This is a genomic window from Lentzea sp. NPDC003310 (assembly GCF_040610935.1).
GTDB lineage: Bacteria > Actinomycetota > Actinomycetes > Mycobacteriales > Pseudonocardiaceae > Lentzea.
Map to the genome: position 1 here is coordinate 1 of NZ_JBEXNC010000027.1, position 57,671 is coordinate 57,671.

Consider the following 57,671-nt stretch of genomic DNA (forward strand, 5'->3'; position numbering starts at 1 on the left):
AAGCCGGGATTGTGAAGCCCGGCCGAGTGGTCAAGTTTAAGGCCTCGCACCCAAAGTCAAGCCCCAATCGCCGTCGTGGTTGCGTTACCACCGCTGAGCCGACATCCATTGCTCACACGCCTCGGCTTCGCCATTGCGTGCGGCGTTGCTTGATCGGCGTCGAGTGCTCACACGCCTCGGCTTCGCCGTTGCCCGACAAAGACCGAGGGCTCCCTCCGGTGTCGCGGAGGGAGCCCTCACCTACGTCTGGGTTACTCGACTCGCAGAGTCGCCATCGCGCGTTCCGTCTCCCAGAACGCCCGCATCGACCTGATGAGGCCGTCCTCGCCCACGTTGTAGACGAACACACCCTCGGTGTCGACGCGTGCGCCGCCGGGGAGGAACGCGCTGATCGTGCCCACGTTCGCGCACTCGGTACCGGCGGCGAACGAGTCGTGCATGGCGAACTCGAAGCGTTCCACGTTCGCGATGGCCAGGTCCCAGAAGGCGGCGATCGCCTCCTTGCCGTGGTGGCCCTTGCCCTCGTTGTCGAACATCGACGGGCCCACCGGGTCCTCGACCACGGCGTCCTCGGCGAACAGGGCCAGCCACTCGTCTTTTGCCCCGCGGGTCACGCAGTCCATCGAGCGCCAGGAGGCCACGCGGGCCGGGGTTTCGGTCTTGGACGCCGTCCAGGTCACTGCTGCTGTCACGCGAACTCTCCGATCACCTCGTCGGCGAAGCGCCGAAGTCCGTCCTTCTTGGCCTGGAGGCTGCCGTCGAAACCGACGCCGTAGAACAGCCACGGCACCACGATCGTGTCGGTGACGCCTGCCTCGGCCAGCTGTTTGTAGCCGTCCAGGCCGAAGCGGTCGATGCAGACGGCCTGGATCTCGAACGGGCGCTCGAAGGCGCCCAGGTCGGTGAGCGTGGCAACGACCTGCTTGAGCTCGTCGAACTTGATCATCGCCGACGTCCAGCCGTCGCCCACCCTGGCCGCGCGCTTGAGGGCTGCCGGGGAGTGGCCGCCCACGTAGAACGGGACGGGTTTGGTGGGGGCGGGGGACATCTGGAGGCGGTCGAAGTCGAAGTAGTCGCCGTGGTACTCGACCATGCCGCCGGCCAGGACGAGTTTGAGGATGTCGATCATCTCGTCCACGCGCGGGCCGCGGTTCTTGAACGGGACGCCGCACCACTCGAACTCCTCCGGCGACCAGCCGAGGCCCACGCCGAAGCCGAAGCGGTTGCCGGTCAGGTGTGCGACCGAGCCGACCTGGCGGGCCAGCAGGAGTGGGTTGCGGGAGCCCAGTTTCAGGACCTGCGTGTAGAAGTTGATCCGGGACGTGACGGCGCCCATGGCCGCGGCCGCCACGAACGGGTCTACCCACGGGGTGTCGGCGTTCCACATGCGGGAGCCGTCCGGGGTGTACGGGTAGTCCGCGGACACCTTCTCCGAGAAGAAGAGGGAGTCCGGGAGCGCGATCGAGGCGTAGCCGCACTCCTCGGCGCACTGCGCCAGTTCGGTCAGCTGGTCCAGTGGGCTCATGGCGATGCCAACGGTGAACTTCACGGCTTCTCCGATCCGACTACCCACATGGCGAAGAACTGCGAGCCGCCGCCGTACGCGTGGCCCAGCGCTACCCGTGCGCCGTCTACCTGGTGGTCTCCCGCGGTGCCCATGACCTGCATCGCGGCCTCGGCGAACCGCAGGAGCCCGGAGGCGCCGATCGGGTTGGACGAGAGGACGCCGCCGCTCGGGTTGACCGGGAGGCGGCCGCCGATCTCCGTCTCGCCCGCCTCGGTGAGCTTCCAGCCCTGGCCGACGTCGGTGAAACCGAGGTTCTCGAGCCACATCGGTTCGAACCAGGAGAAGGGGACGTAGATCTCCGCCGCGTCCACTTCGGACAGCGGGTCGGTGATGCCCGCCTGCTTCCACAGCGCGCGAGCGGCGTCGCGGCCGGCCTGGGGGTTGACCTGGTCGCGTCCGGCGAACGTGGTGGGCTCGGTGCGCAGCGCGGTCGCGCGGATCCAGGCGGCGGGACCGGACGTGGGTTCCGCCGAGATGACGACCGCGCAGGCGCCGTCCGAGGACGGGCAGGTCTCGTCGTAGCGGATGGGGTCCCACAGCATCGTGGAGGCCTGCACCGACTCGACGGTGATGTCCGGCTGTTTGAGGTGCGCGTACGGGTTTCGCGCGCCGTTGCGGCGGTCCTTGGCGGCGACCATCGCGCCGATGTGCTCCGGGGCGCTCGCGCGGCGGATGTAGGAGCGGACGTGCGGGGCGAAGTAGCCGCCCGCGCCCGCGTGCACCGGCATGGTGAACGGGGTGGGGACCGACAGCGCCCACATCGCGTTCGACTCCGACTGCTTCTCGAACGCCACGGCCAGCACGCGGTCGTGCACGCCGGACTGGACGAGCGAGGCGGCCACGTTGCCGGTGCTGCCGCCGACCGAGCCGGCGGTGTGCACGCGCAGCAACGGTTTGCCGACGGCGCCCAGCGCGTCCGCGAGGAACAGCTCGGGCATCATCACGCCCTCGAACAGGTCCGGGGCCTTGCCGAGGACCACCGCGTCGATGTCCGGCCAGTCCACGCCGGCGTCCGCCATCGCGCGGTCGATCGCCTCGCGGCACAGGCCCGCCATCGACACGTCGAGGCGCTTCGCCGCGTGGTGCGTCTGGCCGGTGCCGACCACTGCTGCCGGTCGCATCTACTCCCGCCCTTCCATGACGCAGACGAGGTTCTGTTGGAGCAACGGTCCGCTGGTCGCGTGCCCGAGGACCTTGGTCGCGGTGCCGTCGTGGATCCGGCGCGCGGCCTCGCCGATGCGCGCCAGGCCGGCGGAGAACATCGGGTTGCCCGCGAGCACGCCGCCCGACGGGTTCACGGTCACGTCGTCGCCGAGGCCGAGTGCCTGGCGCAGCAGGATCTCCTGGTGGGTGAACGGCGCGTGCAGCTCGGCCACCCGGACCCCGTCGGTGCCCGCCGCCTTGCCCGCGGCGACCGTGGACGGGGAGGTCGTGAGGTCGCGCGTGCCGAACGACGGCGAGTCGGTGCGGTGCTCGAACCCGGTGATCCACGCGGGGCGTTCGCACAGCTCCCGTGCGCGGTCACCGGCGGCCAGCACGATCGTGGCCGCGCCGTCCGTGATGGGTGCGCAGTCGTGGCGCCGCAACGGGTCCGCGACGTACGGGAGCGCGAGCAGCTCGTCGGCGTCGACCTCGCCGGACAGCTGCGCGAGCGGGTTCGACAGGGCGTTGCGGCGACTTCGCGCGGCCACGGACGCCATCGCCCGTTCGTCCCAGAGCCCGTTCTCGATGCCCATCCGCGCCTGGATGCCCGCCAGGCCGAGCGTGTCCGGCCACAGTGGAGTGACGACGTACGGGTCGAGCTGCATGGCCATGACCCGGCGGAGCTGGCCCGCGGAGGACTTGCCGAAGCCGTAGACGAGGGCGGTGTCGACTTCGCCGCAGAGCAATTTCACCCACGCCTCGTAGAGCGCCCACGCCGCGTCCATCTCGACGTGCGACTCGGCGATCGGCGGGAAGGCGCCGATCGCGTCGACCGCCGAGACGAACGAGAACGCGCGCCCCGCCAGGTAGTCCGACGACCCGGAGCACCAGAACCCGATGTCGGTCTTGGTCAGGCCGAGGCCGCCGAGCACCTCGTGGAAGATCGGGACGAGCATCTCGACACCGTTGGTGGTGCCGTCGGTCTCGCGCACGCAGGGCGTCTGCGCGAAGCCGACTACCGCAATGTCACGCACGCGAGCCTCACAGGTGCTGGGAGTAGGAGTCGAACGGCGCGTCCGGCTCGCCGGACGGCCGGAAGTGGTCGATGTTCTGCATCGTCGGGCCCCACTCCTCGCGCGGCTTCCACACGGCCTCGACGCGCATGCCCATCCGGACGTCCTCGGGTGCGACACCGAGCAGCAGGTGCAGGAACGGGATGTCCGCGCCGTCGAGCAGCACGTACGCCGAGACGTACGGCGGCGGGATGCGCTGGCCCAGGAACGGGACGTTGACCACGCAGAAAGTCGTGATCGTGCCGCGGTCGGCGAGCTCGACCTGGTCCGTCGTCGGGACACCGTCGGTCGGGCAGGCCGGGCGCGGCGGGAAGTAGACCTTCTCGCACTGCGGGCAGCGCTGCGCGATGAGCCTGCCCTCCATGAGGCCGCGCAGGAACGGGTCCTCGGTGGGCGAGGCCGAGTGCGTGTAGTGCAGGTTCACCGGGGTGGTGACCATCGTGACGTCCTCGGCGTCGGTGGGCTCCTCGGCCGGTTCGTCGGAGAGCTCGAAGCACTCGATGTCGGTGATCGCGCCGACCCGTTCGGGACGCCAGCGCGCCCGCACGCGTGCGCCGGTGGAGATCTGGTCCGGCGAGCCCGCGTCGACCGCGTGCAGCAGCGCGGTGTCCGCGCCGTCGAGCTGGACCAGCGCCCACGCGAACGGCCGGTCGAGCGGCTGTCCTTCGAGGGGCTCGGGAATCCACGACCACCCGCGCACGACACCGGTCGCCGCCACGTCCACGAACTCGTCGAGGCGTTCGGCGGTCACGGGGTCGTACTCGAGCGGCGGCACGTGCACGCGCCCGTCCGAGCCGCGGATCCCGGTCACCCTGCGGCGGCGCAGATCCGAGAGGAACCGGCCCAGCGTCGGGCCGAGGGAGCGCGTGTAGTCGAAGCCAACGTCGAGCGGAGCACTCAGCGGCCGAGTCACAGATCAAAGTGAAACAGGTTCTCGAAATGGTGGCAAGATGGCTGCATGAAGCTCGGTCTGCAGCTCGGGTACTGGGGTGCTCAGCCGCCTCAGAACGCCGCCCAACTCGTGGCGGCGGCGGAGGAATTCGGCTTCGACGCGGTGTTCGCCGCCGAGGCGTGGGGCTCGGACGCGTTCACCCCGTTGGCGTGGTGGGGATCCGAGACCTCGAGGGTCCGGCTGGGCACGTCCGTGGTGCAGATGTCGGCACGGACGCCGGCGGCCTGCGCCATGCACGCGCTCACCCTCGACCACCTGTCCGGCGGGCGGTTCGTGCTCGGGCTGGGCGTGTCCGGGCCGCAGGTCGTGGAGGGCTGGTACGGGCGGCCGTTCGCGAAACCGCTGGCCAGGACCAGGGAGTACGTGTCGATCCTGCGGCAGGTGATGGCCCGCGAGGCGCCGGTGCGCAACGACGGGCCGCACTACCCGTTGCCGTACCAGGGACCTGGAGCGCTGGGGCTCGGCAAACCGTTGAAGCCCATCACCCACCCGCTGCGCGCCGACCTGCCCATCTGGCTCGGCGCGGAGGGGCCCAAGAACGTCGCGCTGACGTCGGAGATCGCGGACGGGTGGCTCGCCATCTACTACGCGCCGCGGCTGGCGGACATGTACAACGAGTGGCTCGACGTGGGCTTCGTGAAGTCGGGTCGTACCAGGGAGAACTTCGAGGTCGCCGCCACCTGTCAGGTCGTCGTGACGGACGATCCGGCGGCGGTGCGGTCGATGCTGAAGCCGTTCGTCGCTTTGTACATCGGCGGAATGGGCGCGCCCGGCATGAACTTCCACGCCGAGGTGTTCACGCGCATGGGCTACGGCGAGGTCGTCGCCGACGTGGGCAGGCTGTTCCAGGCCGGGCGCAAGGACGAGGCGGCACAGGTCGTTCCGGACGAGCTGGTGTCCGAGATCAGCATCGTCGGAACCGCCGAGCAGGTGCGCGAGGAGGTCCGCCGGTGGGAGAAGGCGGGCGTCACGACACTGCTCGTCGGATGTCGCGACGTTGCCTCGATCAAGGCCGTCGCGGAGGCTTGTCAGTAGGTGAAACGCGTTCTACTTTGAGGGTGTGGTCACAGGACTCTGGAACATCGCTGCCGATCAGCCGGACCTGACCGCGCTGGTCGATCCGAGCGGGCGGGAGATCACCTACGCCGGGCTCGCCGCCGACGCGAACCGCTACGGGCGCGGGTTCCGGGCCCTGGGGCTCGAACCCGGCGACAGCATCGTGCTGATGCTGCCCAACAGCGCCGAACTGGTGGCGGTCTACTTCGCCGCCTACCAGACCGGCCTCTACGTCGTGATGGCCAACTGGCACCTGACCGGCGCCGAGGTCGCGTACCTCGTGCAGGACAGCGGTGCCAAGGCCTTCGTCGCCCACGAACGGTTCGCGGCCGCCGCGGTGGAGGCGGCGGCGAGCCTGCCGCCGGACGCGCGTTTCGCCGTCGGCGAGGTCGACGGGTTCGTGCCGCTGGCCGAGCTGGGGGCGGGCGAGGAGGGCAGGCCGGACGGCCGCACCACCGGGTCGCCGATGCTCTACACCTCCGGCACCACCGGGCGGCCCAAGGGCGTGCGCAGGCCGTTGACCGGCGCGGACCCGGACGTCGTGCCGCCGAGCGCCGCCTGGTTCTTCGGCATCTTCGGGATCAAGCCGCACGACGGGCACGTGCACCTGTGCGGGTCTCCGCTCTACCACACGGCCGTGCTCAACTTCGTGACCATCTCGATCCAGCTGGGGCACACCGCGGTGCTCATGGACCACTGGTCGCCCGAGGACATGCTGCGGCTGATCGAGCGCCACAAGGTCACCCACAGCCACATGGTGCCGACCCAGTTCCACCGCCTGCTGGCGCTGCCGGACGACGTGAAAGCCAAGTACGACATGGGATCGCTGCGGGCGATGATCCACGGCGCGGCGCCGTGCCCGCTGGAGGTCAAGCGCCGCATGCTCGACTGGTGGGGTCCGGTGGTGATCGAGTACTACGCGGCCACCGAGGGCGGTGGTACCGCGATCACCGCTACCGAGTGGCTGCGGAAACCGGGATCGGTCGGACTGCCGTGGCCGACGTCCGAGATCAAGATCCTCGGCGAGGACGGCACCGAGCTGCCGGTGGGCGAGCAGGGGCTCGTCTACATGCGGATGGGCGACTCGACCTTCGAGTACCACAAGGACTCCGAGAAGACGCGGGCCGCGCGCGTGGGCAAGCTGTTCACGTTGCAGGACATCGGGTACCTGGACGAGGACGGCTACCTGTTCCTGTGCGACCGCAAGAACGACATGATCATCTCTGGCGGCGTGAACATCTACCCGGCCGAGATCGAGGGCGAGCTCATCTGCCACCCCAAGGTCGCGGACGTGGCCGTGTTCGGGGTGCCGCACCCGGACTGGGGTGAGTCGATCAAGGCCGTCGTGCAGCCGGCCGACGGGGTCGAGGCGTCCGAAGCGCTGACCGAGGAGATCCTGGAGTTCGCGCGGACCCGGCTCGCGAAGTTCAAGCTGCCGCGCACGGTCGAGTACCTCGCCGAGTTGCCGCGCGACCCGAACGGCAAGCTGTACAAGCGAAAGCTGCGGGATCGTGCGTGACGCGATCAGGATGTCGGCCGCCGAGGTCGAGGAGTTCCTGCGCGGCCAGAAGACGTTGATCGTCGCCACCATCGGCCGGAACGGGCTGCCGCACCTCGCGCCGATGTGGTTCGCGTGGGTGGACGGCGAGATCGTCTTCTGCACGGACCGCAAGTCGCAGAAGATCCTGAACCTGCGACGGGATCCGCGCTGCAGCGTGCTGGCCGAGGCGGGGGAGACCTACGACCAGCTGCGCGGCGTGCACATGGAGGGCGTCACGGAGTTCACCGACCTCGGCCCGGTCGTGGACGCCGTGGTGTCGCGCAACTTCGGCGAGGTCGGCGACGACCCGCAGGCCCGTGAGGCGTTGAAGAAGGCGATGGCGCGACGCGTCGCCGTGATCTTCCGCCCGACCAGGACCGCCAGCTGGGACCACCGGAAGACGATGTCTGGAGCGAACCCGTGACCCTGAACCGCCGTCAGGTGCTCGCCGGAACCGGCCTCGCGCTGGCCGCCGGACTGGTCAGACCCTCCGCCGCCTCGGCCGACCTCGGCGAGTTCGACGTCGTGGTCGTCGGCGCGGGCGCGGCCGGCATGACCGCCGCGCTGACCGCCGCGAAGCGCGGCCTGAGCTGCGTGGTCGTGGAGAAGGCGCCGACCTACGGCGGTTCCGCCGCCCGGTCCGGCGCGGGCATCTGGATCCCCAACAACGAGGTGATCCTCGCGGCCGGCATCCCGGACACCCCCGCGAAGGCGGCGCAGTACCTGGCCGCGGTCGTGGGCGACATCCCGGCGGTGCGCCAGCAGGCCTACCTGGCGCAGGGGCCGCGGATGATCTCGTTCGTCATGCGGAACAGCCCGTTGCGGTTCCGGCACATGGACGGTTACAGCGACTACTACCCCGAACTGCCCGGCGGCATCGCGCGCGGCCGTTCGATCGAACCCGAGGTGCTCGACGGCCGGGTGCTCGGCGCCGAGCTCGCGCGCCTCAACGCCCCGTACCTCTCGCCACCGGCCGGGATGGTCATCTACGGCGCGGACTACAAGTGGCTCGCGCTGGCGCTGGTCAACGCGAAGGGTGCGGCGACGGCCGCCGCCGCGCTGGCCAGGGGCACGGCGGCAGCGCTGGCGGGCCAGAAACCGCTGACGATGGGCCAGGCCCTGGCCGGCGGCCTGCGGGCGGGGCTCCTGCAGGCGGGTGTCCCGGTCTGGCTGAACACCGGCCTCGAGGACCTGGTGGTGGAGAACGGCGCGGTGCGCGGAGTGCTGACCTCGCGCGGTGTCGTGCGCGCCCGGCGCGGCGTGATCATGGGCTCCGGCGGGTTCGAGCACAACGCGGCGATGCGCGCCCAGTACCAGCGCCAGCCCATCGGTACGCAGTGGACGGTCGGCGCGAAGGAGAACACCGGCGACGGCCACCGCGCCGGCCTGCGCGCGGGCGCCGCCGTCGACCTGATGGACGACGCCTGGTGGGGACCGGCCATCCCGACGCCCGGCTCGCCGTACTTCTGCCTCGCCGAACGCACGCTGCCGGGCGGCCTGATGATCAACGCGGCGGGCCGCCGGTTCGTCAACGAGGCCGCGCCCTACAGCGACGTCGTGCACGTCATGTACGACAAGAACCCCACCGACCCGTGCATCCCCGCGTGGCTGGTCGTCGACCAGAACTACCGCAACCGCTACCTCTTCGCCGACGTGGCACCGACCCTGCCGCTGCCGGACGGCTGGTACCAGTCCGGCGCCGTGATGAAGAACTGGTCGCTGGACGGGCTTGCGGGCGCGATCGGCGTGCCGGCCGCGAACCTGAGGTCGACCGTCAGCCGGTTCAACAACCAGGCGTTGGTGGGCCGCGACCCGGACTTCCGGCGCGGCGACAGCGCCTACGACCACTACTACACCGACCCGGCCGTGATCCCGAACTCGTGCCTCGCACCGCTGTGGGCGCCGCCGTTCTACGCCTTCAACATCGTGCCGGGCGACCTGGGCACGAAGGGCGGCCTGGTGACGGACGCACGGGCGCGCGTGCTGCGGCCGGACGGCTCGGTGATCCCCGGCCTGTACGCGGCGGGCAACGTGAGCTCGGCCGTGATGGGCCGCAGCTACGCGGGCGCGGGGTCCACGATCGGCCCCGCCATGACGTTCGGGTACATCGCGGCGAACGACCTCTAGGGACACCGGCAGCAGGCCGGCACGTCGGCGAACCGGAGTTCCTCGGTGATCTGGACGAACGGCCACCCACCGGTCTCCGCGAGCAGGAGATCGGTGGTCGTGCTGTCCCCGGCGACCAGGCACACCGTCCGGCCGTCGACCAGCGCGGCCCGGACGGCGTCGGTGAACCCGGCCGTGCCCTTGGGATGCCCGACCTCCCCGGAGACGAACACGCGCGCGAACCGGTCGGCGAGTCCGGACAGCTGGATCTTGGCGCGCTGCAACGACCGGCAGCCGTCGGTGGCGAGCCACAGCTCGTGACGTCCGCGCAGCAAGTCCAAAGCGGACTCGACGCCGGGGAACGGCCGCACCAGGGCCTGGCGTGCCGTCCGGAAGGCCAGTGCCGCCTTCGTGGCGTCGGCGCCGCTGCCGAGGTCGTCTAGCGCGAGGCGCCACGCCCGCACGTCGTTGCCCACCAACGCTTTGACCACCTCGGGTGGCATCGGCAGCTCGTGGAAGTCGGCCCAGAGCGCCTCCCAGGACGCGACCCGTTCGACCTCGCGGTGGGTGAGGAGCCGGTTCTCGCGCCACTCGCGGCGGGCGGCGGCCAGCACGGTGTCGACCGCCCGGTCGTCCGGGGTGATCGACAGCTCGCCCAGCACCGCGGCGATGGCGGCGCGGGCCGCGCTGCCGTCCGGGATCAGGCAGTCGTCGAGGTCGACGATGATCACGGGCTTGGTCACTCGCACCTCCACCGCGGCTGTGTCGGAGGTAGTCTCTCGCCGAGATCTCTACCTGGGGGAAGAGTCGTGCGTAGATCCATGCTGTCCGTTGTCACCTGTCTGCTCCTCGTCGCCGCCTCGCTGACGCCCGCGCAGTCGGCGCCGAAGACGACTGTCTCATTCGTCGCGCACCAGGACGACGACCTGCTGTTCATGAACCCGGACATCGCCTCGGACGTCGAGGCGGGGTTCACCGTCTGGGTCGTGTACCTCACCGCGGGCGAGGTGCACACCAGACCCCCGTTCCCCTACGCAGACCAGCGGATCCAGGGTGAACGGGCCGCCTACGCCGAGACCGCCGGGGTCCCGAACGACTGGACGTACGAGGAGATGCGGTTCAACGGCCACCCGGTGGCGACGAACCGGTTGAACGGCACCAACGTGCGGCTCGTCTTCACCTACATCCACGGCGCGTCAGGAGGGTGCGCGTCCGAGGGCAACCCCGAGGTCGGCGATCCCTACGGTGACCTGTACAAGATGCTGAACTTCAGCCCGTACGTGGCCCAGCCGATCGACGGACGTACCGCCTACACCAAGTACAGCTTCATCGGCATGCTGCACGCCATCATCGCTCATGCGAAGCCCGACTACATCCGTTCCGGCAGCACGGTCGGGCACCGCGACACGCCCGCGCGCGACCACGTCGACCACGTGGCGGCGGCCCTCCTCGTCGCCGAGGCCAACCTCCTGCCCGGGACGAACACCACGTGGAAGCGCCGCACCGAGTACACGGCGTACAACAGCGCGTCCCATCCCGAGAACGTGTCCGACTACTGGCAGCAGCGCAAGATCGAGATCTGGGACGCGTACTGGCCGTACGACCCGGAGCTCGACAGGACCACCCACTGGTACGCCATGAGCCGCCAGATCGCGCCGGACGGGAGGATCTTCCACCCCGGCTCGGCCTGGGTGCCGCCGAGCGACTTCGTCACCTGCTAGCCGGGGCGTCACGTCCGCTCCCGGACCCGCGCATGGTGGATCGCCGCTGAAGCGCAGGCGCTACCGGCCCTTGAACTCGGGCTTGCGCTTCTCGGCGAACGCCCGCGGCCCCTCCTTGGCGTCCTCGCTCGCGAACACCTCCATGCCGAGCCGGGCGTCCACCGTGAACGCCTCGTTCTCGTGCATCACCTCGGTCTCCCGCAGGGTCTGCAGGATCTTCCGGACGGCGATCGGCCCGTTGGCCGTGATCAACGCGGCCAGCTCCAGCGCCTTCTCCAACGCCTGGCCGTCCGGGACCACGTGCCCGATCAGCCCGATCTCCTTCGCCTCCGCCGCCCGGATGTGCCGTCCCGTCAACAAGAGGTCGGCCGCGACCGTGTACGGGATCTGTCGCGGCAGCCGCACCGCCGAACCGCCGAGCGGGAACAGGCCCCAGCGTGCTTCCGAGACGCCGAACCGCGCGCTCTCGCCGGCCACGCGGATGTCCGTCGCCTGCAGGATCTCCGTGCCTCCCGCGACGGCGGGACCTTCCACCGCGGCGATGAGCGGTTTCGTCAATCGACGTCCTTTGAGCAGTGGCTCGATGACGGAGAAGTCGAACTTGCCGGCGTTCTCGCTGGGGTGGTTGGACGTCATCGCCTTCAGGTCCGCGCCCGCGCAGAACGCACCGCCTGCTCCCGTCAGCACGCACACGCGGACGTCCGGATCGGAGTCCACGCGGTCCCACGCCTCCTTCATGATGGCCAACATGGGGCCGGACAAGGCGTTGCGGACCTCGGGGCGGTTCATCGTGACGACCAGAACGTTGTCGACCAAGTCCACCAACGCGTGTGGTTCCGTCGTGGTCGTCATTCGCGCGCCTCCTGGATCGAGTCTGACCGCACGGGGGATTGTCGAGAACAGTAACACGTTCTACTTTGCCTACCATGGCCCTCAACGTCGCAGACCTCGTTGAACACGCCGCCGACACCGTGCCCGACCGGACCGCGCTCATCTGCGGCACCAAGAGGGTCACCTACGCCGAGCTCGAGTCGCGAGCCAACAAGCTGGCTCACCACCTGGCAAAGAACGGCGTGACGCAGGGTGCGCACGTGGGGCTCTACGCGCGCAACTCGATCGAACTGGTCGAAGCCATGCTCGCCGTCTACAAGTTGCGGGCCGTGGCCATCAACGTGAACTACCGCTACACCAAGAACGAGTTGCAGTACTTGTTCGGGGAAGCGGACCTGACTGCGCTCGTGCACGAACGGCGGTACGCGCCGCTGGTCGCGGAGGTCGGCGCGCCCGGCCACACCGTCGTGATCGACGACGAGAGCGAGGAACCGTTCGAGGGCGCGGACTACGAGACGGCGCTCGCCGAGGAGTCCGGCGACCGCGACTTCGAGCCGCGCAGCCCCGACGACCTCTACATCCTGTTCACCGGCGGCACGACCGGCATGCCCAAGGGCGTGATGTGGCGGCACGAGGACGTGTGGCGCACGCTCGGCGGCGGCATCGACTTCGTCACCGGCGAACGGCTGACCGACGAGTGGCACCAGGCCAGGGCGGGCAAGGACTACGGGCTGGTCCGGCTCTGCCTGCCGCCGCTCATCCACGGCGCGGCGCAGTGGGCCGTGCTCGGCGCGTTGTTCAGCGGCAGCACGGTGGTGCTGGTGCCCAAGTTCGACCCCGCCGAGATCTGGCAGGTGATCGAAAGGGAGAAGGTCCAGGTCGCCGTCATCACCGGGGACGCGATGGGCCGGCCGCTGATCGAGGAGTTCCAGCGCGGCTCGTACGACGGCTCGTCGCTCTACATCGTCAACAGCAGTGCCGCGCTGTTCTCCTACACCGTCAAGAAGCAGTACCAGGAACTCCTGCCGCACACGACGTTGCTCGAGTCGATCGGGTCGAGCGAGACCGGGTCCACCGGCATCGGCGCCGTGCCGAAGGAGATCGTGAAGACCGACGGCACCAAGGTGAAGCTCAACGAGGACACCATCGTCATCGACGAGGACGGCAACAAGCTGGAGCCGACGCCCGGCGTCATCGGCAAGCTGGCACGCGGCGGACACATCCCGCTCGGCTACTACAAGGACCCCGAGAAGACCGCGCGGATGTTCGTCGAGGTGGACGGCAAGCGGTTCACCGTGCCCGGCGACTTCGCCCGGTTCGAGGAAGACGGCGACATCACGTTGCTGGGACGCGGCAACACCTGCGTCAACACCGGCGGCGAGAAGGTGTTCCCCGAGGAGGTCGAAGCGGCGCTCAAGTCGCACCCGGACGTGTTCGACGCGCTCGTGATCGGCATCCCGGACGACCTGCTCGGCCAGCGCGTCGGCGCCATCGTCCACCCGCGCGACGGGGCGACCCCGACACTGTCCGAACTGGACGCCCACGTGCGCGAGTCGCTCGCGGGCTACAAGGTGCCGCGCTCGCTGTGGCTCGTTGACGAGATCGGCCGCACCCCCAGCGGCAAACCCGACTACCAGTGGGCGAAGCGCCACGTGGAGGACCATGCGCACCAGCCTGTGTGACGAGTTCGGCATCGAGCACCCCGTCTTCGGCTTCACGCCGTCCGAGCACGTGGCGGCGGCGATCAGCAGGGCGGGCGGGCTCGGTGTCCTCGGGTGCGTGCGGTTCAACGACGCGGAGGACCTCGACCGCGCGTTGACGTGGATGGACGAGAACACCGACGGCAAGCCGTACGGCGTCGACATCGTCATGCCCGCCACCGTGCCGAAGGAAGGCACGCAGATCGACCTGGCCGGGCTGATCCCGCAGAGCCACAAGGACTTCGTCGACCAGACCCTGCTGAAGCTCGGCGTGCCCCCGCTGCCGGACGGCGAGGGCGGCGAGGGCGTGCTCGGCTGGCTGCACTCGGTCGCGCGCTCGCACGTCGACGTCGCGCTGGAGCACCCGATCCGGCTGATCGCGAACGCGCTGGGCTCCCCGCCGACCGACGTCATCGAACGGGCGCACGCGGCCGGCGTCCCGGTGGCGGCGCTCGCGGGCAAGGGCGAGCACGCCCGGCGGCACGTGGCCAACGGCGTCGACATCGTGGTGGCGCAGGGCTACGAGGCCGGCGGGCACACCGGCGAGGTCGCGACGATGGTGCTCGTGCCGGAGATCGTCGACGCGGTCGACGTGCCGGTGCTCGCGGCCGGCGGCATCGGGTCCGGGCGCCAGGCGGCCGCGGCGATGGCCCTGGGCGCGTCCGGGGTGTGGATGGGCTCGTACTGGCTGACGACCACCGAGTACACGCTGGGCAACTCGAGCACGCAGGAGGCGTTGCTGGCGGCGGGATCGAGCGACACCGTCCGCACGCGCATCTATACCGGTAAGCCGGCGCGGCTGTTGAAGACGCGGTGGACCGAGGCCTGGACGTCGGACGAGGCGCCGGAGCCGTTGCCGATGCCGTTGCAGAACCTGCTCGTCAGCGAGGCGCACCTGCGCATCGCCCGGTCCGACGACCCTTCCGTGGTCTCGATGCCGGTCGGGCAGGTCGTCGGGCGGATGAACGAGGTCCGCCCGGTCGCCGCGGTGATGGCCGACCTGCTGGCGGAGTACGACGCGACGGTCGAACGCCTCACCAAGTCGCGCTGAGCTTGAGGAGCTGGGCGGTCGCCCCGCCCAGCTCGAACTCGTTGCGCTTCGCCGCCGTGAAGTACCGGTGCACGTCGTGGCTCATGTCGATGCCCGTGCCGCCGTGGACGTGCACGGCGGTGTGCGCCACGCGGTGCCCGCCGTCGGCGGCCCAGAACTTCGCGGTGGCCACCTCTTCGGCCGCGTCCAGGCCCTCGGACAACCGCCACGCGGCCTGCCAGAGCGTCAGGCGGATCGCCGCCACGTCGATGTACGCATCAGCCAGGCGTTGCGCTACCGCCTGGAAGCTGCCGATCGGCCGGTCGAACTGCACGCGGGTCCGCGCGTACTCCGCCGTGAGTTCCAGGGCGCGTTCGGTCACGCCGAGCTGGAGGGCGCACAGCCCCAGCGTGTAGCGCGTGATCAGCCAGTCGGGGGAGAGGCCGGGCACGACGTCCCCGCCGGTCGCGGCGAACGTGCCCGCCTCCGAGCCGTCGACCAGTTCCTGCGGCGTGATCTCCAGCTGGTTCGCGTCGACGAGGAGCACCTCGTCACCCCGCGCCACCAGGAAGGCGGACGCGGTCCGGGCGAACGGCACGGTGGTTAGCACGCCGCCGGACTCGGTGAGTGCCACGGACAGCACGGTTCCCGGCGCGAACCGCCGCTGCTCGGGCGTGCCGAACTCCGCGAGCGCGGCCGCCGCGACCGCGGTCGGCAGGTACGGGACGTCCGACACCGCGCGGCCCAGCTCGACCAGCACCGAGCACTGCTCCAGCACGCCGAGCTCGGCCGGGTCCTCCGGCACGACACCGGACTTGACCAGGTCGAGCCACGGCGTGTCGGACGAGTCGAGGATCTTGCGGGTCAGCGCCGCCAGTTCCCGTTGCGCCTCGGTCAGCGTGAAGTCCATGCCAGTCCCCTTACCGAGGCACGGCGGGCAGGCCGAGGCCCGCGCGCGCGATGATGTCCCGCTGGATCTCGTTGGTGCCGCCGCCGAACGTGAGGATCAACGACGACCGGTGCATGCGTTCCACCCGGCCCTGGAGCAGCGCTCCCGCCGACCCCGCGCGCACGATCCCGTTGGCGCCCAGCACCTCCATCAGCAGCCGGTAGCCCTCGGTCGCGAACTCGGTGCCGAACACCTTGGTCGCGGACGCCTCGGCCGGTGACGGTGCCTCGTCCGAACCGGACGCGATCCGCCAGTTGACGAGCTTGAGGAACTCGGTCTTCGCGTGCACGCGGGCGAGGTGCAGGCGCACCCACTCCTGTTTCATCGCACCGGTTTCGTCCGCCCATTGACGAACCTCGCGCAGCGCGGTCTGCAGTGGCGCGGCCGAGCACAGCGCCACGCGTTCGTGGTTGAGCTGGTTGGTGATGAGCTTCCAGCCCTTGTGCTCCTCGCCGATGAGGTTCGTCGCCGGCACGCGCACGTCGTCGTAGAAGGTGGCGCTGGTGGTGGGGCCGGACATGGTCGGTACCGGTGTCCAGGAGAAGCCCGGCGACGTGGTCGGCACCATGATCACGCTCAGGCCCCGGTGCCGCTGCGACTCCTGGTCGGTGCGGCACGCGAGCCACACGTAGTCGGCGTACTGGATGAGGCTGGTCCACATCTTCTGGCCGTTGATCACGTACTCGTCGCCGTCGCGGACGGCTCGCGTGCGCAGGGCGGCGAGGTCGGTGCCCGCCTCGGGCTCGGAGTAGCCGATGGCGAAGTGCAGCTCACCGGACGCGATCCTCGGCAGGTAGAAGGCCTTCTGCTCGGGCGTGCCCAGGGCCATGATCGTCGGGCCGATGGAGTTGAGCGTCAGGAACGGCACGGGCGCGCCGGCCGCGGACGCCTCGTCCAGGAAGATCAGCTGCTCGATCATCGGACGCGCGCGGCCGCCGTACTCCTCCGGCCAGCCGATGGTGAGCCAGCCGTCGAGACCCATCCGCCGCACGGTGTCCTTGTAGACCTCGGCGTCTCCGTAGTCGCTCCCGCCGGCGAGCCCGGCGCGGCGTTCGGGCGTCATGAGCGCGGCGAAGTACGCCCGCAACTCCTGGCGCAACTGCTCCTGTTCGGGCGTGAAACCGATGCGCATGACCGCTACTCTAGAACAAGTTCTACTTGATGTCAGGAGGCCGCGATGAAGGTCGGCGTCGACCCTGCGCTGTGCGAGGCGCACGGCGAGTGCATGTCCATCCTGCCCGAGGTCTTCGATCTCGACGACGACGAGGTTCTGCAGATCCGGGACGGTGAGCTGGCCGCAGCAGAGGAGGCGTCGGCGGAACGCGCCGTCGCGTCGTGCCCGATGGGGGCGCTGCGCCTCTCACGCTGATGGGCCTTGTCAAGAACAGGAACAGATTCTAGTGTCCGACGAGCCAGGAGGCCGTGAGCTCAGCGAGGAGTGATACCGGTGAAGGCTGCCGTGCTCAACCAGGTAGGCGACGACAAGCTCGAGCTCCGCGACGACGTGACCACCACACCGGTGGGGCCGCAGGAGATCCGCATCAAGATCAAGGCGTGCGGCGTGTGCCACAGCGATCTGTCCGCAATGGACGGAACGCTGCCCGCCCTGGCGCCCGGCGTCGTGGGCCACGAGGGAGCGGGCGAGATCGTCGAGGTCGGGAGCGCGGTGACGTCGCTCGCGGTCGGCGACCACGTGGCGATCACGTTCGTGCCGCCGTGCGGCAAGTGCGCCCAGTGCGTGACGGGCCAGGCGCACCTGTGCCTCGTGCACACCATCGCCGCGTTCACCTCGCCGCGGTTCGTCGTTGGCGGCAACCCGGCGTTCGGCTACGCGGGGCTCGGCGCGTTCGCCGAGGAGATGGTCGTGCCCGCGGACGCCGCGGTGAAGATCGACGACGACGTGCCGTGGGACGTCGCCGCGCTGCTGTCGTGCGGCATCCTGACCGGCGTCGGGGCCGTGCTCAACACCGCGAAGGTCGAACCGGGCTCCAGCGTCGCGGTGATCGGCTGCGGTGGCGTCGGCGTGGCGGTGCTCCAGGGCGCTCGCCTCGCGGCCGCGGCCCGGATCGTCGCCGTGGACCCGGTGCTGGAGAAGCACGAGGTGGCGCGGCGGTTCGGCGCGACGCACGCGACGACGCCCGACGGCATCGCGGACCTCAACAACCAGCTCAACTCCGGCATGGGCTTCGACTACGTGTTCGACGTCGTCGGGCTGCCCGCCACCATCCGCCAGGCGTGGGACCTGACCCGCCGCGGCGGGCACACCGTGGTCGTCGGCGCGGGCCGAGCCGACGCGATGGTGTCGTTCAGCGCCCAGGAGCTTTTCCTGCACGACAAGACGCTGCACGGCTCGTTCTACGGCACGGCGAACTTCCGCCGCGACATCCCGCGCATGATCGCGCTGTGGCGGCAGGGCCGGCTCGACCTCGAAGGCATGATCTCCAAGCGGATCAGGCTCGAAGACGTGAACGAAGGCCTGCAGGCGTTGCGCGGCGGGGGTTCCCTCATCCGCCAGGTGATCCTGTTCGACTGACACATCTCTTCTGGGAGTCTCTTGTGGACCTTGCGGGGAAGGTCGCCGTGGTCACCGGCGCGGGCGCCGGGCTCGGCCGGGCGGAGGCGCTGGAGCTCGCGCGGGCGGGCGCGTCGATCGTGCTGAACGACCTGCCGGGGGCGGCCGACGCCGCCGCGGCCGAGATCGAGGAACTGGGCGCGAAGTGCGTCGTGGTCGAGGGTGACGTGGGCGAGCGGGCGACCGCCGACGCCCTCGTCACCGCCGCCGTCGAGCAGTTCGGCGGCCTGCACGTGGTCGTGAACAACGCGGGCGTGCTGCGCGACCGGATGCTGTTCAACATGACCGACGACGAGTGGGACCTGGTCGTGCGGGTGCACCTGCGAGGCCACTTCCTGTTGTCGCGCAACGCGGTCGCGCTGTGGAAGCAGCAGTCCAAGTCCGCCGGCGAACCGGTCTACGCCCGGATCGTCAACACCTCGTCCGAGGCCTTCCTGCTCGGCTCGGAGGGGCAGGCCAACTACGCGGCGGCCAAGGCGGGCATCGCGGCGCTGACGGTCGCCACCGCGAGGGGCACCAGCCGGTACGGAGTGCGCGCCAACGCGATCTGCCCGCGCGCTCGCACCCAGATGACCGCGCACGTCTTCGGCGACGCGCCGGAGGGCGACGACTCGCTCGCGCCCGAGCACGTCGCGAAGTTCGTCGCGCACCTCGCCGGGCCGTCCGGCGAGAAGATCAACGGCCAGGTCTTCGTCGTGCACGGCGGCATGGTCGCGCTGATGGCACCACCGACCGTCGAGCGGAAGTTCGACGGGTTCGGCGATCTCGACGGCCACTTCGCCGACCGGGATCCGCAGAGGACGTTCGCCTGCACCGAAACGATGGCCCTGTAGGAGGAGCTGTGACGCTCACCGTCCAACCGCACCGCGAGACCCTGGGCCTCAAGGACGGCCGGCTCCTCGTCGGCGGCGAGTTCCGCGAGGCGGACGAGACCTGGACCCACCACCACCCGGCGACCGGCGAGGAGATCGGCAGCTTCGCCGTGGCGTCCGCCAAAGACGTGGACGCGGCGGTGCTCGCGGCCCGCAAGGCGTTCGACGAGGGACCCTGGCCGCGCTCCAAGGCGGGCGAGCGCATCAAGGTGCTGCGCCGCTACGGCGACCTGCTGCGCGAGCACGCCGACGAGCTGCGCGGCCTGCAGGCGCTCGACAACGGCGTACCGCTGTCGTTCGGCCAGATCTACGCCACCTCCGTCGGCATCGCCGCAGACATCTTCGACCACCACGCCGGCTGGATCGACAAGGTCGGCGGTCAGACCCTGCCGCCGTACCAGGGCGGCGACCACCTCGCGATGACGTTCCGCGAACCGGTCGGCGTCGTCGCGGCGATCCTGCCGTGGAACGCGCCGTTCGTGCTGTTCGCCCAGAAGCTCGCGCCCGCGCTGGCCGCCGGCTGCACGGTCGTGGTGAAACCGTCGGAGTACGCGTCGTTCTGCGTGATCCGCCTGGTCGAACTGCTGCTGGAGGCCGGACTCCCCGAGGGCGTCGTCAACCTCGTCACCGGCCCCGGCACCCCCACCGGCGAAGCGCTGATCACCCACCCCGGCGTCGACAAGATCAGCTTCACCGGCAGCCGCGCGATCGGCCGCCGCATCGTCGAGGCCTCCGCCGGCACGATGAAGCGCGTTTCGCTGGAGCTGGGCGGCAAGTCGCCCGCGATCGTGTTCGCGGACGCCCCGAACGTCGGCCTCGCGGCGATGACCTGCATGGGCATGGTCACCATGGGCCTGTCGGGTCAGGCGTGCGTGGCGCACACCAGGGCACTGGTGCAGCGGGAGGCGCAGGAGGAGTTCATCTCCATGGCGCAGATGCTCGCGACCGCCGTGACGTTCGGCGACCCGTTCGACCCGGCGGTGCTCGCCAGCCCGCTGATCAACGCGAAGCAGCTCGACCGCGTGCTCGGCTACATCGAACGGGGCCAGCAGGACGGCGCGCGCCTCGTCACCGGCGGCACCCGGCTCGACGGCGACTACTCGTCCGGCAACTTCGTCGCGCCCACGATCTTCGCCGACGCCACCAACGACATGGCGATCGCCCGCGACGAGATCTTCGGCCCGGTGCTGACCGTCGTGCCGTTCGACACCGAGGAGGAGGCCATCCGGATCGCCAACGACACCGAGTACGGCCTGGGCGCCGGCGTCTACACCAACGACGTCCGCCGCGCGTTCCGCGTCTCGAAGTCGTTGCGCGTGGGCATGGTCGGCATCAACGGCTTCCAGCTCGAACCGCACATCCCGTTCGGCGGCTACAAGCAGTCGGGCCTCGGCCGCGAGGGCGGGCAGAGCGCCTACGAGGCCTACACCGAGCTCAAGACCGTGATGATGCCGCTGACCGACGAGATGATGTAGATGCGGCTCGACGGGAAGGTCGCCCTGATCACCGGCTCCGCCCGGGGTCAGGGCGCGGCCGCCGCCCGCCGGTTCGTCGCGGAGGGCGCGCGGGTGGTGGTCACCGACGTCCTCGACGACCAGGGCAAGGAGCTCTCCGCCGAGATCGGGGCGGAGTACTGCCACCTCGACGTGTCGTCCGAGGAGTCGTGGGACGAGGCGATCGCGTTCACCACCGGCGCGTTCGGCGACATCTCGGTGCTCGTCAACAACGCCGGAGTCCTGCACTTCTCGGCGCTCGCCGACACGACGCTCGCGGACTACCAGCGGGTGATCGGCATCAACCAGGTCGGGGCGTTCCTCGGCATGCGGTCGGTCGTGCCGTCGATGCGCGCCGCCGGTGGCGGGTCGATCGTGAACGTGTCGTCGGTCGAGGGCCTGGGCGGCATGCCGTACCTGGTGGCGTACACGGCGTCCAAGTTCGCCATCCGCGGCATGACCAAGGTCGCCGCGATGGAGCTGGGACAGCACGGGATCCGGGTCAATTCGGTGCACCCCGGCGCCATCGACACCCCGATGGTCAGCACGGCGCTGGGACGCGACGTCGACGTGTCGCCGATCGGGAAGAAGCTGGCGCTGCGGCGGATCGGGCAGCCTGAGGACGTCGCGAACGTCGTGCTGTTCCTCGCGAGTGACGACAGCGCGTACTGCACGGGCGGCGAGTTCGTGGTCGACGGAGGGGCGACGGCCACGCACGCGCTGAACGGTTGACGGTTGCCAGGAGGCAACCCGGTTGATCTCGACGGCGTCTTCGTGGTCGAGAGGTTCGAAACTGGGGAGCTTCATGGTGAAATCACTGGTGTTGGCGGCTGCGCTGGTCATCGGACTGGCGCCGGCCGCGTCGGCGGGGGACGAGGCGCAGCCGCCCGTCCTGTCGTGGCAGGACTGCCAGGACGGGTTCGAGTGCTCGACGGCGAAGGTCCCGCTCGACCACGACCAGCCGCGCGGCGCGAAGATCGACCTCGCGCTGATCCGGCTGCCCGCGACCGATCCGGCGAAGCGGATCGGCTCGCTGTTCGTGAACTTCGGCGGGCCCGGTGCGTCCGGTGTGGACAGACTGCGGGCGCGCGGCAAGTGGGAGTGGCTGTTCTCGTCCGAGCTGCGGGCGAGGTTCGACGTGGTGTCCTGGGACCCGCGCGGCATCGGCCGTTCGGCGACCGTGCGCTGCTTCGACAGCGTCGAGGAGCAGCAGGCGTTCCTCAACTCCATCCCGGTCTACCCGGACACCGCGGCGCAGGAGCCGGCGTTCTACGACGGCTACCGGGAGTTCGTGCGGCGGTGCGAGGAGAAGTCCGGCGACCTGCTGGACCACGTCTCGTCCGCCAACTCGGCACGGGACCTCGACCTGCTGCGCAAGGCCGTGGGCGACAAGAAGCTGACGTACCACGGCATCTCGTACGGCACGCACCTCGGCGCGATCTACGCGAACCTGTTCCCGGACAAGGTCCGCGCGCTCGCGTTCGACGGCGCGCTCGACTTCGCCGGCAACGCCACCGGGCACGGTGACCAGGGCACGACCGTGCCGCTGGACACCCGTCAGGACGTGCCGCGCGGGGTCGCCGAGACGTTCGAGCAGTTCCTGAAGCTGTGCGCGGCTCCGGGAGCGAAGTGCGCGTTCGCGGGTGGCGACCTGAAGCAGAAGTGGGCGGACCTCGTCGCCCGCGTGACGGCCTCGCCGGTCACCACGCCGGACGGCCGCTTCGACCGCGTGTCGCTGATCAGCGCCGTGTGGGACGGGCTCGCGCAGCCCGACACCTGGCAGGACCTCGCACGGGTGCTGCAGGGCGTCTGGGAGGCGCCGGCCTCGCTGACCGCGTCGGCGGACTACGTCTCGAACCGGTTCGAGGGGTTCAACGCCGTGCAGTGCTCGGACAGCGACTTCCCGCGTGATCCGGCCGTGTACTCGAAGTTCGGCAGGACCGAGGACGAGCGCGTGCCGTACTGGGGCCGTCCGATCGTGTTCGACATGATGGCCTGCGCGTTCTGGCAGGGCCGGGACGAGGACCGCTACACGGGTCCGTGGAACCGCCGGACGTCGGCGCCGATCCTGTTCCTCAACAGCAGGTTCGACCCGTCGACCCCGGTGCACGGCGCGCGGGACGGCGCGGCGGAGATGGCCCGCACCGGGTTCCTGACCGTCGAGGGCTACGGGCACACCTCGATGTACGTGCGCAGCACGTGCGCGGAGAAGGTGAAGCGGGAGTACCTCTTCACCGGTGTGCTGCCCGCTCAGAAGACCTGCGGCATCGACAAGTCGCCGTTCGCCTGAGTTCGTTCGCCGGAGGGGCCTCACCGGTGCCGGTGAGGCCCCTCCTGTCCGAGCGGCGGAGGCTCGCGACGTGACGGCACACCCCGGCTGACCTACGTTGGGGTGCATGACGAACCCGCTGACCGGCTTGTCGCTCCCGCGCCTGAAGCAGCGCACCAGCGTGAAGTGGCGGGAGTTCCCGGAGGACGTGCTCCCGCTGTGGGTGGCGGAGATGGACGTCGACCCGGCGGAGCCGATCAAGAAGGCGCTGGTCGACGCGCTGGACCTCGGCGACACCGGCTACCCGGCCGGCACGGACTACCAGGAGGCGCTGCGGGAGTTCGCGCACCGGCGCTGGGGCTGGGAGTTCGACCTCGGCCGCACCGCGCTCGTGTCCGACGTGATGCTCGGTGCCGTGGAGCTGATCAAGCTGGTGTCGGGGCCCGGTGACCCGGTGGTCGTGAGCCCGCCGGTGTACCCGCCGTTCTACCTCTTCGTCCGCAGCCTGGGCCGCGCGGTGGTCGAGGCTCCGCTGAAGGACGCGCGGCTCGACCTCGACGCGATCGAGCGGACGTTCCGGCACCTCAAGGCCGACCGCCCGGTGTACCTGCTGTGCAACCCGCAGAACCCGACCGGCACCGTCCACACCGTCCAGGAGCTGACGGCCCTCGCCGAACTGGCCGCGCGGTACGGCGTCCGCGTCATCGCTGACGAGATCCACGCCCCGCTCGTCGCCAAGACCTCGGCCTTCGTGCCGTACCTCAGCGTCGACGACCGGGGCATGGCCCTCCTGTCCGCCTCCAAGGGCTGGAACCTGGCCGCGATGCGCGCGGCCGTCGCGGTCTCCAACACCGACGAGCTGAAGGGCCTGCCCGAGGAGGTCAGCCACGGCCCGAGCCACTTCGGCACGATCGCGCACGCCGCCGCGCTCCGGGAGGGCGGCGACTGGCTCGACGCGCTGCTCGACGGTCTCGCGGCGAACCGGGCGTTGCTGAAGGACCTGCTCACCGAGCACCTGCCGGAGATCGGCTACGAACCCTCCGAGGCGACGTTCCTCGCCTGGCTCGACTGCCGGGAGTTGAGCGACGACCCGGCCGCCCTCTTCCTGGAACGCGGCCGGGTGGCGCTGATGTCGGGTGCCGGGTTCGGCAGCGGCGGTGAGGGGCACGTCCGGTTCAACCTCGGCACGTCGCCCGAGATCATCACCGAGGCCGTCCGCCGGATGGCTGCCAGTCGCTGACAGCGCGCTGCCAGCGGCCTGCCAGCGCGCGGGCGCACAGTTCCCCCTGAACCACAGGGAGGGACGATGGCACTCGCGATCAGGGCAGAAGGCCTGGTCAAGCACTACGGGGAGACCAAGGCGCTGGACGGCGTCGACCTCGAGGTGCCGGAGGGGAAGGTCGTGGGGGTGCTCGGGCCGAACGGCGCGGGCAAGACCACGGCGGTGCGGGTGCTGGCCACGTTGCTGCGCCCGGACGCCGGGCACGCCACGGTGCACGGGCACGACGTGGTGAAGGACCCGAGGGCGGTCCGGTCGCTGATCGGGCTGACCGGGCAGTACGCGTCGGTCGACGAGGACCTCTCCGGCACGGAGAACCTCGTCCTGCTGGCGCGGCTGCTCGACCACTCGCGGGCGGGGGCGAAGGCCAAGGCGGCCGAGTTGCTGGAACAGTTCGAGCTCACCGACGCCGCGCACCGGGCCGCCAAGACGTACTCGGGGGGCATGCGGCGGCGGCTCGACCTCGCGGCCAGCCTGGTCGGCAACCCGTCCGTGCTGTACCTGGACGAACCGACCACCGGCCTCGACCCGCACGCCCGCAACGAGGTGTGGGCGGTGGTGCGCAAGCTCGTCGCGAACGGCGTGACGGTCCTGCTCACCACGCAGTACCTGGAGGAGGCCGACCAGCTCGCCGACTCGATCACGGTCTTCGACCACGGCCGCGTCGTGGCCGAGGGCAGGCCGGACGAGCTCAAGCGGCGCGTCGGCGGACAGACGCTGCAGGTGCGGCCTACGTCGATGCGCGACCTCGACGTGGTGTACCGGATCCTCGGCGACCTCACGGGTGCGCGGCCGACCCGCGACGACGACACGGGGTTGCTGACGGCGCCGGTGAACGACCCGGTGCTGCTGTCCACCCTGGTCCGCAAGCTCGACGAGGCGGGCATCACCGCGGACGAACTGGCGCTGCGGCTGCCCTCTCTCGACGAGGTCTTCCTGGCGCTGACCGGCAAGCAGACCGAAGGGAGCCTGGCATGAGCACCATCGCGTTGGACCGGGGCATGCGCCACGGCTTCTCCTTGGCCTGGCGGGGAATCCTCAAGATCCGCAAGAACCCCGAGCAGCTGATGGACGTCACGCTGGCGCCCATCATCTTCCTCGTGATGTTCACGTACCTCTTCGGCGGCGCGCTGGCCGGCAACACGGACGCGTACCTGCAGATGCTGGTGCCGGGCATCATGGTGATGAACATCCTGCAGGCCAGCATGACCGCGGGCGTGCAGATGAACACCGACGTCTCCAAGGGCGTCTTCGACCGGTTCCGCTCGATGCCGATCGCGCGCTCGGCCCCGCTGGTCGGCGCGGTGCTCGCGGACATCGTGCGGTACGTGGTGTGCATCGTCGTGCTGCTCGTGGTCGCGACGATCATGGGCTTCCGCGTGCAGACCGGGCCGGTCGAGCTGCTGATCGCGGCCGGGCTGACGATCGCGTTCGGGCTGTGCTTCTGCTGGGCCTCGGTGTTCGTGGGCATGCTGCTCAAGACCCCGCAGGCCGTGCAGGGCCTGATGTTCGTGCTGATCATGCCGCTGACGTTCGGCAGCAACGTGTTCGTCGGCACCTCGACGATGCCCGGCTGGCTCAAGGCGTGGGCGGACGTCAGCCCGGTGAGCCTGCTGTCGGACGCGTTGCGCGGCCTGCTGAACGGCGGCGCGATCGCCGGGCCGCTCGCCGGGTCGCTGGTCTGGATGGCCGGCGCGGTCGCGGTGTTCTTCCCGCTCGCGATGTGGGCGTACCGCAAGCGCGTGTGATCGCGGCGGAAGCGGGTCTCAGCCGAGGCCCGCTTCGTCGCGCACCCGTTGCCGCGCCTCGGCCTTGGTGATGTCCGGTGGCGCGGGCTCGCCCAGTTCGGCGACCAGGTGCCGCACGCCCGGGTCTCCCAGGTCGAGGCGGCCGCGGATGACGTGGGCCAGGCCGAGCAACCGCGCGGCCGCCTCGGGCCTGCCCTGCACGTGCCGCACGCGGGCCAGGAGCTCGGTCACCGCGGCGAGGTCCGGCATGTCGTTGCGGTCCGAGGTCGTGGTGACCGCGACGACGACGTGCGCCTCGGCCTCGTCCGGCCTGCCCTCGGCGAGAGCGATGCGCGCGTCCAGGATCGCCGACCACTCCGTCACGAACGGGGTGAGCGCGGCCGCGGTCGTCGCGGCCTCCCGGAACCGCGCGCTGAGCTCCCGCGCCTCCGGTGTCCGGTCCGACCGCAGCATGACCTCGGCCTTCGCGTAGCCGATCATCAGGTTCAGCTGGTCGTTGCCCGCGTCGTGGACGACCTGCTCGGCCTCCGCGACCTCGCGGGCGGCCGCCTCGTTGTCGCCGAGCCGGGCGTACTCCACCGCGAGCCGCCACCGCTGCTGCACGGCGTCCTCGACGGACCCCAGCTCGCGTGCGACCTCGAGCCCCTGCTGGTACAGCGCGATCGCGGCGAGGTTGTCGCCGGTGTGCGAGACGAACGCGGCCTTCATACCGAGCGTCATCGCCGATCCCCACCGGTCGCCCACCGCCGTGAACTGGTCGTACGCGCGGTCGCGGGCCTGCTCGGCGCCCGCCAGGTCGCCGTCCTCGGTGAGGATGAAGCTGTTAGCCCACTCGGCGCCCGCCCGCGCCCAGGCGTCCTCGCTGGTCGCCGCCCGCAGCACCTCCCGGCGCGCCAGCTCCTTGTTCTGGCTGAGGAACGCGAGCATCGGCAACGCGATCGCGAGCGACGGGTACTTCTGGGTCGCGCCGGTGCGCACGCAGTCCTCGATGACCTGGGAGGCCTCCACCGGCTCCGGCAGGCCCGGGATGGCCGACATGATCATCTTCATCGCCCGGAAGGTGGCGACGACGTCGCCCGGCAGGTCGGCGGCGAGTGCGAGGACCTCGCGCACGTACCGCTCCGAGCGCTCGTTGTCGCCCTTGATGAGCCAGTACCAGAACATCCCGCCGAGCAGGTCCGCCGCGAGACCCGCCTCGTGGTCGTCGATCGCCCCGCGCAGCGCGGCCACGACGTTGTCCTGCTCGGCCTGGTAGACCTTGATCGCCTCCAGCTGCCGCGCACTGCGGACGAACGGCTCCCAGCGCACGGCCACGTCCCGGTAGTAGCGCCGGAACCGGCCGACGAACTCCTGCTTCTCGCCGGACGCGTCGAGCTGCTCGGCCGCGTAGACCCGGATCGTCTCCAGCATCCGGTATCGCGCCTCGCCGTCCAGCTCGACGACGTCCACAATGGACTTCTCGACCAGTGACGTCAGCACGTACAGCGCGTCCTCGCCGCAGACCTCCTCGACCGCCGCGAGGTCGGCGCCCGCCGGGAACACCGCGAGCCGCCGGGCGAGCACCAGCTCGTCCTCGGTGAGCAGGTCCCAGCTCCACTCGACGACCGCGCGCAACGTGCGCTGGCGGGGCAACGCCGTGCGGGAACCGGAGGTGAGCAGCCGGAACCGGTCGTCGAGACGCTGGGTGATCTGGCGGACCGTCATGGACCGCAGCCGCGCCGCCGCGAGCTCCAGCGCGAGCGGCATGCCGTCGAGCCGGCGGCAGATCAGCTTCACGTCGTCCACAGTGGACTCGTTCAGCCGGAAGCCGGGTTTGACCGCGACCGCCCGGTCGAGGAAGAGCCGCACCGCGCCGAACCCGGAGACGTCCGCCTGCCCGTTCGGCACGGACAGCGGACCGATGGGGCACAACGACTCGCCGTCGATCGCGAGCGGTTCCCGGCTGGTCGCGAGCACCCGCAGGTTCGGCACCCGCCGCAGCAGCCGGCCGGTGAACTCCGCGGCGGCCGCGATCAGGTGCTCGCAGTTGTCCAGCACCAGCAACGAGTCCCCGGCGCCGAGCACCTCGGCGATGCGGTCCATGCCCTCGTTGGGGCGCCGCATCGGGTCGCCGGCCATCCGCAGCTCGAACGCCTTGAGCACCACACCGGGCAGGTCCTCCGCCGTGTGCACGCCCGCCAGCGCCGCGAACCACACGCGACCCTTGCCGTGCAACGGGTGCCGCGCCGCCACCTCGGTCGCGAGGCGCGTCTTGCCCGCGCCTCCCGGCCCGACCAGCGTCACCAGCCGCGCTCCGGCGAGCAGCCCGGAGATCTCCGTGAGCTCCTCGTCGCGCCCGACGAAGCTGGTGAGCCGCACCGGCAACCGGTCGGCGACCGGTCGCGGCCCGAGCTCGCCGCGCACCGCCGCCAGGTGCACGTCCCGCAGCTCCTGCGACGGGTCGAGCCCCAGTTCGTCGGCGAGCCGCTCGCGCACCTCGGCGAAGACGCGCAACGCGTCGGACTGCCGTCCCTGCGCGCACAACGCCCGCATCAGCAGCCCGGCCAGCCGTTCGCGCAGCGGGTGCTTCTCGTGCAACGCCGTGAGCGCGGCGACGTCCAGCTCGCCGCGGTCCTCCTCGGCGGCCAGCCGCGCTTCCTCGAGCCGTGCGGCGGTGGGCGCGGCGAACGGCGCCTCCCGCACGTCGGCCAGCGCGTCACCGCGCCACAGCGCCAGCGCCTCGTCGAGCCGGCCCGCGGCGCGCAGCCGTTCGAACCGGAAGACGTCAACGTCCTCGGTCGCGACGCCCAGCCGGTACCCGCCCGGCTCCAGCGCCACGGGGCAGACCTTGCGCAGCCTCGACACGAGCGACTGCAGCGCGTTGGTGGCGTCGGCGGGCGGCTGCTCGCCCCACAGGTCGTCGATCAGCGTCGTCGTCGGCACGGGACGGCCGGGGTCGAGCGCGAGGCGGGCGACGAGCATGCGGACGCGGGCACCACCGATGTCGACCGGTGTGCCGTCCTCGGTCTCGACCGTCGTCGGACCCAGCAATGCCACGCGCACGGTTCCAGCTTCCCAGATCACGCCGGGCGATCAGGCGAGAACACCCAGTGCGCGGGTCAGCGCGTCCCTGATCACCCTCTCGAACTCGGCGTCGGTGCTGCCGCGCGGCACCCGTTCGGTGAGCATGATCGAGTAGAGGTACGCCTGGTAGGCGGCCAGCCGGACGCGCGCGGCGTCGGTGAACTCGAACCCGTACCCGCTCAGCAGGTCGGTGTCGTCCTCGACGGAGCCGAACAGCGCGAGCGACACGAACTCCGCGACCGGATCGCCCCAGAACGCCCGTTCGCCGTCGACCAGGCCGGTGAGCCCGCCGTCGGCGAGGACGTTGCCGTCCCACAGGTCGAAGTGGACCAGCGCGGGGCGGTCCACCTCGTCGAACGCGGCGGTGTGGCGGCGCAGGTCGAGGGCGGGGAGGTCGACGCCGTAGCGGTCGGCGTCCTCCCGGACGGCGTCGACCATGCCGAGGAACGCCCCGGTCCACGTGTCGTGCAGGCCGAGCTGCGGGTAGCCGAAGCCGGGTCCGGTGATGTCGTGCAGCGCGCGGACGGCCTGGCCCAGCTCGTGGCGGAGCTTCGGGCGGTCGACGTCGGAGCGGCCGAAGACAGGCTCGCCCGGCAGGAGGGTGGCCAGCAGCGCGGTGTCGTCGGCGAACACGACCTCCGGCACCGGCGCGACCTTCGAGGCGAGCTCGCAGAACATCGCCTCGGTCCGGATGAGGTGGCGTTCGTAGGTCAGCCCGGGCTGATCCTGCGGCGCCACCTTCAGCACGAACTCGCCCTCCGCGGCCGACACGCGGAACACCGCGTTGTAGGTGCCGCCGCCCAACGGCGTGGTGGTCACATCGGTCAGTCCCGCGGCGATGAGGATTCGCTCCACCCCCGCCAATGTAATGATCGGAGCATGGGGACCTACGGGGGGACCGCCGAGCTCGCGTGGCGGTGGGTGCTGGACCAGGTGCGGGACGACGACGGGGTGTGGATCCCCGAGTTCCCGGGCGGTGACCTCCCGCCCGAGTGGCGCGAGGGGATGTACGCGGGCATCGGCGGGCTGGCACACGTGCTGACGGAGATCCGGCTCGTCCGTGCGCTGACGGCGCGCGAGGAGGAGCTGCGGCGGGCGATCGCGGCCCGCGTCCGGGCGAGCGAGCCCGCCGAGGTGACGTTCTTCAACGGACTGGTCAGCAAGATCAGCGTGCTGACCGCCCTGGACGAGCCGGGAGCGGCGGAGGCCGTCGCCCGGCTGCTCGCACTGTCCACACCGGACGGTTGGTCGCACACGCACTTCGGTCCGCCGAGGTTCCACGAGGGCGCGCGCTGTCAGGACGTCGCCGTGGGCACGGCCGGGGTGCTGCTGGCCGCCGTGTGGGCGCACCGGCACGCCGTGGCGGGTGCCGGGGAACTCGCCGACGTGGCGGCCGCGGTCCTGCTGGCCGAGGGGGAAGAGGTGCCCACGGGACTGAACTGGCGTTTCGTGCCCGAGCGGTGGTGCCTGGAACCGCGCGAGTTCCCGAACTTCTCGCACGGCCTCGCGGGCATCGCGACGGCGCTGGCGTTGGCGGGGGCGGAGTTCGAGCGTCCGGACCTCGTCGATGCCGCCGCGGCCGGCGCCGAACACCTCGTGTCCCTCGGCGACACGTCCGACGGTGGGTTCCGCGTGCGACTGCGCATCCCGTTGCTGGAGGACATGGAGGAGTTCAGCTACGGCTGGTGCCACGGCCCGACCGGAAGTTCGTTGCTGTGGCCCGCACTGCGGCACGCGGGAGTGGCGCGGGTGGCCGGGGTCGACGTGGGCGAGTGGCGTCGCCGGGCGTTGCACAGCGTCCGCGTGTCGGGGCTTCCCGAGCGGAAGTACCAGGGGTTCTGGGACAACGACGGCCGGTGCTGCGGCACGGCGGGCGTCGGCGACGTGCTGCTCGACTCCGGCCAGCACACGGACTTCGCGCTGCACCTGGCCGACGTCGTGGTCGAGCGCGCGATCCCGGACGGCGACGGGGTGTGCTGGCGGTTCACCGAGCACCGCGCCGAGGACCCGTTGCTGCCGCCGGGCATCGGCTGGATGCAGGGGGCGGCGGGCATCGCCGGGTTCCTGTTCCACGCCGACCGGGTGGCCCGGGGCGACGCGCGGTCCGTGCCGCGCATCGACACCTGGTGGTCGTTCTAGGCGGGCGACCAGCCCAGCTCGGGGCCGAGCTTCGTCGCGATGTCCGTGAGGATCTGCACGTAGTCCTCGTGGGCGAAGCTGAACGGCAGCGCGAACGCCACCTCGTCGACCTCCTGGAAGCCGGCGTGCGCGTAGAGCTGCTCGGCGATCTCGGCGGAGGTGCCGACGAGGTCGCGTTCGAACATGAACCCCCGCGGCCCGAACGTCTTGCCGGCCCGGTCGGCGCGTCCGGCGACGTACGCCTCGTACTTGGCGCGCTGCTCGGGCGTGGCCGAGTCGGTCGGGATCACCACGAGCCCCTGCGAGACGCGGCCGCCGCCGTGCTCGCGGAAGGTCTGGATCAGCGTGCGCTGCGTCTCGGCGAAGTCCAGCGACCCCTCGGACTGCACCACGTTGCTGGCGAGCAGGTTCAGCCCCTGTTCGCCCGCCCACCGCGCCGACCGCAGGCTGCCGCCGCCGTACCAGATCCGGTCGCGCAGACCGGCCGCGTGCGGCTGGACGCGGTCCGACCAGACCTCGATGCCCTCGACACCGCTGAAGTCCGTGACCTTCTCGCCGCCGACGAAGTCCAGCAGCCGCCGCACCCGGTCGTAGCTGAAGTTCTCGACGTCCGCGGTCTCCGGGTAGAGCGCTCCCTTGACGTCGTCCCAGTGCATCGGCGGCCCGACGCTGATGCCGGGGTTGAGCCGCCCGCCGGACAGCACGTCGACCGTCGCGAGGTCCTCCGCGAGCCGCAGCGGGTTCTCCCAGCCGAGCGGGATGACCGCGGTGCCGAGCTGGATGCGACTGGTCCGCTGGGTCGCGGCGGCGAGCACCGCGACCGGGGAGGAGATGCCGAACTGCAGGTGCCGGTGCCGCACCCACGCGCTGTCGAACCCGAGCTCCTCGCCCAGCACGATCACGTCGAGCGTGGACCGGTGACCCGCGCCCGGATCGTGCTCGTCGAACAGTCCGATGGTGAGAAAACCGAGCTTCCGCAACGGCTCTGACTTCCGCGGCACGGAACCCTCCTTCAGCGTCTCCTCCCGAGCTTAGATGACATCTCAACTAGTTTCGGATGCTGAGAAAGTCGAGGGTGAAGCTCGCCTCCCGCGCGAGCAACCGGTGCTGCGGCAACACGCCCGGCCCGCACGACGCGGTCCCCAGGCCGTGCTGCGCGAGGTCGAGGTTGAGGAACACCCGATCGCGCGGCCGCAGCTCGTCGGTGTGCCGCGCGGCGTCGAGGTCCTCGCTGGTCCAGCGGCGCGCGGTGAAGTCGAACACCGGCGCGCCGACGACCCGCAGCCCGCCGATCTCCAGCCACCGGACCTCGGCGCGGTTGCCGTTCTCCTGCGGGAACACGTACGGCGTCTGGAGCGCGTCGACCGTCGAGGCGAACCGGCCGACCCGCGCGGCCTGCCGGCTGTCCGCGTACGCCTCGCCGGGACCTTTGCCGAACCACTCGACGGTGTCGGCGTGCGGCAGCGCCATCCGCAGGCCGAGGCGGGGGAGCGGGCACGGCCACTCGCCGTCCGGGGTGATGTCCATTCGGAGCCGGAGGCGGTTGCCGTCGGCGGTCCAGTGGTAGTCGGCTCGCATGCCGAAACCCAGGGCCGGAGGTGCCACGCGGGTGCGCACGACCAGTTCGTGGTCCTGTGCGGCGACCTCGATGACACGGTGCTGGAGGCGGTGGAGGCCGGCGTCGCGCCAGGCCTGCGCCTCGGCGTGGTGGTCGTTGTCGGTGGGGGCGCGCCAGAGGTCGAGGCGGGGGCCTTCGAGGGGGACGTCGCCGAGCCTGGTGAGCAGGCCGGTGCGCGGGTTGAATGCGGCTGGGCCTAGGTGGAGGCCGGGCTGGACGCGTTCGGTGGCGGTGAACCGGGGTGGGGGTGCCGGGGTGATGGGGAATTGGCCCCACGCGACCACGTGGCCCGCGTCGGCCCAGGTGGTGGGGGAGGCGAGGGAGGCGCGGATGGTGAGCCAGGCCTCGGCGGTGGTGGGAGGCAGGACGGGGAGGGGGAGGTCGGTGGTCGTGCCTGCCGTGCTGCTCGTGCCTGCCGTGCTGCTCGTGCCTGCCGTGCTGCTCGTGCCTGCCGTGCTGCTCGTGCCTGCCGTGCTGCTCGTACCTGCCGCGCTGCCCGATCCCGCCGCGCCGCCTGCTGCCGCTGTGCTGTCCGCGCCGACCCCGATCCCCTCCAGCGTGCCGGCCGCGACCTCCCGCCCTTCCTCCTCCAGCACCCACTCGAACCGCAGGTGCGCCAACCCCACGTGGTCGTACAGGTTCTCGACCCGCACGCCCGATCCGACCCCGCTGATCCGCACCGGCTCGAACACCTTCGCGAACTCCAGCAGCCCAGGCGACGGCGTCCGGTCAGGATAGACCAGCCCGTCGATCACGAAGTTCCCGTCGTGCAACGGTTCCCCGAAGTCGCCGCCGTACGCGAAGTGCCCGTCGCGCTCCAGGCCGTGGTCGATCCACTCCCACACGAACCCGCCCTGCACGGTCGGGTAGCGCTCGAACAGCTCGCGGTACTCCAGCATCCCGCCCGGCCCGTTGCCCATGGCGTGCGCGAACTCGCACAGGATGAACGGCAGCCCGTGAGTGCGCGAGCGGCCGATCTCGTCGACCTCCTCGTGCGAGGCGTACATGCGGCTGTAGACGTCGACGTACTCGCAGGCGTGGTCGCCCTCGTAGTGCACCGGGCGCGACGGGTCGCGGTCGCGGGTCCACGCGGCCATCGCCGCCAGGTTGCGGCCGGTGTGGGACTCGTTGCCGAGCGACCACAGCACGATCGACGGGTGGTTCTTGTCGCGCTCGACCATGCGGCGCATGCGGTCCACATAGGACTCGGCCCACTCCGGTGCGTCGCTCGGGTTGCCCGCCCAACCCAGCTCGCCGAAGCCGTGGGTTTCCAGGTCGCACTCGTCGATCACCCACAGGCCGTACTCGTCGCACAACGACAGGAAGTACGGGTCCGGCGGGTAGTGGCTGGTCCTGACCGCGTTCACGTTGTGCCGCTTCATCATCAGCACGTCCTGCAACGCCACCTCGCGCGGCACCGCGCGGCCGAAGCGGGGGTGGTGCTCGTGCCGGTTCACGCCCCGGAACACGACACGAGCACCGTTCACGGTCAGCACGCCGTCGACAACGGCGACTGTCCGGAAGCCGATCCGCACGGGCACGCGTTCGGCGTCGGTGTGCACGACGCCGTCGTAGAGGCGCGGGTGCTCCGCGCTCCACGGCTCGACGGGCAGCGACAACGACTGGCCCGGCAGGAGGTCGTGCACGTCCAGTTCGGGCACGGTGAGCAGCGCGCCCTCGACCGACAGCGTGCCCGTACCCGACACGTGGTCGTACGAGGCGTGGATCTCGTAGTCCGCGACGCCACCGCGCGGGCGGGACAGCAGCGCCACTGAGCGGAAGATGCCCGACATCCACCACATGTCCTGGTCCTCGAGGTAGCTGCCCGCCGACCACTGGTGGACGCGCACCTCCAGGACGTTTCCCGCAGGACGCAGCAGGTGTCCCACCTCGAACTCGCTGGGCAGCCTGCTCCCGCGCGTCACGCCGAGCTCGACGTCGTTCAGCCGGATCCGGCCGCACGAGTCGATGCCGTCGAAGCGCAGCACCGCGGGTTCGTCCGGCCACCCAGCGGGGAGGTCGAACACCAGCCGGTAGTCGCCGGTCGGGTTCTCGGACGGGACGAACGGCGGCTCGACCGGGAACGGGTACCTCACGTTCGTGTACGCGGGCGCGCCGTGACCCTGCAGCTGCCAGTGCCCCGGCACGGTGATGGTGCCCCAGTCGCCTTCGTCGAGGCGGAACTCCCAGGTCCCGTCCAGCGACAACGACGGCGCGTCCGAGGTGAAGAACGCGCGCGGCGCCGTGGAACCGGTTCCCGGACCCATGTCTTCGAGGTAGGACAAGCGAGTCAGCCCTTCACTGCGCCGGCGGCGATGTTGCGGATGAAGTGGCGCGCACCGATCAGGAACACGATCACCAGCGGCACGATCGCCACCAGCGTCCCGGCCATCACGACGGCGTAGTCCTGCACGTACAGGCCGTTGAGCTGCGACAACGCCACCTGCAGCGTCGTGTGGTTCGAGTCGATCAGCACGACCAGCGGCCACAGGTAGTCGTTCCAGGCGTTGACGAACGTGAAGATCCCGAGGAACGCGAGTGCCGGCCGCAGCACCGGCAGGCCCACCGACAGGTAGGTGCGGAAGAAGCCGGCGCCGTCGACCCGCGCGGCCTCCAGCAGTTCGTCCGCGATGGCGCCGCGGGCGTACTGGCGCATCCAGAAGATGCCGAACGCGTTGGCCGCCGCCGGGATGATCAGCGCGTTCAGGCTGCCCACCAGCCCGAACTTCGCCATCAGGTCGAACTGCGGGATCGCCGCGAGCTGCGTCGGCACGACGAACGTCGCCAGCAGGAGTCCGAAGAGGACGTTGCTGCCCGGGAAGTCGTACTTGGCGAACGTGAAGGCCGCCAATGAGTCGAAGAACAGCACCAGCAGCGTCGTCGCGATCGCGACGACCAGGGTGTTCAGCACCGACCCGAAGAAGTCGACCTTCGCGAACACCTCGCCGATGTTCTCGAACAGGTGCCCGCCGAACCAGAACCTCGGCGGCGACGAGTAGATGTCCGCCGTGGTGTTCGAGGCCATCACCGCGAGCTGGTAGTACGGGAAGAGGGTGATCAGCGCGCCGACGACCAGCGCCCCGTAGGTGAGCAGCGTGCCCGGACTGGTGCGCGTCACCGGTCGCCTCCGTTCCCGCGGGCCGGACGCTGCACGAGCCGCCAGTTGAGGATCGAGAACAGCACGACCACCACGAAGATGCCCCACGCGATGGCGGCGCCGTAGCCGAAGTCGTTGTCCGCGAACGCGGTGTTGTAGAAGTAGAGGACCATCGTCATGCCCGCGCCCTCGGGACCGCCGCGGTCGCCGAGCAGGATCTGCGACTCCGTGAAGATCTGCAGGCCGCCGATCGCCGACATGACGACCGAGAACAGCAACACCGGGCGCAGCAACGGGAGCGTGACGCGGAAGAACGTCTGCACCGGGCCGGCCCCGTCGAGCTTCGCGGCCTCGTAGACGTCCTGCGGCAGCGCCTGCAGCCCGGCCAGCAGGATGATCGCGTTGTAGCCGGTCCAGCGCCAGATGATCATCAACGAGATCGCGACCCGGATCGCCCACGGGTCGGTCAGCCACTGCACCGGGTCCACGCCGAGCAGGCCCAGGAACCAGTTCAGGACGCCGAACTCGCTGGAGAAGAACGAGCCGAACACCAGCGACATGGCCACGATCGACGTGACGTTGGGCAGGAAGTACGCCACCCGCAGGAAACCCTTGTGGCGCACCGAGGAGTTGAGTCCGAGCGCCACGAGCATCGACAGCACCAGCATCGGGATCGTCGACATCACCCAGATGATCAGCGTGTTGCCGATCGAGTCCCAGAAGGCGGTGTCGGTGAGCAGGAACCGGAAGTTCTCCAGCCCGACGAACTTCATCTCGCTGACGCCGTTCCACCGCTGGAACGACAGCCACAGCGAGTACACCACGGGGTAGACGCCGAAGATCGCGAACAGCACGAAGAACGGCGCGATCGCCAGGTACTGCGGCAGGTACCGCCACCTCCGGTTCGCGCTGACGGCGGTCATGCGAGCACCCCCTGCCGGCGCAGCAGCCGTTCGACGGCGGTGCGCGCGTCCTCCCACGCCTGGTCCGGGTCCTTGCCGGCGGACTCGACGTTGCTCAGCTCGTCGGTGTAGGTGTCGGAGATCGTGATGTCCCAGGGCGAGAAGTAGACCGGCCGGACCTTCTCCGCGATCTCGCCGAAGACCTGGATCGACACCTGCCCGCCGAAGAACTCCTCCGGCGCCAGCACCGACGGGTCCGAGTAGACCGACGGGCTCGACGGGAAGAGCCCGAGCTCCCGGTACACCGCCGCCTGGTTCTCCGGCGACATCAGCCACTTCACGACCTCGTACGCGCCCTGCGGATCGGGGCAGTACCGGGTGATCGCCAGAAACGACCCACCCTGGTTGCCGGGACCGCCGGGCGCCTGGCACACGTGCCACCGCCCGGACGTGCCCGGCGCGGACTGCTTGAGGTTGCCGGTGATCCAGGAGGCGTTGACGAACGCGACCTCCTTGCCGTTGGTCCACGCGGCGCGCCGGTCGACGCCCTCGCCGGTCGCGGAGCCCGCGTAGCCCGCGGTGAGCCCCATCCGGAACGCCTGGACCGCGCGGTCCCACGCCCGCCGCACCTGCGACTGGTCGGCGAGGTAGCGGTTCTGCCGGTCGAGGTACTTCCGCTCCTCCTGTGCCAGCGAGTACGTGAAGACCATCTTCGTGTCCGTGATCAGGTACCGGCCGGGCAGCTTCTCCTTGACCCGCCGCGCGAACTCGAAGTACTCGTCCCAGGTGGACAGTGCGGCGGCCACCGCGTCCGGTGCGGTCGGCAGCCCGGCCTCGCCGAACAGGTCGTGCCGGTAGTAGAGCGCGGCCGGCCCGGTGTCGATCGGGAAGCCCAGTTGGAACCCGTCCGGGCTGCGGCCCGCCTGCCACTTCCACGGCAGGTAGCGCGCCTCGTCCTGCCGCGCGCCGAGCCCGTTGAGGTCGGCGAACCGGTCGGTGGCGCTGAAGTAGGTGGAGATGCCGTCACCGAGCATCGTGATGTCCGGCAGGTAGGCCTCGCCGGACAGGGCGGCGAGCAGCCGCCGGTTCAGCTCGCCGCTCACCTTGTTCGGCGTGAGGCGCTGCGCGGGGAACCGCCGCACGGCCTCGCCGAGCACCTTCTCCGACAGGCCGTTGGTCGAGTACCAGAGCGTCGTCCTGCCGGGGTTGGCCGTGGTCGGGCTGGTGCAGGCGGTGGCGCCCAGTGCTGTCGCACCGAGTGCCGCGGCGCCGGTCAGGAACCTGCGTCGAGTCAACGTCATCGGGGACCCTCCGGAGAGCCCGTGAACGCTCCCGTGAACGTTCACGGATTGCCGCGAAGCATGGGCCGGACGAGTGACCCTGTCAAGGGTCAGGCGGATTCGCGCACCAACAGCACGCCGCTGACCAGCAGTTCCGCGTCGGGCAACGGTGCCTCGCCCGCCATCAGCCGACCGGCCTGCTCGATCGCGAGCGCCCCGATGCGGCGGGTGTCGAGCGCGACGCTCGTGAGCGCCGGGTCGACCGCCGCGCCGAGCTGCAGCCCGTCGAATCCGACCACCGCCAGGTCGCGCGGGACCGCCCTGCCGAGCTTGCGCGCGGCCTTCAACGCCCCCATCGCGATGACGTCGTTGTAGGTGAACACTGCGGTGAGATCGGGGTGCTCGCCGAGCAGCTCGTGCAGGGCCTCCGCGCCGCCGTCGACCGACTGCACGGCGTTGCCGACCACGGCGGCGGTCAGGCCGTGGTCTTCCATCGCGGCGGCGAACCAGTCGCGGCGCAGGCTCGGATCGGCGCGGCCCGCGTGGTCGAGCATGCCGATGCGGCGGTGACCTGCGGCGACGAGGTGGTCGACGGCCTCGTGCACGCCCTTCTCACCGTCGATCCGGATGGAGCTGAAGCGCGGCAGGTGGTGGTCACGGCCGATGAGCACGGCCGGCAGGCCGTTGAGGTGCCGGTCGAGCTCGGCCTCGTCCAGGCTGAAGTAGCCCGCCACCGCGTCCACCTGGGACGTGAGGACCGCCAGCGTGCCGCGTTCCTCGGTGGTGCTGTCGGCGGTGTCGTAGACCGTCACGTGCCAGCCGCGCGCCCGTGCGGCCTCCAGCGCCCCGGCCGCGACCTCGGTGAAGAACGGGTTGAGCAGGTCCGGGATGACCAGGCCGATCGTCGTGCTGTCCTGGCGCACCAGGCCCCGCGCGAACCGGCTGGGCCGGTAACCGAGCTCCTTCGCGGCGTCGAGCACCCGCTGCTTGGTGCCCGCGTCGATCTCGCCCTTGTCGTTGAGCGCGCGCGACACCGTCTGCCGCGAGACCCCGGCGACCCGCGCGACGTCGTTGATCGTGACGCGCCTGCTCATGATCACCTCTCGTCCGACTGCGACCGAGTATGCAGGGCGTCGAGCACCGCCGTGATCGCGGCGCGCGAGTCGCGGCGCACCGCGGCGGTGATCCTCCTGGTCACCGGCAGCTCCCTGGTGACCACGTCGAACCGGCGGTCCACGGCCAGCGCGGGCAGCACGGCCACCGCCAAGCCTGCCTCGACGTGCTCGAGCGTGAGCATGTAGTTGCTGAACCGGCCCACCACCCGCGGCTCGAATCCCGCCTGCCGGCACAGCCGCGTCGCGAGCGTCGCCATGTACGAGCCGGGGATGTCGAACGCCCAGGGCTCGTCCTCGCACGCGGCGACGTCCACCGCCGGGTGGTTCGGGGGTGTGACCAGCACGATCGGGTCCTGGCCGAGCGGTACGACGTCGATGTCGCGGGGGACCGGCAGCTCCACGAAGTCGGTGGTCGTGATGATCACGTCGACCTCGCCCGCGAGCAGCGCGGGCATGCTGGCGTGCGGTTCCAGCTCCACGATCTCGACGTGCAGGTGCGGGTGGCCGAGGGACTGGATCGCGGGCACGGCGAGCGTGTGGATCGAGCTCTGGAACGCGCCGAGCCGGATGAGGCCGGACGGTTCGTCGTTCAGGCCTCGCAGCTCGGCCTCGACGGCGTCCATCTGGTCGAGGATCGACCGGGCCCTCCGCGCGAGGATCAGCCCGGCCGAGGTGAGCCGGACGCGCCGGCCGGTCCGTTCGAGCAGCTGCGTGCGCGTCTCGCTCTCGAGCACCGCGAGCTGCTGCGACACGCTCGAGGCACTGAGGTTCGCGGCCTGCGCCACGGCCCGCACGGTGCCCAGCGCGTCGAGCTGGCTGAGCAGGCGCAGGCGCCACGGGTTGAGCGTCATGCTGTGCAGTATTTCCGAACAGCCAGCGTGGGATTGTGAGATGGACCTGTTGCTCGGCGAGTCCTAGCGTTTTCGGCATGGACACCTTCTGGGACGACGTCGACCGCCACCTCGTCCGCTACGGCGGCACGTTCACGCGCGAGATCATCGACAGCGCGTCGGGGAGCTTCCTGTTCACCGAGGACGGCCGCCGGATCCTGGACTTCACGTCCGGGCAGATGAGCGCGATCCTCGGCCACTCGCACCCGCGCATCGTCGAGACCGTGCGGCGCCAGATCGCGAACCTCGACCACCTGTTCAGCGGCATGCTCAGCCGCCCTGTCGTGGACCTGGCGCGGCGGCTGTCCGAGACCCTGCCGGCCTCGTTGTCGAAGGTGCAGCTGCTCACCACCGGCGCCGAGTCGAACGAGGCCGCGCTGCGGATGGCCAAGCTCGTCACCGGCAAGCACGAGGTGGTCGCGTTCGCCCGCTCGTGGCACGGCATGACCGCCGCCGCGGCCGCCGCCACCTACAGCGCGGGCCGCAAGGGCTACGGTCCCGCGACGCCGGGCAACTTCGCGATCCCCGCACCTGTCACCGACGACTGGCAGGCGCAGCTCGACCTCGCGTTCGACCTGGTCGACGCCCAGTCCGTGGGCTCGCTGGCCGCGTGCATCGTCGAGCCGATCCTGTCCTCGGGCGGCATCCTCGAACCGCCGCCGGGCTACTTCGCGGCGTTGTCGGAGAAGTGCCGTGAGCGCGGGATGCTGCTGATCCTGGACGAGGCGCAGACCGGGCTGTGCCGCACGGGCACGTGGTACGCGTTCGAACGCGACGGCGTGGTGCCGGACATCCTGACGCTGTCCAAGACCCTCGGCGCCGGCCTGCCGCTGGCCGCCGTGATCACGTCCGCCGAGATCGAGGCGGAGGCGCACGCCCGCGACTACCTGTTCTTCACCACGCACGTGTCGGACCCGCTCGTGGCGGCCGTCGGCAACACCGTGCTCGACGTGCTGGTCGAGGAACGGCTGGACGAGCGGGCGGCGAAGCTCGGGGCGTTCCTGCGGGCTGGGCTGGACGCCATCGCGGCCCGGCACTCGCTCGTGTCGGACGTGCGCGGGCGCGGGTTGCTGGTGGGGCTGGAGATCGCGGACGAGTCGTTGAGCGCGCCGATCACCCGGCGGTGCCTCGAACTGGGGCTGCACATGAACATCGTGCAGATCCCGGGGATGGGCGGGGTGTTCCGGATCGCGCCGCCGCTCACGGCCACCGAGGAGGAGCTGGAGCTGGGGCTCGGAATCCTGGACGAGGCCATCGGCTCGGCCTGACCACTTGGCCACCCGCCTCGGCCCGACGGTCGAGGCAGCCGGTCGAGCGCTTCTCCTACGATCGCCCGCGTGGGGCATCTGCACCGGAAACCGCTCGTCATCGCCACCGCCGTCGTGGCCGCCGCGATCTTCGCGGTGACCGTGCTCATCGTGGGGTTCGACCGGGCCGTGCTGCTGGGCGACGGTCCGGGTGTCGGGCGCACCCCGCTCGACCACCCGCTGGTCCTGCTGGCGGAGGTGGTGCTGGCGCTCGTGCTGTCGTTCACTCACGCCTGGAAGTCGCCGGTGGGCGTGGCGGTGCCGGCGGTGGGCGTGCTGCTGCTGGTCGAGGAGCACGCCGCGTTCTTCCGGCCGCACCAGCTGTTCTCCCGCGCGGACTCGGTGCAGCTCGTCCTGTGGGGGTTCCTGATCGTGGTCGGCGCCGGGGTGGCGCTGCGGGTCCGGGAACGGTCGCGGGCGGCGTCGGCCGCGGCCGCGGAGGACCGGGCGCGGCGCGACGAACGCCTCGACATGGCCCGCGAGCTGCACGACGTGGTCGCGCACCACGTCACGGGCATGCTGGTGCAGGCCCAGGCCGCGCTCGTGGTGGCGCAGCAGGACAAGGACCGGGCGTGCGCGATGCTGCCCGGCATCGTCGAGGGCGGCACCGACGCCCTGGGCGCGATGCGGATCATGGTCAGGACGTTGCGCGACAACGGTGCCGCGACCGCCACCGGCGACCTCACGGCCGACCTGCTCGCGCTCGCGGAGAAGTCGGGGCTGCCGGTGCGCACGAGCATCGAGCTCGGCTCGGAGGTGCCGCCGGAGCTGGGGCGGTCGGTGCTGCGGCTGGTGCAGGAGGCGTTGACCAACGTCCGCAAGCACGCGTTCGACGCGACGAGCGTGGAGGTGGACGTGCGGCTGAGCGCCTCCGCCGTGCTGCTGTCCGTTGTGGACAACGGGACGGCGCGGCCGTCGCACTCCGGCGGGTTCGGGATCGTCGGCATGCGGGAACGGGTGCACGAGCTGGGCGGCCGGTTCTTCGCGGGTCCCACCGGGGAGGGCTGGCTCGTCACCGCCGAGCTGCCGCTGGAGGTGCGCGCGTGATCTCCGTGTTGATCGCCGAGGACCAGGACATGGTGCGGGCGGGGTTCCGGCTGATCCTGGAGGCGCAGCACGACATCCGCGTCGTCGCCGACGTGGCGGACGGGGTGAGCGCGGTCCAGCAGGCGCGGGCGCTGGAACCGCAGGTGTGCCTCGTGGACGTGCGGATGCCGGGGCTCGATGGCCTGGAGGTCACCCGGCAGCTGGCCCCGCACACGCGGGTGGTGGTCGTGACGACGTTCGACAGCGACGAGGTGCTGAACAAGGCGCTGGACCTCGGCGCGTGCGGGTTCCTCACGAAGGACGCGAGTCCCGGGCTGCTGGCGGAGGCCGTCAGGTCGGCCGCGCGCGGGGACGTGCTCGTGTCGCCGCAGGTGGTGCTGCGGGTGCTGCAGAGGTCGGTGGCGCCGGCACCCAGCGCCGACGCCGGCGTCCTGAACGCGCGGGAGCTCGAGGTCGTCCGGCTCGTCGCCCAGGGCCTGAGCAACAACGAGATCGCCGCCGCGCTGGGCGTCTCGGTGTCGTCGGTCAAGGCGTACCTCGCGTCCGTGCAGACCAAGGTGGGCGCGCGCAACCGCGTCGAGATCGTCGCCTGGGCCTTCCGGGCGCACGTGGTGGCCACCTGACCTCGGCCTGATGGCCACCTGCCGGCGCGGTGGCTGTCCGGTCGGCCATGATCTTCCGGCCCTCCGGACGATCCGGCCGCACCCCGTCGCGCAGCAGGCTCGTCCACATCGGATTCCGTTGTGGACGAAGGGTTTCAGCTGTGCTGGAGCAGGTGCGGTGGGCGTGGGACGCCGTCGTGGCCGCGGTGGCGAACCCGCTGATCGCGGTCGGCGTGGTGGTCGGGGCCGTGATGCTGGGCGGTGGCGCGTGGTGGGCCGCGCGGAGGTTCGGGTGGCGGCCGGTGCCCGCCGTGTTCGCGGGGATCTTCCTCGGCGTCGTGCTCGGCGTGACGTTCTCGCGCACGCTGCCGGACTGGGCCACCGCGCCCGGCCGGGCCTTCTGCCACGTCAACGGGTTCTCGCTGCACGGATCGGCGGAGCTGTTGAACGCCTTGCTGTTCGTGCCCCTGGTGTGGTGCGCGGTGCTCGCGACGCGCCGGCCGCTGGTGGTCGCGGTGTCGGCGGTCGCGTTGAGCGCGGTGATCGAGATCGTGCAGCCGCTGACCGGGCGCGGGCTGTGCGAGACGCAGGACTTCCTCAACAACAGCGCCGGAGCACTGGTGGCGGCCGCCCTCGCGGCCGGGTTCGTGGCGGTGAGGCGATGACCGCCCAGCGGCGGCTCTGGGCCGTCGTCGCCGGCGGCCTGGTCGCCTGGGTGTTCGTGCGGAGCTTCGGCAGCGGTGTGCTGGACCTGCGCGTCTACCTCGCGGGTGGCGAGGCGTGGCTCGCCGGCACCGACCTCTACACGGCGGACTTCCGCGGCCCCAACGGTCTCCCGTTCACCTACCCGCCGTTCGCGGCGATGCTGTTCGGCGGACTCGCGCCACTTCCGTTGCCGCTCAGCGCACTGCTGTTCACGGCGGCGGGCCTCGCGCTCTTCACCGCGGCCTGCGTCGTGGCGTCACCCCGTGCGGGCTTCGGCCTGGCCGCGCTGTGCCTGCTGCTCGAACCCCTGCGCGGGGGAGCGGACCTCGGTCAGATCAACATGGTCCTGATCGGCCTGGTCGCGCTCGACTGCCTGCTGCCGCGCACCCCGTGGCCCCGCGGCCTGCTCGTCGGGCTCGCCGCCGCGCTCAAGCTGACGCCGGCGATCTTCGTGTTGTTCTTCCTGTCCCGCGGGCGGTGGCGGTCCGCGCTGACCGCCGTGGCGACGTTCGCGGCGTGCGGCCTGACGGCGTGGCTGCTCGCGCCGGAGCAGTCGAAGGCGTTCTGGTTCCGGGCGATGCTCGACCCCGAACGCGTCGGCGGCCTCGCCTACAGCGCGAACCAGTCGTTGCGCGGCCTGCTGGTCCGGCTCGGCGCGCCCGAACCGGTGTGGTTCGCGGCGGTGGTCGTGGTGCTGGCGCTGACCGTCGTGGTCGTGCCGCGGCTGCGCGACGACCTCACGGCGCTGGTCGCCGTGGCGGCGGCGGGTCTGCTGGTCTCACCGGTCTCGTGGTCGCACCACTGGGTGTGGATCGCGCCCGCGTTGCTGCTGCTGCACGGCCGCGTGCGGATCGCGGTCGCGGCGGTGTTCGCGGTCGGCCCGCACTGGCTGCTGCCGACGGCGGGGGACCGCGAGCTCGCGTGGACGTGGTGGCAGCACCTGGCCGGCAACACCTACGTCTGGCTGGGCCTCGCGTTCCTGTGCTGGTGCGCGGGCAGCTTGCCGAGCACCGCGCGGGTGAGGCTGCGGATGCCGGCCTCGTCGTGGCCGAAGTCGGAGAGGTAGTGGCGCAGCGCGTGCCGCAGCAGCACCAGTTCCTCGTCGGTCAGTTCCAGGGTGGTGGTGCCCATTCCTGCATGTTAGGCCTGCTCACGGCGTTCCGCGTGTCGGGAAGGCGGCGGAACGGGTTCCCGCCCGGGACCCGTTCCGCCACCGGTCTAGCGCGCGAACTGGAACCAGTTCACGTTCGCCAGGTCACCACCTGTGCCGCCGGTCGCCACCAGGTAGAGCCGGTGCACGCCCGTCGCCCCGGACGCGGCCGCGGTGCGGCTGGTCCACGTCTGCCAGCCGCCCGTGCCCGCCGCCGACACCGTCGCGACCACCGGGCCGGTCGGGCTGTCCAGGCGGAACTGCAGGCTGCCGTTCGCGGTGGAGCCGGACGCGATCCGCGTGGTCACCGAGGTCGGCGGCGTGGCACCGAAGTCGACGTCCGCGTAGGCCACGTAGTCGCCCGGCGTCAGGTAGCCGACGTTCTGCCCGCAGCCCGAGTCGGTGCACCGCTCGACCTGCGTGCCGCGCTGCTCGTCGTAGTACGAGGCGCCGATGATCCCGTAGGCGTTCTGCGTGGCCGGGAACTGCGACCCGAACCCGTGCGGGAACAGCGGGGTCTTGCCGTCGCCGACGTTGATCGGCTGCTGCGACGCGCTCTGCATCCACGTGAACGGGAGCGTGCCGGTGGGCTTGTGGTCGCCGAACAGCACGTCCGCGACGCCGTTGCCCTCGGTGCCCGGCAGCCAGGCCGCGACCAGGGCGTGCCACTGCGGCAGCTGCGCCGCGATGTCCAGCGGGCGTCCGGACACGAGCACCACGACGACCGGGACACCCGTGGCGCGCAACGTGTTCAGCGTCGCGAGGTCCTCACTGTCCAGGCCCAGGCCGCCGGGGCGGTCGCCCGCGCCCTCGGTGTACGGGGTCTCGCCGATCACGGCGATCGCCGCGTTGTACGTGCCGTCGATGCCGGACCCGTTGCGGTTGTACGTGACCGTCGTGGACGACGACACCGCGCTTCGGATACCTTGCAGGACAGTGGTTCCCGGTGTCACCGGACCGCTGCCGCCCTGCCACGAGATGGTCCAGCCCCCGCTCTGGTAACCGATGTTGTCCGCGCTCTTGCCCGCCACGAAGATCTTCGACGCGGTCTTCGGCAGCGGCAGCACGCCGTTCTGGTTCTTCAGCAGCACCTGCGACTTGCGCACGGCCTCCCGGGCGAGCGCGCGGTGCGCCGCGTTGCCGACGGTCGGCGTGTACGAGCGGTCCGTCAGCGGCTTCTCGAAGAGGCCGAGCTCGAACTTCTTGGTGAGGATGCGGCGGTTGGCGTCGTCGATGCGCGACATCGGCACGCGGCCCGCCTGCACCTCCTGCTTGAGGTACGTGACGAACTGGCGCCACGCGGTCGGCACCATGATCATGTCGAGGCCGGCGTTGATCGAGTCGCGCACCTCGGCGGCGGTGAAGCCGGGCTGGCCGTCGATCTGGTCGATGGCGTTCCAGTCCGACACGACGAGGCCGCTGAAGCCGAGCTCGTTCTTCAGCACGTCGGTGATCAGGTACCGGTGGCCGTGCAGCTTGGTGCCGTTCCAGCTGCTGTAGGTGATCATCACCGACCCGACGCCCTTCGCGATGGCGTCGCGGAACGGCGGCAGGTGCGTCGCCCGCAGCTCTGCCTCGCTGACCTGGGTGTTGCCCTGGTCGGTGCCGTTGGTCGTGCCACCGTCGCCGATGTAGTGCTTCGCCGTGGCGAGCACCGAACCGGGGTCCGAGAGCTTCGCGCCCTGCAGGCCGGTGATCATCGTCGTCATCGCGGTCGCGTCCTGCGGCGTCTCACCGAACGACTCGTAGGTGCGGCCCCATCGGTCGTTGCGCGCGACGCACAGGCACGGCGCGAAGTCCCAGTCGATGCCGGTGCCCGACACTTCCTCGGCCGTGGCGCGGCCGATCCGCTGCACCAGCCCGGGATCGCGCGTCGCGCCCAGGCCGATGTTGTGCGGGAAGATCGTGGCACCGACGACGTTGTTGTGGCCGTGCACCGCGTCCACGCCGTAGATCATCGGAATGCCCAGCGGGGTGGCCATCGCCGCGCGCTGGAAGTTGTCGTACATGTCGGCCCACGACGTGGCGTTGTTCGGCGACGGCGCGGACCCGCCACCGGACAGCAGCGAGCCGATGCGGAAGTTCGTCAGGTCGGCGCCACTGACCGCGTTGCGCTCGGCCTGCGTCATCTGCCCGACCTTCTCGTCGAGCGACATGCGGCCCAGCAGGTCGGCGACGCGCGCGGGGATCGGCTGCGCGGGGTCCTTGTAGATCGGGTCGGCCGCGTTGGCCGTGCCGGTGGGGAGGACGGCGGCACTGAGCAGAAGTGCGGCCGCGAGGAACTTTCTCACAGGGCAGACCTCCGGGGGACGAGGTCCTGTTTACCTTGCGGCACAACAGGGTTGACCGGAGCGTAACCCGAGCCCACCAGGTGGTATAGACCAGCGGGGAACCGGAACCAGGACCGGTTCCCCGCTGGTCCCAGGCCGCCACCGGACGACCTTTCCGCGACAGGGCTCAGCGGCACCAGGACTGGACGGTCTCCGCGAAGTCCGGGAACTCCGCCCGTGCCGCGGCCAGCACCTCGGCGGGCGTGCGCGGCTCGATCCCGGAGTGCTCCTCCGCCACGGCGCGCAGTTCCGCGTGCGGCACACCGCTGTCGGACCCGAACTCGACGGCCTCCTGCGGCCCCACCCCACCGGCGAGCAACCAGAGGAACTCGCCCAGGCTCGTCGCGACCGGCCCGACCTCGCCCTCCGACCCGAAGAACACGACGGGCTGCGCCGTCAGCGGCCCCTCCCGCACCAGCCACAGCGCGGCCAGCCCGCCCGTGCCGTCCTGGCCGAACGTGCGGAACGCGTCGCCGGTGAGCTCCTTGTTGCCGGTCCAGGCCTGGATCCAGTCGGTCGTCTCCTGCGCCGACTCGAACTCCTGGTACGGCTCGTAGTCGATGCTGCCCTCCGCGGGGTCGTCGCTCCACGGGAAGTCGATGCCGGTGAGAGCGGCCAGCGCGGCGGGGAAGGTGCGGTCTTCGGTGATCTCCACGCGGCGCACGCTACTTCACGGGTCTGACAATCGGCGTCGGATCAGTCCGAGTGCTCCGTGGCGAGCCTGCCGAGCGCGAGCCTGTTGGTCAGGCCGGTCTTGGTCAGCAGGCTCGACACGTGCTTCTCCACCGTGCGCCGCGACAGGTGCAGCCGCGCCGCGATCTCGTTGTTGGCCAGGCGCGCGCCGAGCAGCCGCAGCACCTCGTACTCCCGCACGGTCACCCCGGCGAGCCGCAGTTCGTCGGGCACCTCGTCGACCCCGGTCCGGCGTTGCGTGACGCGGACGCCCATCAGCCGCAGCTGGGCGCGGCACGCTCCGGCCACGGCCGGGTTGCCGGCGTCGTGGAAGTGGTGCTCGGCGGCGCGCAGCCACGTCTCGGGGTCTCCCCAGCCGTCGCGCGCGGCCGCCTCGGCCACCAGGCGCAGGCCCAGGTGGCGTGCCATCGGGTAGAGGGCGCCGGCGTCGGCGCTGTCCCGCACCCGCTCCGCGGCGGTGCCGGCGTCGCCCTCGGCGCCGGCCAGGACGGCGGCGGCGAGCAGGGCGAAGTGGTGGTCCCAGCGCAGGCCCGCGGCCGGGTCGGCGACCGCCTCGTCGTACTCGGCGCGTGTCAGGTCGCCGTCGACGGCGCGCAGCAGCAACGAGAGGCCCAGCCTGCCGGTCAGGTGGTACGTGGTGGGGGTGGCGCGTTCGGCTGCCAGGGCCTGCTCCAGGTCCGCGCGCGCTCTCGGTCTGTCCTCCTCCAGCAACGAGCAGAACGTCGCGGCGAGGCCGTGCAGGCGGGCGGTGTGCTGGTCGCCGCCGTGTTCGGACAGCACGGACCAGGCCTCGGTCAACGTCGTGCGGTCGCCGCGGTGGCCCGCGAGCACCGCGCGCAGCACGGCCATGAACTGGCCGATCTCCTGCAGCCCCAAGCGTTTCGCGGCGGTGGAGACGTCTTCGACGACGAGTGCGGCGGCGGTGAAGTCGCCGCGCAGCACCAGTTGCAGGCCGATGTTGACCTCGGACTGGTAGCGCGCGATCACCGCGCCGATCCGGGACGCGAGGTCGCGCGCCTGTTCGAGGCGGCCGATGTCGCCGGAGCGCAGGGCGTCGTCGAGACCGAGGCGCACCAGCGCGTGGATCTCCCAGATCGGCAGGTCGTGGGCGATCGCGAAGGCACGGCTGCGTTCCAGGTACGCGGTGGCGCGCGCCGGGTCGCGGCGGCGGGTCAGCGCGCCGAGCAGTTGCCACGCCTGGCAGGCGACGACCGGCAGCGGCACGCGTTCGGCGACGGTCGCGGCCCGCAGCGCGATCTCCTCGGCGCGGTCCAGGCTGCCCGGCTCGGCCCGGTCGAGCTCCAGGTGCGCGGCCACGACGTCGACCGGCGCGCACTCCTCGGGCGGGGCGTCGCCGAGCAACGCCCGCGCGATCTCCACCTGGGCGAGGCCGTCGGACGTGCGCCCGGCGAGGTTCGCCGCCCACGCGAGCTGCGTGTGCAGGCGCGCCCGGTGCGGGCGGGCGAGTCCGGAGCTGTCGAAGCTCATCGCGAGTGCGCGGTCGACCTGGCCGGCCTCGGTGAGCGCCAGCAGCTGGGCCTCCAGCGCCTCGAACCGCTGCACGGGGTCCTGGACCAGGTCCAGCGACCGGTCGAGCAGCGTGACGGCCGACTGCGCGGCCCCCTGGGCCAGCGCCCGCCGCCCGGCTTCGGCGTAGAGGGAACTGGCTCGCGCGGTCTGCCCGGCCGCCTCCCGCAGCGTCGCGCAGAGGTGGCACCAGTCGCCGGGCACGCCGGGGTAGCGCTTCTCGACGGCGTCGGCCGCGCGGCGGGCGAGGGAGGCCTGGACGTCGCCGGGGATCAGCGTCAGCACCGCGTCGGCGACGAGCGCGTGCGTGAAGAGGTACCAGTCGGGCGTGTGGTCGTCCGGCCCGATCAGGTGCGCGACCGGCTCGCTCTGCAGGTACCGCAGCAACGTCCGGTAGTCGAGGCCGGTCACCTCGCGGACGACGGTCAGCGGGAACCGCAGGCCGATCACCGCGGCCACCGACACGAACTCGCGCGCCTGGTCGTTCAGCCTCCCGAACCGGCCGGCGACGTTGTGCACCAACGCGGACGGCGGCGGCGCGCCCGCGTCGCCCATCCGCCACCCGTCACCGGTGCGCACCAGGTGTCCGTCCGAGACGATCTCGTCGAGCAGTTCCTCCACGAACAACGGCAGTCCGCCGCTGCCCGCCCACAGCAGGTCCAGTGCGGGAGCGGGGATCTCACCCTCCAGGCAGGCCCCGGCGAGCGCGGCCACCTGCGGCGGCCCGAGGCGGCGCAGCTCGACGAGCGTGGCGGAGTCGCGTTTGCCGGTGGCGCGGGCGAACTCCAGCGCCGCGTTGTCGTCGTCGCGCATCGTCGCGAGCAGCAACGTCGGCTGGTGCGCGATGTTGTCGATGACGTACTCGAGCACGGCGAGCGTGTCGGGGTCGGCGTACTGCAGGTCGTCGATGACGACGGCGCAGCCACCGTCGCGCCCCACCAGTTCCGTCAGCCGGAGCACGCCCTCGGCGAGCACGATGAGCGAGCTGCTCGACGCGTCGTCGGCCGCGGGGCCCCAGTCGGGGTTGAAGCGCGCGAGCGCGGGCCGGTACGGGCCGAGCTCGTCGATGTCGACCTCGGTGCCCAGGCGGTGCAGCGACAGCAACGCCTCGCTGAGGCAGCGGAACGGGATCGTGCGGCTCATGGCGCTGCCCCGGCCGCGCATGATGCGCATCCCGGCGCGGTAGGCGAGGTCGGTCGCCGCGGAGGCGAGCCGGGACTTGCCGATCCCGGCTTCACCGGTCAGGAATACGACCCGACCCCTCCCCGTGGCGACTTCCGCCAACGTCGTCCTGATCAGTTCCAGCTCATGGTCACGACCGACGACGACTGGTGCACGCAATGCCACCCGCACATGCAATCACGTCGCGCGACAAAAGGGTGACATGCAGTCAGAAAACGGGCATCAGTTCTCGGGACGGCAACAGGTGGAACCGTTTCCGCCGCCCGTGGCGGAGACGACCTGGTCGAGCACGACGTCGGCGTTGACCGGAGCGGCGGTGCCCGGTGCCGCGGCGAGGACACCCGCGGAGAGCACGGCGCCGGTCAGCGCGGCGATCCGCAGCCCGGCCTTCTTCGTCGTGGCGCGAACCGAGGTGGGCTGGTCGTTGGTGTCGGACGATCTCATGGGTTCTCCTGTGGTGAGCAACGGTTTCCGGCACGACCCCGGTGGTCCGGGGAAGATCAGCAGGCGGGTTCGAGGAGCAGCACCGACGGCGCGCGGTCGGGGAAACCCAGGCGCAGCAAGCCGATCCCGAGTCCGGCGAGTCCGGTGAGGAGTCCCGGTGTGGGCACGCGGTCCGGGGTGGCGCAGCGGGGACCGTCGCGGCGCAAGGCCGCCAGCACCTCGCCCGTGCGGCGGTGCCGGGTGGCGGCGGACCAGCCGGTGACCGACACGTCCGCACGGCCGAGTTCCCCGTGGCACAGGGAGAGGTCGCCGTCCGTCCATTCGGAAGCACCGTGCTGACACCACTGGAGGGGACCGGCGGGCTCGTCCGGGTGGCGCTCGGCCAGTGCGCGCGCGTCCGCACAGCCGATGTCGGCGTCGACGGCCCGCATCGCCGCCGCCAGGCCGTGTTCCGGGCCGGACTCGGTCGCGGCGCCCGTGAGCTCGACCGCGGTGCGCGCCCAGCCGGCGACGTCGTCGTCGCCCAGCAGCCGGGCGATCCTGGCGAGCGCGTACGCGATCCCGGCGAACCCGCTGAGACCGCCGGAGCCGACCGCGGCGATCATCTCGTCGTTGCCCCGCAAGGCGGCGAGCAGCTCGGGCACGGCCGTGAGCGCGCGCCGGGCGACGTCGGTGTACCGGCCGACGTCGCTGATCTGCCCCAGCTGCGCCAGGAACAGCGCGACGCCCGTGTAGCCGTGCGCGAGGCCGGCGCCCATCGGCAGCACCAGCCAACGGGTGTCGCCGACGGGTTCGAGGCCGATCCAGTTGATCCGCTCGGTGCCGCGGCTGGTGGTGATGATCCGGTCGGCGATCGCGCACGCCGCCGACAGCACCTCGTCCGTGCCGACCGCGTGCTGCTCCACCCGGCCGGGACCCGTGCCGGTGACCGCGGCGCGACGGGTGGCCAGGGACGCGGCGATCACCCACTCCTGGTCGTCGCGGTCGAACTCGTCGAACGCGGACAGGCACGCGAGGGCGTCCTCCAGCCCGGACGTGGCGAGCACGTCGTCCAGCCGGCCGGCGGCGGACTCCAGGTCGTGGCCGTCCGCACGGGTGGTGAACAGCGGCACGTCGCCCGCGTCCAGCTCGGCGGCCTCCAGCTCCGCGAGGCCCGGCAGGAGCTCCGCGGCGCACGCGCTGGTCAGCACCTGGCGCCGGGTGCCCGCGTCCCGCAGGAACCCCGGTTCCCGGACGGCGCGCAGCAGTGCGGCGTACTGGGCTGTCGGCCGCGGCACGACCCGCACCGGCACCGAGGCGCAGCCGGCGAGCACGGCCGCGAACTCCGCGCTGTGGAACGAGATCGCGTCGTAGGTCTGCCGGAACCCGGCCAGCACGGCGTCCGCGTGGTCGGCGGCCTCGACCGGCCGGGCGTCCCAGGTGGGCCGGTTCGCCGCACCGAGCGTGGTCTCCGGCCGCGCCACGGCCCGCATCCGGTCGGTGCCCGCGTCGAGCCACTCCGTCGTGGTGCCGGACGACTCCTGCCCGGCGTCGCCGCCGACCCCCGAGATGTCGACGAGCCCGTGCCGTCCGGCGACCGCGGGCAGCAGGCCGGTGCGGGCGACCGAACGGCCGAGCGCGACGACGGCGGGGTCGGGCCGCTCGCCCGGCAGCGGCGCCTGGAACAGGGTCTCGACGTCGACCAGCAGCGGCTGGTCCGCGCGGCTGATCACGTTCTGGTGGTGCATGTCCGTGGCGCGCACCAGGTGCAGCACCGCGAGCAGGCCACCGAGCCGCAGGTAGTAGTCCGTCGCGTCGCCGCACGGCAGCGGCGCCGGGTCGACGTGCTCGGCCCACCCGCAGTCCTCGCCGGGCACCGCCTTCACGGTGGCGAGGCCGAGGTCGACCAGGTCGTTGACGAGCTCCACGACGTGGGTGAGGGCGAGGTGGGCGTCGACGCCGCGCGGCTTGTAGACCAGCCGCCGTCCGTCGGCGAGGTCGAGCACCGCGGTGGCCCGGCCACCCCGGTGCGGGTCGCCGCCGAGCCGCGCGGCGACGAGCGGGGACTTCGCGTCGAGCAGCGTGCCGACGAGCCGGTCCTGGTCGGCCGCGTACCGAGTGGCGATCTCGGTGAACACCTCGACGGCGGTGTCCCGTTCCCGGTCGAGGTCGCGCTCGAGGACGGGGTACCGCTCGACGTGGGCACGGGTGAGGAAGTCCTGGAACCGCTCGTGCCCGTCCGCGCCCCGCAGGTCCCGCGCCTGGCCCAGCTCGTGCACGAGGACCGGCGTCACGAGGCGGACGAGCCGGCCGGTGAGGCGGTCGGCGCACGAGGCGACCAGGGCGGACGGGTCCACGGCGAGCTCGGGCAGACCGGTCAGCGCGGCGTGCAGACGGGCGCTCGCCGCGTTCACCCACGGCGCCACGACGTGCGCGAACACGTCCGTGGGGCAGGGTTCGGCGCGGCGGGCGGTCTCCATGGGGCGTAGCGTGCCATTGGGCCGACCGGCGGGTCATGGGTGGAGAACACCCACCTTTGCGGCGGTGCCGGGAGAGGCCCGAGCCTGGCGGCTATCGTCCTGATCATCCGATCGGGAGGCTCACGTGCAGGGGTTCGCCGCGGGCCTGGAACGCCACCAGGTCGCCGTCTACCTCGGCGCGCTCGCCGCCGGAGCCGTCGCCGGGTGGACCGCGCCCGCCGCCGGCCCGGTCCTCGAACACGCCATCACCCCGGTGCTCGCGGCCCTGCTGTACGTGACGTTCCTCCAGGTCCCGGTGGCCGAGTTGGGACGGTCGCTGCGCGCGGGCCGGTTCCTCGCGGCCGCGCTCGTCGTGAACTTCGTGGTGGTGCCGGTGGTGGTGGCGGCGTTCCTGCCGTTCCTGCCCGACGACCGGGCCGTGCGCGTGGGCGTGCTGTTGGTCCTTCTCGCGCCGTGCGTCGACTACGTGATCGTGTTCAGCGGGCTGGCCGGCGGAGACTCCCGGCGGCTGCTCGCCGCCACGCCGGTGCTGCTGCTCGCGCAGATGGTGCTGTTGCCGGCCTACCTCTGGTTGTTCCTCGGGTCCGGGCTCGACGTCGTCGAGCCCGGACCGTTCGTCGAGGCGTTCGTCGTGCTCATCGCGGTCCCGCTGGCGCTGGCGTGGCTGACCCAGGCCTGGGCGCCCCGGATCGTCGGCCCGGCCGGCTCGACGATGGTGCCGCTGATGGCCGGGACGCTGTTCGCGGTCGTCGCCTCGCAGGTGCCGAAGCTCGGGGGCGGGCTGGGACCGGTCGCGGGCGTCGTGCCGTTCTACGTGGCGTTCCTGGTGGTCATGCCGTTCGCGGGACGGGCCGTCGCCGCGGCGTTCCGGCTGGACGGTCCGGCGAGCCGCGCGATCGTGTTCACCGGGGCCACCCGCAACTCGCTGGTCGTGCTGCCGCTCGCGCTGGCGCTGCCCGGTGACGTGGCGGCGGTCGTCGTGGTGACGCAGACGCTGGTCGAGGTGGTCGGCATGGTCGTCTACGTGCGGGTGCTGCGCTGACGGGTCACGCCTGCTGCGAGGCGGGGGTGCGGTCGCGCAACGGGGCGAGAGCGCTGCTCCACGCGACGAGCTCGTCGATCATCGTGCTCAGCGTCGCCACCTGGAACTCGGACGGGTGGAACTCGGTGTAGTTCGTGAACTCGGTGAACATTGACAGCGACACACTGGTGCGCACGTCGGCCAGCTTCAGCTCACCCGCCACGAGACGAAGGTGCTCCACGGCCCGTGCGCCGCCCACACCGCCGTACGACACGAAGCCGACGGCCTTGTTGTTCCACTCCGCGAACAGGTAGTCGATCGCGTTCTTGAGCACGCCGGACGTCGAGTGGTTGTACTCGGGCGTGACCATGACGAAGCCGTCGAACTCCGCGATCTTCGCCGACCACGCCTTGGTGTGGTCGTGCTGGTACTGCTGCATCATCGGCGGCATCGGCTCGTCGAGGTGCGGCAGCGGGAAGTCCTTGAGGTCGACCAGCTCGAACGTGGCGTCGTCGCGCTTCTCCGCGTTCTCGAGCACCCACCTGGCCACCTGCTCGCCGTTCCGGCCGGGGCGGGTGCTGCCGATGATGATTCCGATGTGCGTCATGTCCCTGGAGTCCTCCACCCAATGAAGCGGACCGTACCCCGCTTCTGGAAGTGGACTCTACCCCGCTTTGGTGGTAGTGGCTCGGTGCCGTGGCTCACGGCGGTGGTCTTCTACGATGGTGCGATGAGGGGCGGCTGGGGGCTGCGGTGGCCGGACGCCGTCGTGTGGGCGGTCCTGCTCGTGCCCCTGGTGCCCGGTGCGCTGGGCGACCCGGTCGAACTGGCCGGCGGACTCCTCCTGCTGACCGCCGCGGTGGTGCTCTTCCGCCGGTATCCGGTGTGGACGGTCTGCGGGCTCGTCGCCGCGGCGGCGGTCCCCGCGCTGGCGCTGGTGCCGACCGTGACGAACCCGCCGTGGGTCTGGCCGTTCCTCGCGGCCGGGGTGTTCGGGTTCCGCGCCGGGCGGTGGGTGGCCGAGCCGGTGCCCGTGCCGGTGGCGGCCGTGCTGCTCGCCGGGCTGCCGGTCAGCGTGCTGGCGGACGGGGTCGCGCGCGGCGGGTTCGGCCTGCTGTTCGGCGTCTACGACTGGTTCGTGCTCGTGCTGGTGGTGCTGGCCGTGGTGCTCGGACCGTGGCTCGCGGGCCGGTACCTGAGGCTGCGCGCCGATCTCTCGGCGGCGGGACTGGACCAGGCCGCACTGCTGGAGCGGACCCGGATCGCGCGGGACATGCACGACTCGCTCGGTCACGAGTGGGGCCTCGTCGCGTTGCGCGCCGCCGCCCTGGAGGTGGCACCGGACCTGCCCGAACGGCACCGCGTGGCGGCCCGCGAGCTGCGTGAGGGCGTGGCGGCGGCGACCGAACGGCTCCAGGAGGTCATCGGCCTGCTCGGGCCGCGCGACGAGAAGCCGGACGTCGCCGCGCTGATCGACCGCGCGACCGCCGCGGGCATGGACGTCGAGTGGACCCCGGCGGAGCCGTCTCCCGAGGCCGTCGAGCGGGTCGTGCACCGGATCGTCCGGGAAGGACTGACCAACGCCGCGAAGCACGCTCCCGGGGCACCGGTCCGCGTGCGCGTGGAGCGCGGGTACACCGGCACGACCGTGACCGTCGCGAATGGACAGTCCACCCGGGAGGCGGATGCCTCGGCCGGCGGCACCGGTCTGGCGGACCTCGCCGACCAGGCCCGCCTGCTGGGTGGCACGCTCACCGCCGGACCGCGCGACGACGGGTTCGCACTGGTGGCGGAGCTGCCACACGACGCGCGACCGGTGAAGGCGGCCCGCCGCGGCCTGCTCGGCGTGGCCAGGACGCCTCTGCTGGCAGGCACCTCGGTCGCCGTGCTCGCACTGGCCCTGTACGCCGTCGTCGGCGCGAACAACAGCCTCGACCCCGCGACGTTCGACCAGCTCCGCCTCGACGCACCGCAGGCGGACGTCGAGGCCCTGCTGCCACCGTTCCAGATCCTGGGGGACCCCGAACGCATGCTGCCCGACCCGCCGCGGGGCGCCGACTGCCGCTACCACTGGTCGCGCGAGCAGACCGACGACCGCCTCTTCCACCGCCTGTGCTTCGCCGGGAACCGCCTGGTGCTCAAGGAAACCTTCCCGCGCGGCGCCATCTCGGGGGCGGGCCGGTGATCAGGATCCTGCTGGCCGACGACGAACCGCTCACCAGGGCGGGCGTGCGGGCCGTGCTCGGCGCCGAGCCGGAGTTCGAGGTCGTGGGCGAGGCCGCCGACGGACGGGCGGCGGTCGACCTGGCGCAGGCCCACCGGCCGGACGTCGTGCTGCTCGACATCGTGATGCCGCGGCTCGACGGCCTCGCCGCCGCGGCCGAGATCCGCCGCACCGTCCCGGAGACCGGCGTGATCATGCTGACGACGTTCTCCGAGGACGAGCACATCGCCCGCGCGTTCGACGGCGGCGCCAGCGGGTTCCTGCTCAAGACGGGCGATCCGCGCGAGCTGTTCGCGGGCATCAGGGCCGTCGCCGGGGGCGCGGCGTACCTGTCCCCGAAGATCGCGCACTGGGCGATCCGGCGCCTCGGCGGCGAACGCGAGTCCGGCGCCGCCCGCGCCAGGGACCTCGTCGCCGGGCTCACCGACCGCGAACGGGAGGTGCTCGCCCTGGTCGGCGCCGGGCTGTCCAACGCCGAGATCGGCCGCCGCCTGCACGTCGTGGAGGGGACGGTGAAGGTGTTCGTGAGCTCGATCCTGCGCCGGCTGGAGGTGCCGAACCGGGTGCGGGCCGCGATCATCGCGTTCGAGGCCGGACTCGTCGATCAGGGTTGACCTATGTCTTCCGGTCAGTGCGCCCGGCGACGTTCGACAGATGCCGGTCGCCGGGCTCGGTCGACACCCTGGTCCCCATGAGAACCACCTTCCAGGCCGTGCTCGCGGCAGGGGCGCTGACGGCAGCGCTGAGCGGGTCCGCCGCCGCGGCACCGATCCCGCTCACGCTGCCTGCGCCGTCGGGACCGTTCCCCCTGGGCACCACCGAGCTGCACCTCGTGGACGAGAGCCGCACCGACCCGTGGGCGCCGGGCCGGCCCCGCGAACTGATGATCTCCCTGTGGTACCCGGCGTTCCCGTCGCCGCGGGCCGCCACCCGCCACCTCGGCCCGGGGATCGCCGCGTTCTACGACCAGACCGC

At 71.4% G+C, this 57,671-nt stretch carries 50 protein-coding genes and 1 pseudogene (1 of these 51 running past the window's edge); 26 read left to right on the plus strand and 25 right to left on the minus strand.

Going from position 1 to position 57,671, the window contains the following annotated elements:
• Positions 1–251: 251 nt before the first annotated feature.
• Genes ABZX02_RS39850 through ABZX02_RS39870 form a run of 5 tightly spaced genes read right to left on the minus strand, consistent with a single transcriptional unit; the run spans position 252 to position 4,696 of the window.
• On the minus strand, positions 252–692 hold the full coding sequence (locus ABZX02_RS39850; protein ID WP_355306627.1) for a nuclear transport factor 2 family protein: 441 nt from the start codon (positions 690–692) through the stop codon (positions 252–254).
• Positions 689–1,549, minus strand: coding sequence for a TIGR03619 family F420-dependent LLM class oxidoreductase (locus ABZX02_RS39855; protein WP_355306629.1), 861 nt, complete (start codon positions 1,547–1,549; stop codon positions 689–691). Before ABZX02_RS39855 ends, ABZX02_RS39850 begins: the two co-directional genes overlap by 4 nt.
• Complete coding sequence (locus ABZX02_RS39860) at positions 1,546–2,688, minus strand: thiolase domain-containing protein (RefSeq protein WP_355306631.1); 1,143 nt, start codon at positions 2,686–2,688, stop codon at positions 1,546–1,548. Before ABZX02_RS39860 ends, ABZX02_RS39855 begins: the two co-directional genes overlap by 4 nt.
• The gene (locus ABZX02_RS39865; protein WP_355306633.1) at positions 2,689–3,744 is read right to left on the minus strand and encodes a thiolase domain-containing protein; all 1,056 of its coding nucleotides are present in this window, start codon (positions 3,742–3,744) and stop codon (positions 2,689–2,691) included.
• Between the two features lie 7 nt (positions 3,745–3,751).
• On the minus strand, positions 3,752–4,696 hold the full coding sequence (locus ABZX02_RS39870; RefSeq protein ID WP_355306634.1) for an OB-fold domain-containing protein: 945 nt from the start codon (positions 4,694–4,696) through the stop codon (positions 3,752–3,754).
• A 45-nt stretch (positions 4,697–4,741) separates the two neighbouring features.
• On the opposite strand from ABZX02_RS39870, the gene ABZX02_RS39875 reads away from it, so the two are divergent.
• From ABZX02_RS39875 to kstD, 4 genes are read left to right on the plus strand one after another with little or no spacing between them, the layout of a single operon-like run.
• Entirely contained in the window at positions 4,742–5,770 is a 1,029-nt protein-coding gene (locus tag ABZX02_RS39875) for an LLM class F420-dependent oxidoreductase (RefSeq protein ID WP_355306636.1), read from the plus strand.
• 25 nt (positions 5,771–5,795) lie between these two features.
• A complete protein-coding gene (locus ABZX02_RS39880) occupies positions 5,796–7,310 on the plus strand; it encodes an acyl-CoA synthetase (protein ID WP_355306638.1) in 1,515 nt (504 codons plus the stop codon).
• On the plus strand, positions 7,303–7,755 hold the full coding sequence (locus ABZX02_RS39885) for a pyridoxamine 5'-phosphate oxidase family protein (protein ID WP_355306639.1): 453 nt from the start codon (positions 7,303–7,305) through the stop codon (positions 7,753–7,755). Before ABZX02_RS39880 ends, ABZX02_RS39885 begins: the two co-directional genes overlap by 8 nt.
• The gene (kstD, locus tag ABZX02_RS39890) at positions 7,752–9,458 is read left to right on the plus strand and encodes a 3-oxosteroid 1-dehydrogenase (RefSeq protein ID WP_355306641.1); all 1,707 of its coding nucleotides are present in this window, start codon (positions 7,752–7,754) and stop codon (positions 9,456–9,458) included. Before ABZX02_RS39885 ends, kstD begins: the two co-directional genes overlap by 4 nt.
• On the opposite strand, the gene ABZX02_RS39895 is transcribed toward kstD, so the two are convergent.
• Positions 9,455–10,180, minus strand: a complete 726-nt coding sequence (locus ABZX02_RS39895) for an HAD family hydrolase (protein WP_355306643.1) — start codon at positions 10,178–10,180, stop codon at positions 9,455–9,457. The two genes, kstD and ABZX02_RS39895, sit on opposite strands and share 4 nt — an antisense overlap.
• 66 nt (positions 10,181–10,246) lie before the next feature.
• On the opposite strand from ABZX02_RS39895, the gene ABZX02_RS39900 reads away from it, so the two are divergent.
• Positions 10,247–11,158, plus strand: a complete 912-nt coding sequence (locus ABZX02_RS39900) for a PIG-L family deacetylase (RefSeq protein ID WP_355306645.1) — start codon at positions 10,247–10,249, stop codon at positions 11,156–11,158.
• A 60-nt stretch (positions 11,159–11,218) separates the two neighbouring features.
• On the opposite strand, the gene ABZX02_RS39905 is transcribed toward ABZX02_RS39900, so the two are convergent.
• On the minus strand, positions 11,219–12,010 hold the full coding sequence (locus tag ABZX02_RS39905; RefSeq protein WP_355306647.1) for a crotonase/enoyl-CoA hydratase family protein: 792 nt from the start codon (positions 12,008–12,010) through the stop codon (positions 11,219–11,221).
• Positions 12,011–12,084: 74 nt separating this feature from the next.
• Between ABZX02_RS39905 and ABZX02_RS39910 the strand changes: the two genes are divergently transcribed.
• On the plus strand, positions 12,085–13,671 hold the full coding sequence (locus tag ABZX02_RS39910; protein ID WP_355306649.1) for an acyl-CoA synthetase: 1,587 nt from the start codon (positions 12,085–12,087) through the stop codon (positions 13,669–13,671).
• A complete protein-coding gene (locus tag ABZX02_RS39915; RefSeq protein WP_355306651.1) occupies positions 13,652–14,740 on the plus strand; it encodes a nitronate monooxygenase family protein in 1,089 nt (362 codons plus the stop codon). Before ABZX02_RS39910 ends, ABZX02_RS39915 begins: the two co-directional genes overlap by 20 nt.
• On the opposite strand, the gene ABZX02_RS39920 is transcribed toward ABZX02_RS39915, so the two are convergent.
• Together ABZX02_RS39920 and ABZX02_RS39925 are read right to left on the minus strand one after the other, a co-directional pair.
• Entirely contained in the window at positions 14,724–15,629 is a 906-nt protein-coding gene (locus ABZX02_RS39920) for an acyl-CoA dehydrogenase family protein (protein ID WP_355306653.1), read from the minus strand. The genes ABZX02_RS39915 and ABZX02_RS39920 overlap by 17 nt on opposite strands.
• A 10-nt stretch (positions 15,630–15,639) precedes the next feature.
• Positions 15,640–16,800 carry an acyl-CoA dehydrogenase family protein gene (locus tag ABZX02_RS39925; RefSeq protein ID WP_355306655.1) on the minus strand — a complete coding sequence of 387 codons (1,161 nt, stop codon included), beginning with the start codon at positions 16,798–16,800 and terminating at the stop codon, positions 15,640–15,642.
• Between the two features lie 45 nt (positions 16,801–16,845).
• Here ABZX02_RS39925 and ABZX02_RS39930 point away from each other — a divergent pair, with 45 nt between their 5' ends.
• The 9 genes from ABZX02_RS39930 to ABZX02_RS39970 all read left to right on the plus strand — a co-directional run bounded on the left by ABZX02_RS39930 (position 16,846) and on the right by ABZX02_RS39970 (position 25,901).
• Positions 16,846–17,037 (plus strand): ferredoxin, encoded by a 192-nt coding sequence (locus ABZX02_RS39930; RefSeq protein WP_355306657.1) that lies wholly within the window; start codon positions 16,846–16,848, stop codon positions 17,035–17,037.
• A gap of 78 nt (positions 17,038–17,115) precedes the next feature.
• Entirely contained in the window at positions 17,116–18,201 is a 1,086-nt protein-coding gene (locus tag ABZX02_RS39935; protein WP_355306659.1) for a Zn-dependent alcohol dehydrogenase, read from the plus strand.
• A gap of 23 nt (positions 18,202–18,224) precedes the next feature.
• Positions 18,225–19,073 carry an SDR family NAD(P)-dependent oxidoreductase gene (locus ABZX02_RS39940; RefSeq protein ID WP_355306661.1) on the plus strand — a complete coding sequence of 283 codons (849 nt, stop codon included), beginning with the start codon at positions 18,225–18,227 and terminating at the stop codon, positions 19,071–19,073.
• Between the two features lie 8 nt (positions 19,074–19,081).
• A complete protein-coding gene (locus tag ABZX02_RS39945) occupies positions 19,082–20,587 on the plus strand; it encodes an aldehyde dehydrogenase family protein (RefSeq protein WP_355306663.1) in 1,506 nt (501 codons plus the stop codon).
• Positions 20,588–21,337, plus strand: coding sequence for a glucose 1-dehydrogenase (locus ABZX02_RS39950; protein WP_355306665.1), 750 nt, complete (start codon positions 20,588–20,590; stop codon positions 21,335–21,337).
• Positions 21,338–21,410: 73 nt separating this feature from the next.
• Positions 21,411–22,895, plus strand: coding sequence for an alpha/beta fold hydrolase (locus ABZX02_RS39955; protein ID WP_355306666.1), 1,485 nt, complete (start codon positions 21,411–21,413; stop codon positions 22,893–22,895).
• 106 nt (positions 22,896–23,001) lie between these two features.
• Positions 23,002–24,114 (plus strand): aminotransferase class I/II-fold pyridoxal phosphate-dependent enzyme, encoded by a 1,113-nt coding sequence (locus ABZX02_RS39960; RefSeq protein ID WP_355306668.1) that lies wholly within the window; start codon positions 23,002–23,004, stop codon positions 24,112–24,114.
• A 66-nt stretch (positions 24,115–24,180) separates the two neighbouring features.
• On the plus strand, positions 24,181–25,131 hold the full coding sequence (locus ABZX02_RS39965) for an ATP-binding cassette domain-containing protein (RefSeq protein ID WP_355306670.1): 951 nt from the start codon (positions 24,181–24,183) through the stop codon (positions 25,129–25,131).
• Positions 25,128–25,901 carry an ABC transporter permease gene (locus tag ABZX02_RS39970; protein WP_355306672.1) on the plus strand — a complete coding sequence of 258 codons (774 nt, stop codon included), beginning with the start codon at positions 25,128–25,130 and terminating at the stop codon, positions 25,899–25,901. The genes ABZX02_RS39965 and ABZX02_RS39970 overlap by 4 nt, the downstream gene beginning before the upstream one ends.
• An 18-nt stretch (positions 25,902–25,919) precedes the next feature.
• Here the strand turns inward: ABZX02_RS39970 and ABZX02_RS39975 are convergent, their stop codons facing one another.
• Together ABZX02_RS39975 and ABZX02_RS39980 are read right to left on the minus strand one after the other, a co-directional pair.
• Positions 25,920–28,943 carry a BTAD domain-containing putative transcriptional regulator gene (locus tag ABZX02_RS39975; protein ID WP_355306674.1) on the minus strand — a complete coding sequence of 1,008 codons (3,024 nt, stop codon included), beginning with the start codon at positions 28,941–28,943 and terminating at the stop codon, positions 25,920–25,922.
• Positions 28,944–28,973: 30 nt separating this feature from the next.
• Entirely contained in the window at positions 28,974–29,819 is an 846-nt protein-coding gene (locus ABZX02_RS39980) for an aminoglycoside phosphotransferase family protein (RefSeq protein ID WP_355306676.1), read from the minus strand.
• Positions 29,820–29,843: 24 nt separating this feature from the next.
• Between ABZX02_RS39980 and ABZX02_RS39985 the strand changes: the two genes are divergently transcribed.
• Positions 29,844–31,103 carry a lanthionine synthetase LanC family protein gene (locus ABZX02_RS39985; RefSeq protein WP_355306678.1) on the plus strand — a complete coding sequence of 420 codons (1,260 nt, stop codon included), beginning with the start codon at positions 29,844–29,846 and terminating at the stop codon, positions 31,101–31,103.
• Here the strand turns inward: ABZX02_RS39985 and ABZX02_RS39990 are convergent.
• From ABZX02_RS39990 to ABZX02_RS40020, 7 genes are all read right to left on the minus strand, one after another.
• Positions 31,100–32,104 (minus strand): LLM class flavin-dependent oxidoreductase, encoded by a 1,005-nt coding sequence (locus ABZX02_RS39990; protein WP_355306680.1) that lies wholly within the window; start codon positions 32,102–32,104, stop codon positions 31,100–31,102. The two genes, ABZX02_RS39985 and ABZX02_RS39990, sit on opposite strands and share 4 nt — an antisense overlap.
• A 46-nt stretch (positions 32,105–32,150) precedes the next feature.
• Positions 32,151–35,006: a glycoside hydrolase family 2 TIM barrel-domain containing protein gene (locus ABZX02_RS39995; protein WP_355306681.1), complete on the minus strand. Its 2,856-nt coding sequence runs from the start codon at positions 35,004–35,006 to the stop codon at positions 32,151–32,153.
• A 5-nt stretch (positions 35,007–35,011) separates the two neighbouring features.
• Positions 35,012–35,839 (minus strand): carbohydrate ABC transporter permease, encoded by an 828-nt coding sequence (locus tag ABZX02_RS40000; protein ID WP_355306683.1) that lies wholly within the window; start codon positions 35,837–35,839, stop codon positions 35,012–35,014.
• Complete coding sequence (locus ABZX02_RS40005; RefSeq protein WP_355306685.1) at positions 35,836–36,741, minus strand: sugar ABC transporter permease; 906 nt, start codon at positions 36,739–36,741, stop codon at positions 35,836–35,838. Before ABZX02_RS40005 ends, ABZX02_RS40000 begins: the two co-directional genes overlap by 4 nt.
• Positions 36,738–38,021, minus strand: coding sequence for an extracellular solute-binding protein (locus ABZX02_RS40010; RefSeq protein ID WP_355306686.1), 1,284 nt, complete (start codon positions 38,019–38,021; stop codon positions 36,738–36,740). Before ABZX02_RS40010 ends, ABZX02_RS40005 begins: the two co-directional genes overlap by 4 nt.
• Before the next feature lie 89 nt (positions 38,022–38,110).
• Positions 38,111–39,094: a LacI family DNA-binding transcriptional regulator gene (locus ABZX02_RS40015; protein ID WP_355306688.1), complete on the minus strand. Its 984-nt coding sequence runs from the start codon at positions 39,092–39,094 to the stop codon at positions 38,111–38,113.
• A 2-nt stretch (positions 39,095–39,096) separates the two neighbouring features.
• Positions 39,097–39,966: a LysR substrate-binding domain-containing protein gene (locus ABZX02_RS40020; protein ID WP_355306689.1), complete on the minus strand. Its 870-nt coding sequence runs from the start codon at positions 39,964–39,966 to the stop codon at positions 39,097–39,099.
• 77 nt (positions 39,967–40,043) lie between these two features.
• Here ABZX02_RS40020 and ABZX02_RS40025 point away from each other — a divergent pair, with 77 nt between their 5' ends.
• The 5 genes from ABZX02_RS40025 (at position 40,044) to ABZX02_RS40045 (ending at position 44,732) form a co-directional block, all read left to right on the plus strand.
• Entirely contained in the window at positions 40,044–41,273 is a 1,230-nt protein-coding gene (locus ABZX02_RS40025) for an aspartate aminotransferase family protein (protein ID WP_355306691.1), read from the plus strand.
• Between the two features lie 69 nt (positions 41,274–41,342).
• A complete protein-coding gene (locus ABZX02_RS40030; protein ID WP_355306693.1) occupies positions 41,343–42,359 on the plus strand; it encodes a histidine kinase in 1,017 nt (338 codons plus the stop codon).
• Entirely contained in the window at positions 42,356–42,982 is a 627-nt protein-coding gene (locus tag ABZX02_RS40035; protein ID WP_355306695.1) for a response regulator transcription factor, read from the plus strand. The genes ABZX02_RS40030 and ABZX02_RS40035 overlap by 4 nt, the downstream gene beginning before the upstream one ends.
• Positions 42,983–43,122: 140 nt before the next feature.
• Complete coding sequence (locus ABZX02_RS40040) at positions 43,123–43,626, plus strand: VanZ family protein (RefSeq protein ID WP_355306697.1); 504 nt, start codon at positions 43,123–43,125, stop codon at positions 43,624–43,626.
• Positions 43,623–44,732 (plus strand): glycosyltransferase 87 family protein, encoded by a 1,110-nt coding sequence (locus tag ABZX02_RS40045; protein ID WP_355306699.1) that lies wholly within the window; start codon positions 43,623–43,625, stop codon positions 44,730–44,732. Before ABZX02_RS40040 ends, ABZX02_RS40045 begins: the two co-directional genes overlap by 4 nt.
• 152 nt (positions 44,733–44,884) lie before the next feature.
• On the opposite strand, the gene ABZX02_RS40050 is transcribed toward ABZX02_RS40045, so the two are convergent.
• The 6 genes and pseudogenes from ABZX02_RS40050 to ABZX02_RS40075 all read right to left on the minus strand — a co-directional run bounded on the left by ABZX02_RS40050 (position 44,885) and on the right by ABZX02_RS40075 (position 53,451).
• The gene (locus ABZX02_RS40050) at positions 44,885–45,274 is read right to left on the minus strand and encodes a carbohydrate-binding protein (RefSeq protein ID WP_355306776.1); all 390 of its coding nucleotides are present in this window, start codon (positions 45,272–45,274) and stop codon (positions 44,885–44,887) included.
• A gap of 24 nt (positions 45,275–45,298) precedes the next feature.
• A pseudogene (locus ABZX02_RS40055) lies at positions 45,299–47,107 on the minus strand (glycoside hydrolase family 3 protein); the annotation flags it as partial.
• A gap of 166 nt (positions 47,108–47,273) precedes the next feature.
• Positions 47,274–47,801 carry an SMI1/KNR4 family protein gene (locus ABZX02_RS40060; protein WP_355306701.1) on the minus strand — a complete coding sequence of 176 codons (528 nt, stop codon included), beginning with the start codon at positions 47,799–47,801 and terminating at the stop codon, positions 47,274–47,276.
• 41 nt (positions 47,802–47,842) lie between these two features.
• Complete coding sequence (locus ABZX02_RS40065) at positions 47,843–50,713, minus strand: AAA family ATPase (RefSeq protein WP_355306703.1); 2,871 nt, start codon at positions 50,711–50,713, stop codon at positions 47,843–47,845.
• A 57-nt stretch (positions 50,714–50,770) separates the two neighbouring features.
• Positions 50,771–50,992, minus strand: a complete 222-nt coding sequence (locus ABZX02_RS40070; protein WP_355306704.1) for a hypothetical protein — start codon at positions 50,990–50,992, stop codon at positions 50,771–50,773.
• 56 nt (positions 50,993–51,048) lie between these two features.
• Positions 51,049–53,451: a type 2 lanthipeptide synthetase LanM family protein gene (locus ABZX02_RS40075; RefSeq protein ID WP_355306706.1), complete on the minus strand. Its 2,403-nt coding sequence runs from the start codon at positions 53,449–53,451 to the stop codon at positions 51,049–51,051.
• Positions 53,452–53,575: 124 nt separating this feature from the next.
• Between ABZX02_RS40075 and ABZX02_RS40080 the strand changes: the two genes are divergently transcribed.
• Positions 53,576–54,493 carry a bile acid:sodium symporter gene (locus ABZX02_RS40080; protein WP_355306708.1) on the plus strand — a complete coding sequence of 306 codons (918 nt, stop codon included), beginning with the start codon at positions 53,576–53,578 and terminating at the stop codon, positions 54,491–54,493.
• 4 nt (positions 54,494–54,497) lie between these two features.
• Here the strand turns inward: ABZX02_RS40080 and ABZX02_RS40085 are convergent, their stop codons facing one another.
• Positions 54,498–55,079, minus strand: a complete 582-nt coding sequence (locus ABZX02_RS40085) for an NAD(P)H-dependent oxidoreductase (protein WP_355306710.1) — start codon at positions 55,077–55,079, stop codon at positions 54,498–54,500.
• A gap of 123 nt (positions 55,080–55,202) precedes the next feature.
• On the opposite strand from ABZX02_RS40085, the gene ABZX02_RS40090 reads away from it, so the two are divergent.
• The 3 genes from ABZX02_RS40090 to ABZX02_RS40100 form a co-directional block, all read left to right on the plus strand.
• Positions 55,203–56,657 carry a histidine kinase gene (locus ABZX02_RS40090; protein ID WP_355306712.1) on the plus strand — a complete coding sequence of 485 codons (1,455 nt, stop codon included), beginning with the start codon at positions 55,203–55,205 and terminating at the stop codon, positions 56,655–56,657.
• Positions 56,654–57,310, plus strand: coding sequence for a response regulator transcription factor (locus tag ABZX02_RS40095; RefSeq protein ID WP_355306714.1), 657 nt, complete (start codon positions 56,654–56,656; stop codon positions 57,308–57,310). The genes ABZX02_RS40090 and ABZX02_RS40095 overlap by 4 nt, the downstream gene beginning before the upstream one ends.
• Before the next feature lie 77 nt (positions 57,311–57,387).
• Positions 57,388–57,671, plus strand: partial view of a hypothetical protein gene (locus ABZX02_RS40100; RefSeq protein ID WP_355306716.1) — the beginning only. It continues 859 nt past the right edge of the window; only the first 284 of its 1,143 coding nucleotides appear in the window; it begins with the start codon at positions 57,388–57,390; the stop codon falls past the right edge of the window.

What these genes read in the sequence shown, in the direction of transcription:
- ABZX02_RS39955 (WP_355306666.1), top strand. Translation starts at nt 21,411, where the DNA reads ATGGTGAAATCACTGGTGTTGGCGGCTGCGCTGGTCATCGGACTGGCG.
- ABZX02_RS39860 (WP_355306631.1), bottom strand. Translation starts at nt 2,688, where the DNA reads ATGCGACCGGCAGCAGTGGTCGGCACCGGCCAGACGCACCACGCGGCG.
- ABZX02_RS40045 (WP_355306699.1), top strand. Translation starts at nt 43,623, where the DNA reads ATGACCGCCCAGCGGCGGCTCTGGGCCGTCGTCGCCGGCGGCCTGGTC.
- ABZX02_RS40070 (WP_355306704.1), bottom strand. Translation starts at nt 50,992, where the DNA reads ATGAGATCGTCCGACACCAACGACCAGCCCACCTCGGTTCGCGCCACG.
- ABZX02_RS39925 (WP_355306655.1), bottom strand. Translation starts at nt 16,800, where the DNA reads ATGCGCATCGGTTTCACGCCCGAACAGGAGCAGTTGCGCCAGGAGTTG.
- ABZX02_RS39905 (WP_355306647.1), bottom strand. Translation starts at nt 12,010, where the DNA reads ATGACGACCACGACGGAACCACACGCGTTGGTGGACTTGGTCGACAAC.
- ABZX02_RS39920 (WP_355306653.1), bottom strand. Translation starts at nt 15,629, where the DNA reads ATGGACTTCACGCTGACCGAGGCGCAACGGGAACTGGCGGCGCTGACC.
- ABZX02_RS40025 (WP_355306691.1), top strand. Translation starts at nt 40,044, where the DNA reads ATGGACACCTTCTGGGACGACGTCGACCGCCACCTCGTCCGCTACGGC.
- ABZX02_RS40005 (WP_355306685.1), bottom strand. Translation starts at nt 36,741, where the DNA reads ATGACCGCCGTCAGCGCGAACCGGAGGTGGCGGTACCTGCCGCAGTAC.
- ABZX02_RS39985 (WP_355306678.1), top strand. Translation starts at nt 29,844, where the DNA reads ATGGGGACCTACGGGGGGACCGCCGAGCTCGCGTGGCGGTGGGTGCTG.
- ABZX02_RS40075 (WP_355306706.1), bottom strand. Translation starts at nt 53,451, where the DNA reads ATGGAGACCGCCCGCCGCGCCGAACCCTGCCCCACGGACGTGTTCGCG.
- ABZX02_RS40010 (WP_355306686.1), bottom strand. Translation starts at nt 38,021, where the DNA reads ATGACGTTGACTCGACGCAGGTTCCTGACCGGCGCCGCGGCACTCGGT.
- ABZX02_RS39960 (WP_355306668.1), top strand. Translation starts at nt 23,002, where the DNA reads ATGACGAACCCGCTGACCGGCTTGTCGCTCCCGCGCCTGAAGCAGCGC.
- ABZX02_RS40015 (WP_355306688.1), bottom strand. Translation starts at nt 39,094, where the DNA reads ATGAGCAGGCGCGTCACGATCAACGACGTCGCGCGGGTCGCCGGGGTC.
- ABZX02_RS39875 (WP_355306636.1), top strand. Translation starts at nt 4,742, where the DNA reads ATGAAGCTCGGTCTGCAGCTCGGGTACTGGGGTGCTCAGCCGCCTCAG.
- ABZX02_RS40020 (WP_355306689.1), bottom strand. Translation starts at nt 39,966, where the DNA reads ATGACGCTCAACCCGTGGCGCCTGCGCCTGCTCAGCCAGCTCGACGCG.
- ABZX02_RS39915 (WP_355306651.1), top strand. Translation starts at nt 13,652, where the DNA reads ATGCGCACCAGCCTGTGTGACGAGTTCGGCATCGAGCACCCCGTCTTC.
- ABZX02_RS40085 (WP_355306710.1), bottom strand. Translation starts at nt 55,079, where the DNA reads ATGACGCACATCGGAATCATCATCGGCAGCACCCGCCCCGGCCGGAAC.
- ABZX02_RS39965 (WP_355306670.1), top strand. Translation starts at nt 24,181, where the DNA reads ATGGCACTCGCGATCAGGGCAGAAGGCCTGGTCAAGCACTACGGGGAG.
- ABZX02_RS39950 (WP_355306665.1), top strand. Translation starts at nt 20,588, where the DNA reads ATGCGGCTCGACGGGAAGGTCGCCCTGATCACCGGCTCCGCCCGGGGT.
- ABZX02_RS39970 (WP_355306672.1), top strand. Translation starts at nt 25,128, where the DNA reads ATGAGCACCATCGCGTTGGACCGGGGCATGCGCCACGGCTTCTCCTTG.
- ABZX02_RS39930 (WP_355306657.1), top strand. Translation starts at nt 16,846, where the DNA reads ATGAAGGTCGGCGTCGACCCTGCGCTGTGCGAGGCGCACGGCGAGTGC.
- ABZX02_RS39910 (WP_355306649.1), top strand. Translation starts at nt 12,085, where the DNA reads ATGGCCCTCAACGTCGCAGACCTCGTTGAACACGCCGCCGACACCGTG.
- ABZX02_RS40090 (WP_355306712.1), top strand. Translation starts at nt 55,203, where the DNA reads ATGAGGGGCGGCTGGGGGCTGCGGTGGCCGGACGCCGTCGTGTGGGCG.